This is a genomic window from Trinickia sp., assembly GCF_051954495.1.
Classification (GTDB): Bacteria; Pseudomonadota; Gammaproteobacteria; order Burkholderiales; family Burkholderiaceae; genus Trinickia.
In genome coordinates, this window is sequence record NZ_JBQCHR010000120.1 from 1 (window position 1) to 50,685 (window position 50,685).

Sequence of the window (50,685 nt, forward strand, 5' to 3'; positions counted from 1 at the left end):
CGACAAGCGCGGCTACTATCAGCTCACGCACCCATCGAATTTCGTCGCCGGCCGCGTGCAGGGCCACCGCGACGGCTACGGCTTCATCATCCGCGACGACGGGCAAGACGACCTGTTCCTGCCGAACGCGGAAATGCAAAAAGTCATGCACGGCGACCGCGTGCTGGCGCGCACCGTCGGCTATGACCGCCGCGGCCGCCCCGAAGGCCATGTCGTGGAAGTGACCGAGCGCGCCAACAAGCGCGTGATCGGCCGCCTGCTCAACGAAAACGGCGCGCTGATCGTCGCGCCCGAAGACAAGCGCATCGGCCACGACATCCTCATCACGCAGAACACGAAGAAGGCCAAGGTCGGGCAGATCGTCGTCGTCGAACTCACCGATTTCCCGAGCCGCCACTCGCAACCGCTCGGCCGCGTGGTCGAAGTGCTCGGCGATATCGACGATCCGGGCATGGAAATCGAAATCGCCGTGCGCAAGTACGGCGTGCCCCACGAGTTCAGCGATGCAACGCTCGCCGAAGCAGCGGCCTTGCCCGACGAAGTGCGCCCCATCGACGTGCGCCACCGCGTCGACTTGCGCGATGTGCCGCTCGTCACGATCGACGGCGAGGATGCCCGCGACTTCGACGACGCCGTCTATTGCGAACCCACGAAAGTCGGCCGAGGCGATGGCTTTCGTCTCATCGTCGCGATCGCCGACGTGTCGCACTATGTGCGGCCAGATACGTCGCTGGACACTGATGCGATCGAGCGCAGCACCTCCGTCTATTTCCCCCGCCGCGTCATCCCGATGCTGCCGGAAAAACTGTCGAACGGCTTGTGCTCGCTCAACCCGGAAGTCGACCGCTGCGTGCTCGTCTGCGACATGCTGATCACCACGCGCGGCGAGATCAAGGCGTATCAGTTCTACCCCGGCGTCATGCATTCGGCGGCGCGGCTCACCTACACGGAAGTCGCCGCCGTCCTGACGAACACGAAGGGGCCCGAGGCAGCGCGCCGCGCGGCGGTGGTGCCGCAGTTGCAGAACCTCTACGGCGTCTACAAGTCGCTTTTCGCCGCCCGTCAAAAGCGCGGTGCGATCGACTTCGATACGACCGAAACCTATATCGTCTGCAACGCCCAGGGCAAGATCGAGCAGATCCTGCCGCGTCAGCGCAACGATGCGCACAAGCTCATCGAGGAATGCATGCTGGCGGCGAACGTCTGCGCCGCGGACTTCATGAAGCGCAACAAGCACCCGGGCCTGTACCGCATTCACGCGGGCCCGACCGCAGAGAAGCTCGAGAACCTGCGCACGTTCCTGCGCGGCATGGGCCTGTCGCTCGGCGGCGGCGAGACGCCTCATGCGAGCGACTACGCCGCATTGATGGCGCAAATCCGCGATCGGCCCGATGCGCAGATGCTGCAGACCATGCTGCTGCGCTCCATGCAGCAAGCCGTCTACAGTCCCGACAACATCGGCCACTTCGGGCTCGCCTACGATGCGTACGCGCATTTCACGAGCCCGATCCGGCGCTACCCCGATCTGCTCACGCACCGCGCCATCTATGCGATTCTCTCGGGCAAGAAGTACCGTCCGGAATCGCCCAACGGCGTCGTGCTGAACACGGCGTTGTCGCCGCGCGCTCGCGCGCTGCAGCAGGCCGATGAAGAAACGCGGCCGCGCGGGCGCGAGAACACCGCCATTTGGGAAGAGCTCGGCTTGCATTGCTCGGCGAACGAGCGGCGCGCCGACGAAGCTTCGCGCGACGTCGAAACCTGGCTCAAGTGCTACTTCATGCGCGATAAGCTGGGCGAGGAGTACGGCGGGATGGTGAGCGGGGTGACCTCGTTCGGCATCTTCGTGCAGCTCGATGCGCTGTTCATCGAAGGGCTCGTGCATGTGACCGAGCTCGGCTCCGATTACTTCCAATACGACGAGATCAAGAACGAACTGCGTGGCGAGCGCACAGGCATTCGCTATCGCCTCTCGGATCGCGTGCGCGTGCAAGTCAGCCGCGTCGATCTGGATGCGCGCAAGATCGATTTCCGGCTGGTGCGGGAAGCGGCCGTCAAGCCGACGTCCGCGGCGCGTTCGAGCGCCCCGGTTCGGCCGGTGGGCGAGCCGGAAGCGCCCGGGCGCGGGCCGCGCGTGCGGGCATTGACGAGCGTCGACGGCGCGCCGCGCAGGAAGGCTGCGCCGGCGAAGACCGAGGCGGTCGCCGAGGCGCGCGCCTCGCGTCTTGCGCGCGTGCAAGCGGCGAAGAAACGCAGCGGGGCGCAGAAGGGCGCACCGCTCAAGAAAGCGCGGGCGCGTAAGAAGGGCTGATGAGCGCTTGGCGGCGTGCGCGCCGCCATCAACTTCCGATTCTCTCCGTCACGGCGAAGGCATGACCCTTAGCCGTGACGCAACACGATTTCAATCGATTCAGCTATGGCACGTCTCAAGGTTCTATACGGTTTTCACGCGGTGACGGCTCGGCTGCGGCACGATGCGTCGACTGTCGAGGAAGTCTTCTACGATGCGACGCGGCGCGACCGTCGCATGCAGGATTTTCTGCACACGGCCAAGGAAGCGGGCGTGCGCTTGATCGCCGCGGACGAGACGCGTTTGTGGGGGCTCGCGCATACCGAGCGTCACCAAGGGGTCGTTGCGCGCGCAACCGATTTGCCGCTTGCCCAAAATCTGGCCGAATTGCTCGATGGGATCGACGGCCCGGCGTTGTTGCTCGTTCTTGACGGCGTCACCGACCCCCACAATCTCGGCGCCTGCTTGCGCGTGGCGGACGGGGCGGGTGCGCATGCGGTCATCGCGCCGCGCGACCGGGCGGTCGGCCTCAATGCGACCGCGGCGAAGGTCGCGAGCGGGGCGGCCGATACGGTGCCCTACATCACCGTGACCAATCTCGCCCGCGCGCTGCGCGAACTGAAGGATGCGGGTGTTTGGATCGTCGGCACCGCCGGCGACGCGCAAGCCACGCTCTACGAAAGCAAGCTCGACGGTCCCGTTGCGATCGTGATGGGCGCGGAAGGCGAGGGCATGCGCCGGCTCACGCGCGATACCTGCGACGAAGTCATGCGCATTCCGATGGCCGGCACGGTGGAAAGCCTGAACGTGTCGGTAGCGAGCGGCGTGTGTCTATTCGAGGCCGTGAGGCAGCGTACCAGCGCGCGCTGACGCCGAGCATCGGCGTCGCGCGCGTCGGTTGCTTCAAAGGTTCAACGTTCGATCTGCTGATTCCAACGCGTATCCCATTGCGCGCGGTGCGCGTTGATCGCATTCCAGTCGACGACGGTCACCTTGTGGACGAGGTCGTCGACGTTGCCGAGGCTCTGCTGCATCGATGCCGGCATTTTCGCTTGGCGATTCGTCGGGATCTGCTTGCCCGCTTCGGCGGCTTTTTCTTGGGCCGGCGCGGACAGCAGGAACTGCGCGAGCTTCTGCGCGAGCTGCTCGTCGGGGTTGTTCTTCACGACGCACACGTCCACGAGCAGCAATACGGGGCCTTCTTTCGGGCTCACGTAGGCAACCGGCAAGCCCTTGTCCTGCAGGTCGGCGACCCCTGTCGGCGTGAGCGGGAAAATCCCCGCTTCACCCGTTTGCACCATCTCCGAAATCTTCGCCGAATTGGGAATGTACTCGACGACGTTCGGGCCTACCGTGCTCGCCCACTTGGTGAAGGCGGGTTCGACGTTCTGTTCGCTGCCGCCCCACAGCCGGTTCATCGCCAAGAAGCCGTGCAAGCCGAACGTGCTGCTCGATGCCGATTGGAAGACGACCTTGCCCTTGTACTTCGGATTGGCGAAGTCGAGCCAGGAGGTGGGCGGCGCCCAGCCTTTCTCGGCGAACAGCTTCTTGTTGTAGGCGATGCCCGTCATGCCGAGTTGCACGCCCGCACCCACGTCGTCCTTCATGCGCGCGAACGGATAAAGCTGCTTGAGTTCGGCCGAATCGTCGAGTTTTTCGCAAACGCCAAGGCTCACCGCGCGCGCCATCACGCCGTCGTCGAGAAACGCGACATGGATCTGCGGATGATCGCGATTGGCGAGCAGCTTGGCGAGGATATCCGACGACGTGCCCGGCACGACCACGACCTTCGTATCGTTGGCCTTCTCGAACATGGGCAGCACTTGCGACGTATACGCTTTCTCCATCGGCCCGCCGTTCATGCCGATGTAGATCGTTTTCGACTGCGACCAAGCAGGCGTCGCGGCGCTGAACGCGCCGGCTAACACCGCGGCGACCGAGAGGGTACGTAGAGCATTCATTTAGGTCTCCTAATGAGGGAAAGCACGAGAGCAACAAGCGGTACGTTATGCAGGCACAGCCGAGAAACGGTTGACATCGAATGCGTCGAGCGGCGTCTCGGTGGCGCCGTCGACGACGAGATCGGCTAGCACTTCGCCGACGCCCGGCGCGAGCAGGAACCCGCCGCCGGAAAAACCGAATGCATGCAGTAAGCGCGGCACGGTGCGGCTTGGGCCGATGATCGGGTTATGGTCGGGCGTGCAGCCTTCCACCCCGCTCCAGGTTCGGATCAGCAATGCGTCGCGCAGGGCGGGCAGCAGCGCGCAAGCATCGCGCATGACGGCCCGCGTGGTGTCGGACGACGGCTGCGCGAGTTCGCCGTCGCCATGGCCGCGCCCGCCGCCTATCACGCAGTTGCCGCGCTCCACTTGCCGCGCGTAGATGCCGCCGCCGAAGACGCCGAGATTGTGTTCCAGAAACCGCGGCAGCGGCTCCGTCACCCACATGTTCGGATAAATCGGGGTCATCGGGACGGCGTCGCCGAAGCGCGCCGCGAGCGTTCCCGCCCACGCGCCCGACGCGTTGATGAGCCAATCGGCCTCGAACGCATGATCGCCGGCGCGCAGCGTAAAGCGCTGGCCGTCGTATTCGGCTTGTTCAAGCGCCGTTTGTTCCAGCACGAGCACGCCGGCTTGGCGCGCCGCCCGTGCGAAGGCGGGCGAGACGAGGCGAGGATTGGCATGCCCGTCGCTCGGGCAGAGCGAGCCGCCGACGGCCGCGGCGCCGAGCCAAGGATAGCGGCGTCTAAAGGCCGGTCCCGACATCAGCTCCAACGCAAGCCCATGCTCGGCGGCCATTCGGGCATAAGCTTCCAACCCGGCCAGATCGGCATCGCTGCGCGCGAGGCGCAGGTGGCCCGAGACGACGAATTCGCCGTCGATGCCGATGCGATCGTAGAGGCTGTCCCAGATGCGCCGCGCGCGCATGGCGAGCGGCAATTGCTCGGCTGGGCGGCCTTGACAGCGTACGCCGCCGTAGTTGACCCCGCTCGCTTGCGCGCCGCAGTACCGGCGCTCGATCAGCACGACCCGCATGCCGCGCCGCGCGAGCGCAAGGGCGGCCGAAGCGCCGACGAGGCCCCCGCCCGCGATGGCGACGTCGAAGTGTCCGTTCGACTTATTCATCTCGCGCGTCCTCCGGTACCTCGGCGACAGCTTCGTCGCAGAGCGCCGCGGCCAGGGGGATCGGTTTGATCGGCGCCTGCGCGCGCAAGCGACCGAGCAGGGGTGGCGCGAGGTTCGTCTCATCGGCCAAGAGGGCCAGTGCGGCTTCGCCGCACATGCGCCCCTGGCAGCGGCCCATCCCGACCCGGGTCAAGGCCTTCAGTCGATTGATCTCCGTGGCCGCACCCGATCGGATGCACTGGCGCAACGTACCCGTGTCGACTTCCTCGCAACGGCACACGGTCATGGCGTCGGGCCAGGCGGCGGCCCGCTCGAACGGCGCGGGAAATGCGGCGTCGAGCCCGCTACGGAACGTCGCGATACGCTGCAAGGCTCGCCGTGTCGATGCGGCCGTTTCGACGCGCGTCGCAGCCCGTTCTGCCGACGGCGCGGAATCTGGATCGCTCATATCGTCAAGTACGGCGAGCGCGGCCAAGCGTCCCGATTGTTCCGCGGCGTCGGCGCCCGCGATGCCCGCGCCGTCGCCCGCGATGTAGATGCCGCGGATCGACGTGCGTCCCGCTTCATCGCGCTCAGGCAGCCAGCACCGATTGAGTGTGTCGTAGCCGAAGCTGCAGCCCGCGACATCGGCAAGCTGGGTTTCGGGGCGCAGGCCGAAGCCGTAACCGATCGCGTCGCATTCGAGCGTGTGGGGTGGGGCGCCCGCGTTCGCCGGTGCGCCGCTCGAACGCCAAGCGATGCCTTGAACATGGCCTTCGCCAAGCACGCCTTCGAGCGCTACGCCACGTTCGATGCGAATGCCATGCGCGTGAAGCCAGGCCACGTAGTAGAGGCCCTTCGCTAGGACGGACGGCTGCGCCGCGAGCGCGCCTAACGCCGCCGCCTGTTTCGCGGCTGCGCTCGTATCGAGCACGGCCAGCACCTTTGCACCGGCTTTCGCATATTGGTAGGCCACGAGATAGAGCAGGGGGCCCGTGCCGGCGAATACGACGCGCCGCCCGATCGCACAGCCCTGCGATTTCAGCGCCGTTTGGGCTGCGCCCAGCGTATAGACGCCCGGCAGCGTCCAGCCCGGCATCGGCAAGACGCGATCGGTCGCGCCGCTGGCGATGATCAGGTGCGAGAACGGCACGTCTCGTTCCTGCGTGCCCGACAACGTGGCGAGGCGGCCGACAACGCCTGAACGGCGGTCATCGCTCGCACACTGCGCTGGGTTCGCTCGGTTCGTTGCGTCCGTGCGGCCTTCATGCGTGTCGCAGGCCCAGACGAGCGTATTGGGCCGATACTCCAGGTGCGGCAGCAATCGCGCCATGGCCGCATGGACGGCCGTGGCTTTGCGTGCTTCGAAACCGTATAGGGCGCGAGGACCACGCCGAAACCCGGCCGCCGGCGGCGGCTGGCGATAGATCTGCCCGCCCCAGCGCGCGTTTTCGTCGAGCACGATCGGGCGCACGCCCGCTTCGACGAGCGTTTCGGCCGCGCGCACGCCTGCAGGGCCAGCGCCGACGATGACCACGTTGGCTGATCTCGTCATGGCTGGCGTCCGTCGTCGGAGGTTCCGGTGACGAGCCGCATTCCGGCTTCGATCAACGTCGAGCACGCGCGCAGGCGCTGCCCTTCCTCGGTACGAACCCAGCAATCCTGGCAGGCGCCGATCAAGCAAAAGCCCGCGCGCGGTTCGCCGTTGAACTCGGAAACGCGCAACGCGTGCCGCTGCGTCAAGATGGCGGTCAACACGGTATCACCTTCCAGCGCGAGCGCGGGGACGCCGTCCAGCGTGAACGACACCGCCGCGCGATCGGATTCGGCCAGGCGAACGAGTTGCCCTTCGCGATGCGCCATGTTTAGTTGTCCTAAATAAGAATCGATGATCGAATTGCCGATTGAAATTTGCATTGAGGTCAATGCTGGCCGATGAGAATGCGATTCAAGCCGTAGGCCCGATCGAGCAGCAGCATGGCGGCGGCCGTGACGAAGATGACGAGCGTCGAAACGGAGGCCATCATCGGATCGATCGATTCCGTCGCGTACATGTACATGCGCACGGGCAGCGTGACCGTTTGCGGCGACGTGACGAAGATCGACATCGTCAGTTCGTCGAAGCTATTGATGAACGCGAGCAGCCAGCCGCCCGTGATGCCGGGCACGATCATCGGCAGGGTCACGCGCCGGAAGGTCGTCCAAGCGCTCGCGCCGAGCGATTGCGCGGCGTGCTCGACGCTGCGGTCGAGCCCGGTCGCGGCCGCCAGCACGAGCCGCAGCACGAAAGGCGTCACGATGACGGTGTGCGCCAAGACGAGCCAAACGAAGGAGCCGGTCGCGCCGATCAGCGCGAAGAAGCGCAGCAGCGCGATGCCGAGCACGAGCCCCGGGATGACGAGCGGAGAAAGCAGCAGCGCATTTAGAAAATCGCGGCCCGGAAAGCGGGCGCGCGCGATCGCCAGGCCGGCAGGCAGCGCAAAGGCGAGCGAAAGCGTGGCCGACATGAACGCGAGCTTGATGCTCGTGAAAAACGCCGTGATGAAATCGGGGTAGTTCAGAATCGCCCGAAACCACCGCAGCGATAACCCGTGCGTCGGTAGCGTCAGCGTTTCATCGGGCGTGAACGCGACGAGCACGACGATGACGAGCGGCGCCAGCACGAAGGCGATGACGAGTGCGTGGAAAGCGAGGGCGAGCGGGCTGTTGCGGCGCATGGCGTGTCTCCTGATTCAACCCATGCCGCGGCCGTAGCGCCGCTCCAGCACGCGGTAATACGTGAGCATGATGACGAGATTGGCCGCGAGCAGCAGGAGCGCAATCGTCGCACCGAGCGGCCAGTTCAGCGAGCCGAGAAACTCGTCGTACACGGCCGTGGCGGCCACTTTCAAGCGCCGCCCGCCGAGCAGGCCCGGGATCGCGAACGCGCTCGCCGACAGCCCGAACACCATGAGGCTGCCCGAGAGCACGCCCGGCATGATTTGCGGCAGCACGATCCGGCGCAGCGTCGTGGCCGGAGAGGCCATCAGCGACAGGGCGGCTTGCTCGGTTTGCGGATCGAGCTTTTGCAGGGCGGTCCAGACGGGGATGACCATGAACGGCAGCATGACGTGCACGAGCGCGATCACGATCGCGAACGTCGTGTACTCGAGCTTGTAAGGGCCGAGGCCGACTAGGCCGAGGGCTTGGTTGACGATGCCCGCCGTGCCCAGCAGCATGCTCCAGCCGAACGCGCGCACCACGACCGAGACGAGCAGCGGTGCGAGGATGATGAGCAAGAAGGCCGAGCGCCATGGATCGCGCATTTTCGAAAGGACGTAAGCCTCCGGCGCGCCGATGACGACGCAAAACGCCGTGGTGATGGCCGCAATGCCGAACGTGCGCAAGAAGATCGTTTGATAGTAGGGCGAGCCGATGACGTTGACGTAGTTGCCGAACTGGAACGCCGCGATCGGCCCGCTCGACGGATCGAACCGATAGAACGTCAGGACGAGCGTCATGGCGAGCGGCGCCAGCACGAGCGTCGCGAACAAGATCAACGAAGGCGCGCAAAGCAGCCACATGGGCGCGTAAGCCCGCCACGAGGATTGAGGAGCCGCCTGCGGGGGAGCGGAATCCGGCGTGCGGGCGGCGCGCGCTTCGAGCGTAGCGTTAGACATGGCGCGCATCCCTAGCGACGAAGCGCACGGCTTCGCTCTTCCAATCGATGCCTACCGTCTCACCTTCGGACAGCGGCTCGTCGCCCTCGTTTTGACAGCAGACGAGGATCTCGCCCAGGCGGCAATCGACGCGGTAGAGCCACTGGCTGCCGAGGAAGAAGCGGCTCGTTACCGTGGCCGGAAGGCGGCCGGCGCCCAGGGCGTCGAGGCGTACTTTTTCCGGCCGAATGCAGACCGTGACGGCATCGCCGACGCGCGGCGCGGCGCTTCCCGGCAGGTGCGCGCCGTGCCCGACTTCGATGCGATCGGCGCCCACGTCGACGTGCATGCGTTCGCTGTCGGTGGCGGCCACGGTGCCCGAAAACAGATTCGCTTTGCCGATGAACTGCGAAACGAACCGATTCTCCGGCCGCTCATAAGCGCGGTAGGGCGTGTCCACTTGCGTGACGCGGCCCGCTTCCATGACGACGACACGGTCGCTGATCGAGAGCGCTTCGGATTGATCGTGCGTCACCATGATGGTCGTCGTGCCGATACGCCGTTGAATGGCCCGCAGCTCGAACTGCATTTCCTCGCGCAGCTTGGCGTCGAGATTGGACATCGGTTCGTCGAGCAGCAGTACCGGAGGCGCGATCACGATCGCGCGAGCGAGGGCGACCCGTTGCCTTTGCCCGCCGGAAAGCTCGCGCGGATAACGCTCGGCGAACGCGTCCAGTCGTACCAGCGCCAGCGCTTCGCGTACACGCGCGTCGCTTTCGGGTTTGCTCACGCGACGCATCTCGAGACCGAACCTCACGTTCTGCGCGACGGTCATGTGAGGAAACAGCGCGTAGCTTTGGAAGACGATGCCTAGGCCGCGCTGATTCGGCTTCATTACCGTGATGTCGCGGCCGTCGAGCACGATGCGGCCGCTCGTGGCTTGGACGAAGCCGGCGATCATCTGCAGCGTCGTGGTCTTGCCGCAGCCGGACGGGCCGAGCAGCGACACGAATTCGCCTTTTTCGACCGACAAATTGACGTCGGCGACGGCGTGCAGGTTGCCGAACGACTTCGAAACGTCGGCGAGCGTGAGGAACGACATGGTCCGGCTCCAATAAGCGGCGCCCTGGCGATGCGATGGGCATGGGGCGTCTAGGCAGAGCCGATTCTGTCCAGCCATATCCGATGCGTCAATTTAGAATTCCGCTCATCGATAGGAATATCGAAAATATTCCGTTGATCGGAATTTCGATGACGTTTCGAGGGAAATGCGTTTCACGCCGTGCATTGAGGGTTTCCCCGTGGTGTATGCTCGGACCGTGCAGAAAGGGCCGATGCGTTGCCTACGGAGGCGGCCGTATGGATCGAAACGAAGCCGTAAAGCATTCCATTTATCGAAACGGAGACCATGCAATGACCGGCAAGGCGCTGCGAGAGCAGGAATCGAAGTCTGCCGACGATAACGCGGATACGCCCGGCGCGGGCATGCTGCCGCGGGCGTTCGCGCTGATTCGCGCGTTGGCGACGCTGCAAGGGAGCGGCGCGCGCGTGACGCAGCTCGCGAAGGCCGTGGGGCTCACGCAAGGCACGGCGCATCGCATTTTGCGCTCGTTGATCGCGGAAGGGATCGTCGAGCAAGACGAGCGCTCGAAGCTGTATCGGCTCGGCGTCGACTTCTTTGCGCTGGCCGCACAAGCCGGTAATCCGGGCGGCATGCGCTCGCTGTGTCGCCCGGCCTTGCTTCGGCTTTGCGCGAGCCTGGGCGAAACCATCTTCCTGCTCGCCAAGAGCGGATTCGATGCGGTGTGTCTCGATCTATGCGAAGGCCCGTTTCCGATCCGTTCTTTCACGAACGATGTGGGCGGCCGCATCGCGCTCGGCGTGGGACAGGGCAGTCTCGCGATTCTCGCCTTTTTGCCGGAGGCCGAGCGCGAGGAAGTGATCCGCTTCAACGTGCCGCGTATCCGCGGCTACGGCGTGCTCGATGAGGTCTACTTGCGCACGGAAATCGAGCGCGTGCGCCAGGTGGGCTACGCGGCGCGCAACAGCGGCGTGCTCGAGGGCATGGCGGGTGTGGCGGTGCCCATTCTCGATCGAACCGGATACGCCGTCGCGGCGCTGAGCGTGGGGACGCTTGCGTCGAGGCTCGGCGACGATCGGCTGCCGATGGTGGTCGAACTGCTCAAGCGTCAGGCGGACCACATCGGCCCCGTCACGAATTCATTCGACGTCGCGCTCAAGCGCCGTCCGGCACAAGGATTGGCGTCGCCCCCCGGCGCGTGAGCGCCGTCCCCGCGCGCGACAACTCCGGTAAACTTACGCCTTTCGCCGTATTTTCCCTTTGCCACGCGCCTCATGACCCAAGACGAACTGAAACGATTGGTCGGCCAAGCCGCCGCCGACTATGTGAACTCCCGCGTTGCCGAAGGCGCCGTCATCGGCGTCGGCACCGGATCGACGGCGAATTGCTTCATCGATGCGATCGCCGCCGACAAGCACCGCTATCGCGGCGCCGTCTCGAGTTCCGTCGCCACGACGGCGCGCCTGAAACAGCACGGGATCAAGGTGTTCGACCTCAACGAGATCGAGTCGCTGCCCGTGTATGTCGACGGCGCCGACGAAATCGACCCCAAAGGCGCGATGATCAAGGGCGGCGGCGGCGCGCTCACGCGCGAAAAGATCGTCGCGTCGGTGTCCGAAGTGTTCGTTTGCATCGCTGACGCCTCGAAGCGTGTGCCGGTGCTGGGCGCTTTCCCGTTGCCCGTGGAAGTCGTGCCGATGGCCCGCACGGCCATCGGGCGTCGCCTGACCGCGCTGGGCGGCGTGCCGGTACTGCGCGTCACGCAAGACGGCGCGCCTTACGTCACCGACAACGGCAACGAAATTCTCGACGTCAAACAATTGCAAATCCACGATCCGCTTGCCCTCGAAGCCGAGATCAACGCTTGGCCCGGGATCGTCACGGTCGGTCTGTTCGCGAGCCGTGGCGCCGATTTTTGCTTGCTCGGTACGGAAAAGGGCGTCGAAACGATCGAATATCGGCCGGTTCGTTAAAGTCGGGGCCGTTTTTTGCCGTATTACGGGTGTTGCCCGTACTCGGCTTCCGGCCCCGCGGCCAGCGTTTTAGGGTCCCCAAGGGGCGACAATTCGGTCGGGATCGGCTTTGATCGGCGTTCAACCGCTGCGCGCATGAGGGCGTACTCAAGCGGCGGCGGGCGCGCCCCATGTTTCGAGGAATGAAGCAATCATGCAACGCGAACTTCGGCAAGCCCTCGATACCGCCTATTCGCGGCTGACGGACGAGCGAGCGGAACCGACCGCGTTCGCGAGCAACTACGCGCTCGGGTTGGGCATCGTCGTCGGCGGTAAAGCGTGCGGCGGAATGAGCGAGCAGGAGGCAGCAGACGAGCGCGCCCATTTGGGCATGCTCGCCACGCTATACGAAGTGCAGACGCGTATCCGGAACGGCTCCGACGCGCATTGAGCGTTCATTAGGAGTCCGAACTGATAAACCGTCTCGGCGCTCCACCGGAACCATCAGCCCTTCAGTTCACCGAGTTCGTCTGATGCAGACTCGGCAGCAGCCGGTCGAATTCCCGCTTCACGAGCCCATAGCACTCGCAGGCGCGCGCTTCCAGGCCTTTGCGGTCGAGCACCTTGATATGGCCGCGGCTGTGATGAATCAAGCCCTGATCGTGCAGCTTGCCCGCGGCTTCCGTAATCCCTTCGCGGCGCACGCCGAGCATATCGGCAATCAGCTGTTGCGTGACAGCCAACTCGTTGGTCGCGGCGCGGTCGATTTCGATCAGCAGCCAACGGCACAGCTGCTTGCTCAGCGAATGGTGGCGATTGCACGCGGCCGTTTGCGCGACTTGCGTCAGCAGCGCTTGCATATAGAGCAGCATGAGCCGGCGCAGTAAGTCCGAGCGCGCGATTTCCTGCTTGAGCTGTTGCGCGCTCATGCGGTAGGCGAAACCCGAGCATTGGACTTGGACGCGGCTCGGCATCGTTTCGCCGCCCGTGAGCACCTGGACGCCGGTCATGCCTTCGCGGCCGACGGCGGCAAGCTCGACGGAGCCCCCGTCTTCCATCATCGAAAGGATCGAGATGATGGCCGTCGTCGGAAAATACACATGATGAATCTTGTGGCCGCAATCGCAGAGCAGCTGCTCCGTGCGCAGGTGGACCAATTCAAGATGAGGCGTCAGCGCCTGCCATTCGTGCGAGGGCAATGCGCCGAGGAGGTGATTGCCGTGGAGGTCGGATTGTAGCGTCAACATGATCGGTCCTCGTTTGCTTGCCGCGTCGTGCGCCGTGCGCACGTGCTTTTGCGGCTTCTCGTTGGTGGGCCGGCGATTCGCCTGCATCGGAGGGCGACGATATTTCGTCTGCTCGATGCGGGCGCTCCGGCGTGGTTTTGGCCTTCTCCCTGGCCGTTGCGCCCTGTGTGCGGCAGCGCTCGGTTTGCGGGCCCCATTCAGCGAGGATCATGCCAAGCCCTGTTGTATCGACGCTTGACGGGCAGCCGAGGATGCTGCATTGCGTCCGAGACGGGGGACCCCGCCTTTTTGTTTCAAATCTGCACAATCGGCGGGGCCTTCCTACTTCTTTCGAAGTACTTTCAGATCGCCTCGGTAAGTGCTTGATCGGCTTGATGTTCGGCAGCGCGAGCCCCTCGGCGGCGCGCGCTAGTGCAGGCAGTGCGTCGTCCTTCGTGCGCGCATCGCACGAACGCGAATTGATTCAGATGTGTTGCATGACGCACGTGCGTTGCTGCAACGCCTTCTTTCGTCGGACCTGGCTCACGCCTAATGGGCGAGGGGCCGGGCGCCGACCCGTTTGAAACGACCCGCGCCGAGTCAAAGCGCCGCGCGCCGCCGGCGCGAACACGACGTTGTGCGAGCGTGCACGTCCTTGCAAAAGCGAGCGTGTCGTAAATGACTCATTGTTGAGACATGCTCGCGCGAGGGCTGTCGCTGCGTAATTACCCCAATGGCGGACGAACTCCTCGATCTGAGTGCGATGGCGAACGGTAGTGCCGTTGCGCACGACGTACCGTGCATCCATAGCGATTCGTCGTACGTTGCTTCGGACAACGAAACGATCCGCTCGTGGTCGAAGTGGGACGAGAAATCAGAACGGCAGGAAGGACGAGGCGCGAGAGGTGGATGGGCCGTAGCGGCGCACGAAACACTCGCGGAATTATGTAGGCGTCCGAAACAAATCGAGCGCGTTGACTCGGCGGCTGCCGGTGCGGCATGCACCGTTTTCGTCAGAGGGATAACCCTGTTCAGGCGTTTCCCAATGGCGCGCCGGCGAGTAACGAAGCACCGTATCGTTTACCGGCCCCGGTATGGCGGGAGGTGCGCAATGAAACAGGCAAAGAAGCGTCGGACGGCGCATCGGGGGGAGTTATGGAGCAGGGCAAAGACCGTTCGCTGGTGAGCAAGGTCATGGACGGGCTCGTTAGCGGCATCGTCGAAGAGAAATACGGCGCCATTCTGCCGCCTCAGGACGTGCTGTCCAAGGAGTTCGACGTGAGCCGCACGGTCATGCGCGAGGCGCTGTCGATGCTGCTCGCGCGCGATATGCTCGATGTCCGGCCAAAGGTGGGCACGCGCATTCGCCCGATGCGCGATTGGCGCATGATCGATGAGGATGTCGTCAGTTGGCGTTTTCGCGCCAAGCCCGATCCTCTGTTCATGCGTGACGTCATCGAGTTTCGCATGCTGATCGAGCCGCGCGCGGCGGCGCAGGCGGCCTCGCGCGCCAGCGTGTCCGAGGTGGCGGCTATTCGCGAGGCTTTTGAAGTGTTTAAAACGCTCGCGCCGGGCGATGCCGGCTACCAGGCGGCAGACGAACTGTTGCATACGCGCATCGTGCATGCGAGCGGCAATCAGTTTTTTCAGCAGATGGCGGCCATCATTCGCGGTGCGCTTTCCGCCACGCATCCGATGCTGAGCCAAAAGCCCGGCGCCTGGGAAATCTCGGTGCGCACGCACGAGCGGCTCGTGGAAGCGATCGAGCGTCGCGATCCGAAAGAGGCCGAAGCGGCGGCGCTCGCCGTCATCGACTTTGCCGCCGATGAGATCAGCCGCGAGTTCTCGGTGGAAATGCCCAATCGCAGATAGCAAACGAATCGTGCGTAGTATGCAAGACCGGCGGCATCATCGCGCCGGTCTTTTCTTTTTATGACGCCGCGTATCGATCATTTCATCGAATGACCGTTGTGGCGTACTTGTCTTGCTTTGCATTCATCCGGCGAAAGGAGAACGTATCGCCGCCCGTCGCGTCATATCATGGCGAGTTCCAGTCACTGCCGATGCACCGGTCGCATCGGCGCGGCTTCCCATGCAATGAGAAAAGGATGCGGCGATGAATCAAGTCAAAACGATCAACTGGGGCATCGTGGGCGCGGGGCATATCGCCCAGCGCTTCGCCCAAGGCATTGCGCATGTGCGCGAGGCGCGCATCGCGCGCGTGTGGTCGCGTCGCGCGCAAAGCGTGGACGGCTTCGTTGCGCGCTTCGGCGGCCAACCGTGCGCGCGTTTTGACGACGTGCTCGCGAGCGATATCGACGCCGTCTATATCGCCACGCTCAACGACAGTCATGCCGAGTACGCGTGCGCCGCGCTGTCGGCCGGCAAGCATGTGCTCTGCGAAAAACCCGCGACGCTGAACCTGCGTCAGCTCGAAGGGGTGCTCGACACGGCGCGCGCCTCGCAGCGGCTTTTCATGGAAGCGATGAAGCCGCCGTTCTTTCCGCTCTATCGCAAGCTGCGCGAGCATCTGCGCACGGCGCCGATCGGGCCCGTCGGGCTCGTGCGCGCCGGCTGCTCGGTTGCGAACGTGCCCGCCGATCATCCGTCGTTTTCGTTGGCCGAAGGCGGCGGCGCGCTGCTCGACATCGGCATCTACGAAATGTTTCTCGCGGTCGACTGGCTCGGCGCGCCGCTCGACGTCCAGACCTTCGGGCGGCTCGGGCCGACCGGCGTCGACACGTTCGCGAGCGTGCACAGCCGGCACGAAGGCGGGTACGCGCAGCTTTTTTGCGGGCTCGACACGGACGGAAAGGGCGACGCGCTGCTGGCCGGGCCGCTTGGTCACGTCGCGATCCACGAAAAGTGGTGGAATCCGGTGCGAGCGACGATCAGCTACGTCGACGGCCGCCTGGTCGAACTGCACGAGCCGTTCGAAGGCGGCGGGCTCAACTATGAAACGGAGCATTTCTGCGAATTGATTCGCGAGGGCGCCCTGGAGAGCCCCGTCATGACCCATGCGAAATCGCGGCAAATGATATCGATGACCGATGCGGCGCGCGCTTCGCTCGGCTTGCGGTTCCCGGGGGAATAGCGGCGAGAGTGCTACGATGCGGCGTTGCGATCGCCGTATAGGCCGTCTTAAAGGCGGACGCCGAGTGCGACGGCTATGTTCGCTTCGTTTTCACTGCGTTCGGTTTGCTCAAGCTAGCCCAATGAGGAGCGGCTCGTATGTCCAAGTATCTCGCCAATCTGTGGCGTTCGAACAAGAATCTCGTCGCCTTTCTGTTCCTGATGGTGCTCTTTCGCAGCGCCATTGCCGATTGGAACGTCGTACCGTCCGGTTCGATGCTGCCGACCATCCGCATCGGCGATCGCATCTTCGTCGACAAGATGGCTTACGACCTGCGCGTGCCGCTGACCCATATCGCCATCGCTCATTTCGGCGATCCCCAACGAGGCGACATCGTGACGATCGATTCGGCCGCGGCGCATGAACTGCTCGTCAAGCGCGTGATCGGCGTCCCCGGCGATCAGGTCGCGCTGCGCGAGAACGTCCTCTACGTGAACGGCGTGCGTGCCGACTATCAGCCGCTCGCGACGCCGCCGATGCACGATGCCGTGCCGGGCGACGCGCGGTACCTGACCGAACGATTCGACGGCGTATCGCACGTGGTGCGCCTGTCGGAAACCGCGCCGAGCCCCGTCAGCTCGTTCGGCCCGGTGACGGTGCCCGCGGGCGAGTACCTCATGCTCGGCGATAACCGCGACGACAGCGCCGATTCCCGCTATATCGGCTTCGTTCCGCGCAAGGAGGTGATGGGGCGTGCGCGCAATGTAGCCTATTCGCTCAACCCGGGCCGCTATTATTTGCCGCGCCTGAGCCGGTTCGGCGTCGCGCTGGATCAGCCGCTCGCGGCGAACTAGGCCTAGGCGCGACGAGAATAGCCGGGCGCTCGAATCGTCCGGCTTCGTCGGGCAACCGCCGGAAGCGGGCGCGTGCCGCTCAATGACGCGTGGGCAACGCGAGGCGGCGCTCGTAGCGGTGCTGCGCCCATTCGAGCACCTGGCAGAGCACCCAATACACGGCCGCCGCCGCGAGATAAAGCGGCAACGGCTGATACGTCGAGGCGATGATTTCCTGCGCGCTGCGCAGCAGTTCGGTCACGGTGATCACCGACACGAGCGACGTATCCTTGATGAGACTGATCAGGCTGTTCGACAAGCTGGGCACGGCGATACGCAGCGCTTGCGGCCCGATCACGTAACGCAGCGTTTGACGGCGCGACAGCCCCAGACTGTAAGCCGCGAGCCATTGGCCGCGATGAATGCCGTTGATCGCGCCGCGCATGCTTTCGGACAGATAGGCCGCCACGTTGGCTGAGAGCGCGAGCACGCCGGCCGGCGTAGGATCGAGCGAAATCCCGATGCTTGGCAGTCCGTAATAAATGACGAAGATCTGCACGAGCAGCGGCGTGCCGCGCATCAAGCTCACATACGCGCGCGCGATCCAATTGAGCGGCTTGCTGTGGCTGATGCCCATCAGCGCGAGCATGACGGCGGCGATGAGCCCGAAGATCATCGAGAGGACGGCGAACTTGACCGTCAGGACGGCGCCCTGCGCGAGCACGGGCATCGATTGAACGAGCAGGGTGGTGGTGGACATGTCGTGTTGTAGTGAGTCGGGCGCGCGAATGAGTCTGCCGCGGGGTCTAGGTGCGGGAGCGCCCATGATATACGCGACGAAAACCGCGCGTGAAGTTCGTGGTCAGGGAGAGACACAATCGAGCGGGAAACCCCGCGCTGAACGCGCGCGGCGGCCAGCGCACGGCGCAAAAGACAAAGGGCGGCATCTCGTCGATGCCGCCCTCGCGTTCGTCGGCCCTGCCGCCCCCGTTACTTCGCGACCGGCTTCGTCACGTCGATGCCGAACCACTTATCCGAGATCTTCGCAAACGTGCCGTCGGCTTCGAGTTGCGCCATGGCGTCGTCGATCGCTTTCGCGAACTTGGGGTTGCCCTTCTTGAAGGGAATCGCCGAGGGGTTGCCCGTGCCCACCATCGCGCCGGCCTTGAGCGGCAGCGTCGATTGCTTCAACAGGTAAGCGACCATCAGGCGATCGTTCAAGGCCGCGTCGAGCCGGCCCGTCGCGAGGTCGCGCAGGTACTCGGGCGCGCCCGGGTACGTTTTCACATCGATGCCCGGCACCGATTTGGCCATATCCATGTAGTTCGTGCCGAGGCCAACGCCGAGCTTATGTCCCTTCAAGTCTTCGAGCGATTTGAAGGGGCGGTCGTCGTCCTTGCGCTGAATCAGCTCGGCGCCCGAGTACGTGTAAGCGGGCGAGAAATCGAGCGCTTGCTTGCGCGCGTCGGTCACGCCCACTTGATTGACGATGACGTCGAACTTGCCCGCCTGCAAACCGGCGATGATTCCGCTCCACTCGGTCGTGACGAACTCGGGCTTCAGGCCGAGCTTGGCCGCTACCGCCTTGGCGATGTCCACGTCGAATCCGACGAGCTCACCCGACGGGGACTTGGAGTTGAACGGAGGGAATGTGCCTTCGAGACCGATGCGCAACGTGCCGCGGGCCTTCGCCTGATCGAGCAGATCGTCGGCATGCGCCGTCGCCGCCAAGCAGGTGAAGCCGATCAGGCCAGCCGTGAGAATTTTCTTCAGCGATGCGAACTTCATGTTTTGAATCTCCTTGATCGACCGGAACCCGCACTTCGTACACTGTCATGTGCATCGAATCCGGTCTCATGCAAGGCCCCCCGTGGGCCTCGATGCGTGCGGCAACGATAGCGAAAATGCAATCGAGCTACAAATATCGTTTGTTTATGTCTATATGCGGGCCGTGCGTGCGATTGCTTCGACGCATTCGCCGACGAGCGCCGGCCCGCGGTAGATGAACCCCGTATAGACCTGCACGAGCGAGGCGCCGGCCGCAAGCTTCGCGACCGCATCTTCGCCCGAGAAGATGCCGCCCACACCGATGATGGCGACGGCGTCGCCCACTTCGGCGCGCAGCTTCGCGATCACGGCGTTGGACGCGTCGAAGACGGGCCGGCCCGACAAACCGCCGGTTTCCTGCGCATGCGCCATGCCCGTGACGGCCGCGCGCGAAAGCGTCGTATTCGTCGCGATGACGCCTTCGATGCCGTGGCGAAGCAGGGTGTCGGCGATGGCCTTGATCTGCTCGTCGTCGAGATCGGGTGCGATCTTAAGCGCGAGCGGCACGAGCTTGCCGTGAAGATCGGCCAGGCGCTGCTGCTTGTCCTTCAAGGCGCCGATCAGCGAATCGAGCTCGTTCGCCCCTTGCAGCTGCCGCAGATTCTTCGTGTTCGGCGAGGAGATGTTGATCGTCACATAGCTGGCGAACGGATAGACGCGCTCGAGGCAGTACAGATAATCATCCGCCGCGCGCTCGATCGGCGTATCGGCGTTCTTGCCGATGTTCAAGCCGAGCGGCCCGCGATAGCGCGCGGCTTGCACGTTCTTGACGAACTGATCGACCCCGCCGTTGTTGAAGCCCATCCGATTGATGAGCGCCCCGGCTTCGGGCAGCCGGAAAATGCGCGGACGCGGGTTGCCCGGCTGCGCGCGCGGCGTGACCGTGCCCACTTCGATGAAACCGAAGCCGAGCGCCGACAGACCGTCGATGCAGGCGCCTTCCTTGTCGAGCCCGGCCGCGAGGCCCACCGGGTTGCGGAAAGCGATGCCCATCACGGTGCGCGGCAAATCGGGCACGTGCGGAGCGAGCAGGCGAGCGAGCCCGGTGCGGCCGGCGGCGCCGAGCATGTTGAGCGTGAGGTGGTGGGCGTCTTCCGCATCCATGCGAAAGAGGCGGGCGCGGACGAGCGGGTAAAGGGAGCTGAGCACTTGAGCGGTCGGTGGGCGAAAAATGAAAACCGGCTATTTTAGCGGGTTCGGCCGGCTCGCCCAGCGGCGGCCCGGCCGAGTCGTTCCGATGCGGCCTATCGCCTTGCCGCATTCGGTTCGCTTGCCCGCGCTTTCGTCAGCTTTGCACGCCATCCGGACGAGCGCCCGCTAAGAGGCGAAGCGCAGCCCAACGTCCGTCCACGAGCCCTTCGAGCGGGCGGAAGTTGGCCTTGTAGGCCATCTTCGCGCTTTCGCGTATCCAGTAGCCGAGATAGACGTAGGGCAGTCCCAAGCTGCGGGCTTGTTCGATTTGCCAAAGAATGTTGTAGGTGCCGTAGCTCGCGTGCGGCGCATCGGGCTCGAAGAAGGTGTAGACCGACGAGAGGCCGTCGCCGAGGATGTCGATCATGCTGACCATGCGCAGCGTACCGGCGTCGTGCTTGGCGTCGGGCGGCTCGCGAAATTCGACGAGGCGCGAGTTGATCCGGCTATGCAGAAGGAACTGTTCGTACTGATCGCGGCTGTCCCGGTCCATCCCCCCGCCGGCATGGCGCGCGGCTTGATAGCGCATATAGAGCGTGTAGTGCTCTTCTTCGTAATGCAGCGGCGCAACCGACGCCACCAGCGACCCATGCCGCTTCCAGACGCGCCGCTGCGTGCGGTTGGGCGTGAACGCGGCGACGGGCACGCGCACGGGCACGCAGGCGCGGCAGCCCTCGCAGTACGGCCGGTAGGTGAATACGCCCGAGCGCCGGAAGCCGGCTTTGACGAGCTCGGTATAGACGTCCGAGTTGATGAGATGACTTGGCGTCGCGACCTGCGAGCGCGCGATGCGGCCTTCCAGATAGCTGCAGGGATAGGGCGCGGTCGCGTAAAACTGCAGTGCGGAAAGCGGTGAAAGCGGCAGCTCATTGGGGTGAGTCATCGGTGGCTCTCAATGCATCGTCCGTGGGTCTTGCATCGGCTCGATCTCGACGAGCGGCGCAAGCGCGTCTTTACACCGCATGCGGCAGGACTTCGAGCAACGCCGTCTTATCGAAACGCCACGGAATCGGAGCCGCGGCCACAGCGGTGCGCACGTGCGCGACGAACGTCTTGCGCGCGATCTCGCGCCCGCCAAGGGACGCCAGATGCGGCGTGTTTTGCTGGCAGTCTATCATTTCTATTTCGTGACGGCGTAGATGTCCCACGAGCGCGGCGAGGGCGATTTTCGAGGCATCGCTCACGTGCGCGAACATCGATTCGCCGAAGAACATGCGGCCGAGCGAGACGCCGTAAAGGCCGCCCACGCGCTGGCCGTCGAGCCAGGTTTCGACGCTGTGCGCATCGCCTGCCCGATGCAGCGACGCATAGGCGTCGACGATTTCCGCCGTGATCCAAGTGCCGCGCTGGCCGCGGCGCGGCGCCTGAGCGCAGCTGCGCATGACGGCCGGAAAATCGGCGTCGACGCGAACTTCCCAACGCGGGTCGTGCAGGACGCGCTTCAAGGTCTTGCGAAACGAGGGCGAAACCTTGAACTCGCGCGGCAGCAGCACCATGCGAGGGTCGGGGCTCCACCACAGAACGGGTTGACCGTCCGAATACCAGGGGAAAATGCCTTGGCGGTAGGCATCGACGACGCGCCAGGGCAGCAAATCGGAACTCGCGGCGAGCAGCCCCGGTGCGCCGCTCGCGTGCCCGAGCGCGCGTTCGACAGGCGGAAAGGGATCGTCCGGGCCGAGCCAGGGGACCATGGCGGGCCGATCAGCCTTCGCGCAGCGAGCGGAAAATGTCGCCCGTATGCAGGCCGTAGGTGCCGGCCGACCGATCGGCGAAGAAAAAGCGCAGCGTTTGACCGACGGTGGGGAACGCGATGTCCTCCCATGGAATGTCGCGTTCGTCGAACAGGCGTACCTCCAGGCTTTCTTCGCCGGCGGCGATTTCAATATCGAGCAGCCGCGCCAGGTAGAACAAATGCACTTGATGCACGTGCGGCACGTTCAGAAGGGAGAACAAATGCTGCACTTCGACGCGGGCGCCCGCTTCCTCGAGCGTTTCGCGCGCGGCGGCTTCCGCCGTCGTCTCGCCCATTTCCATGAAGCCCGCCGGCAGCGTCCAGTACCCGTAGCGCGGCTCGATGGCGCGCCGGCAGAGCAGCACCTTGTCTTCCCAGACCGGAACGGTGCCGACGACGTTGCGCGGGTTCTGATAATGGACGGTGCCGCAACTTTCGCAGACGAATCGCTCCCGGTTGTCGCCGGGCGGGATGCGTAAGCAGACTGCTTGACCGCAGACGGAGCAAAATTTCATAGGAAGCGCGCGGAACGGAGTGATGCGAGTTTATCACCGGGCGCGCCGCATGCCGCGTACGGCCGCGTATTCGGACGACGTGACATGCGAAACAAAAAAGCCGGGCCGTTTGATCCGGCCCGGCTCGATGCGCATGCGGCGCAACGCTCGGCGTTAGCCGAACAATTTCATCGCTTGAGTGAGCGTATTGACGACGCCCCAAGTCAGCGGGATCAGCACGTAAGCCCAAAATACGACGAGGCTGCCGGTGCTCGTTTGCCGCGGCGTTTGCTTGGCGTGTTCCATGTGAGATCTCCTTATCGTTCGGCCGCGAGTTGCGCGTCGCTCATGTGATGCTTCGCGTCGACGCGCTTGACGAGCAAGTTGCATACGAATCCGACGACCAGCAGCGCGGCCATGATATGCACCGTCATCGTATAGGCGTCTGCCTTGGCGACGCCGTGCGCGACCTCGTAGGCGCGAATGTAGTTGACGAGCACCGGACCTGCCACGCCGGCCGCGGCCCATGCCGTGAGCAGCCGCCCGTGAATACCGCCGACGAACGCCGTGCCGAACAAGTCGGCCAGGTAGGCGGGAACGGTGGAGAAGCCGCCGCCGTACATCGACAGGATCACGCAATACGACAGCACGAACAGGGCGATGTTGCCGGAGGTCGCAAAGCTCGGGACGAAGTAATAGAGCACGGCGCCGAGCACGAAGAACACGAAGTAGGTGTTCTTGCGGCCGAGCTTGTCCGAGGACGATGCCCAAACGAACCGCCCGCCCATGTTGAACAGCGAGAGCAGGCCGACGAAGCCTGCCGCGGCCGTCGGCGTCACGGTGTTCTTGAAGCTCTCCTGAATCATGACCGACGCCTGGCCGAGAATGCCGATGCCGGCCGTGACGTTCAGAAAGAGCACGAGCCAGACGAGGTAGAACTGCGGCGTCGTGAGCGCACGGTCGATGTGCACGTGGTTGCGCGTGATCATCCGATGCGTCGTGTCCGGCGGCACCCAGCCGGCCGGCTTCCAATCGGCGGGCGGGACTCGAATGGCCAGCGCGCCGATCGTCATCGAGATGAAGTAGGCGATGCCGAGCACGACGAACGTTTCCGCCACGCCCACACTCGTTGCGCTCTTGAAATGGTTCATCAACGCGACCGACAGCGGCGCGGCGATCATCGCGCCGCCGCCAAAGCCCATGATCGCCATGCCCGTCGCCATGCCGCGGCGATCGGGGAACCAGCGGATCAGCGTGGAGACGGGGGAGACATAGCCGAGACCAAGCCCGATCCCGCCGATCACGCCGTAGCCGAGGTACAGCAGCGCGATCTGATGCAGCCAGACGCCGACGGCGGAAACGAGAAAGCCGCCGCCGAAGCAGCATGCGGCCGTCAACATGGTGCGGCGCGGCCCCACGTGTTCGAGCCATTTACCCGCGAACGCGGCCGAGAGGCCGAGAAAAACGATCGCCAGCGAAAAAATCCAGCCGAGCGTGGTAAGCGACCAGTCGTCGGGGGCCGATTGCGTGATGCCGATGACTTTCGTCAGCGGCCCATTGAACACCGAAAACGCGTAAGCCTGGCCGATACAAAGGTGAACCGCGAGTGCGGCGGGAGGAACCATCCAGCGCGAAAAACCGGGCGCGGCGACGGTCGCTTGCTTCGAGAAAAACGGCGGCGAGCCGGCGAGGCCGGTCGAATCGGTCGTGCTGCTCACTGAGGTCTCCAAGACGTGTCGTGTCGCTGGGTGGCCGGCAAGGCGTTCTGGTTCTGCTCGAAAGTGCGCATGCTCGGCCGTTTATCTGTACTACTTATTGTGTTGCGCGCTCAACGATATGAGCGGCGGCAGGGGGGGCGCAATAGGAAACCGGAATGCATAAAGGGTTTGGCCCGATCCGGCCTGGCTACGGCCCCGATTCGGCATGTCCCGTGCGCATTCTTCTGGCCGCCTCGTCAAAACGAAAAGCTCAACAAAAAAGCCCGATCGGGGATCGGGCTTCAATGTTTTTGCGCCGTTCATCGGCTAACAGCTGGGAACGGGCGCTTCAGTACTTCATCATTCGACAATCAGGCTTTGGTTGCGGGGGTAGGATTTGAACCTACGACCTTCGGGTTATGAGCCCGACGAGCTGCCAGACTGCTCCACCCCGCGTCCGTCGAAAGATGAGATTATAGGGGTAACCATGATGTCGTGCAACATAAATCGACGAAACGCACAAATGCGCGGCGCGTTTGCAAAGGCGAGGCTGTGCACGGGTACGCTAGAATCGGCTGACGAGCCCGCCGGCAATGGCTTCGGCGCGGCTCGAGTTCGGGATTGTCCGTCCGTGCGCCGTCCGATTCATTCGGGCTTGCTCGCTGGTTTCCCGGCGAGCGCTGGCCCTTCTCCGTTTCCTTTCCGCTCATGAACCTCGATCACGATCTGCAAGCCATCGCCAAACAGGAGCACACGCTGGTTTTTCCTCGGTTCGATGCGGCTCGCGCTTGGAAGCTCGGGACGTTTTTGCGTGAGCTGGCGCTCGCGCGCAGCCATTCGATCGCCATCGACATCCGCACCTTCGGACTGCCGCTGTTTTTCTGCGCGCTCGACGGCACCGCGCCCGACAACGCCGCGTGGGTACGCCGCAAAAGCAACGTCGTCGCGCATTTCCGGCGCAGTTCCTACGCAGTTGCGTTGCGCCTTCAGCAATCGGGCGCCAACCTCGTGGACAAGTATGGGTTGGCTCCGGCCGAATATGCGGCCGCCGGCGGCTCTTTTCCACTCGTGCTCGCGGGCGTGGGCGCGATCGGCTCGATCACCGTGTCGGGGCTGTCGCAGCGCGCCGATCATGAACTGATCGTCGAAGCGCTGTGCGCCGAACTCGAACATGATTTCGCCGATCTCGCACTCGATAAGGTCTGACCGATGCGCGGCACGGGATATATTTGGCTGGCCGTGGCGATCGTCGCCGAGGTGATCGGCACGTCGGCGCTGCGCGCGTCGGACGGCTTCACGCGGCTTGCGCCGTCGCTCGTCGTCGTGGCGGGGTACGGCCTTGCCTTCTATTGCTTGTCGATGACGCTCAAGACCATGCCCGTCGGCATCGTTTATGCCATATGGTCGGGCGTCGGGATCGTGCTGATCACGCTCGTCGCGATGGTGCTGTATCGGCAGGTGCCCGACCTCGCGGCCGTGGCGGGCTTGTCGTTGATCGTCGCGGGCGTCGTGGTGCTCAATCTATTTTCGGGTATGCAGGCGCATTGAACGCCGCATGGGCTCGTCATCCGGCTCGCGCGCATGCTACCTTGTGCGTTTCCCGACTTTCTTTCGCCGTCGCCCATGTCCACGCCCGAACCGACGCTCATCGCAAGCGACGAGGTGCGCGCCCGTATCGATAATCGCATCGGCTACATCGAGCTGAATCGGCCGCAGGCGCTCAACGCGCTATCGCTGCCGATGATACGGGCGATGCATGCCGCGCTCGATGCTTGGCGCGACGATCCGCAGGTGCTCGCCGTGTTCGTGCGCAGCCTGCATCCGCGCGCGTTCTGCGCGGGCGGGGACGTACGGTTCTTTTACGAGGCCGGGCGCGTGGGCGATGTCGCCGCGCGCGACGCATTTTTCACCCACGAATACGCGCTCGATCACGCGATTTTCACGTACGGCAAGCCGTACTTCGCGCTCATGGACGGCATCGTGATGGGCGGCGGCATGGGCATTTCGCAAGGCGCGCACCGCACCGGCGGGCTGCGCATCGTGACTGAAGCCACGAAGATGGCGATGCCTGAAACGCGCATCGGACTGTTCCCCGATGTGGGCGCCGGCTGGTTCCTCGCCCGCACGCCGGGCGCGCTCGGGCGCTATTTGGCCGTGACCGGCGCGACGATCGACGCGGCCGACGCCCTCTATGCCGGGCTGGCCGACGCTTATCTAGAAACTTCGCGGATCGGTTCGCTGATCGAAGCGCTCGCGACGGCTCCGCTTGCCGAGTCCGCGGACGTGCTGGCATGCGTGGAGCGCTTCGTCAGCCGAACGGCGCCGAGCGGCGCGCGGGAGGTTGCACCCGGCCTAGCCGTGGCTCGTTCGCTTGCTTCGATGCGGCCTTGGATCGACCGTCACTTCGCGCAGTCCGACGTGGCCGGCATCGTCGCGTCGCTCGATGCCGAGAAGGAACCGGATGCGCGCGATTGGGCGCGCGAAACGATTCGCGCGATGCGAGAGTGTTCGCCGCTTTCGATGGCGGTTTCGCTCGAAGTCGTCACGCGCGCGGAAGGGCCGATGTCCGATTGCCTGCGGCGCGATCTCGATCTGACGCGCTCGATGTTCGATCATGGCGACGTCATCGAAGGCGTGCGCGCGCGCATCGTCGACAAGGACGACAGCCCTGTTTGGCGCATTGCACGCATCGAGGACGTCACGCGTGCGGAAGTCGAGCACATGTTCGTGAGTTCGTGGACGCCCGACACGCATCCGCTGCGCGAGTTGAACGGATGAGGTGGCGCGAAGCGGCTGCCGTCGCCTGCCGTCCGCCGTTCGCATGGATCAGTCTTCGTCGTCGGGGCTCATGAACGCGCGCATGAATACGAGCGCGCCCCAGCCCCAGACGGCGTTCGCCGCGAAGCCCACGGCTAGGCGCGGCAGCATGTTGCCGGTCGGCCAAATGCCGCGCGCCGGGTCGACGACGAAGATACGCCCGGCGGTTAGAACGATCCCGCCGAACACGAGCGCCTGCACCCACGGCGCCGCCCGCTCGGGCGAGACACGCAGCAGCCACGCCATCAACACGGCCCACGCCGCGCACCAGATGGCATTCGCGATGAATTCGGGAATCTCGAGCGGCACGAAGGGCTCGGTCGAAAAGCCTGTCGCGCCGATCAAGCCCGCCGCATGAAGCAATGCGAGCGTGGCTTCGCGAAAGAACAACGCGGCGAGAAATCCTGAGACGAAAGGCAGAATGATTTTTTGCATGGAGCGACATTATAGGTGGCCTAGCCGCGCGCGGCGCACGCCCCGGTGAAGCGCTGGGAAAGTGCTACATTGAATGAGCGAAAGCACACGAGAAGGAGTGGGCCATGTCCAAATCCTTGAGTCCCGAAGCCATCGAAGCGCTGCGTCGTTTGAATGACGTCGGTGTCGGCCAGGCGCCGCCGCTCGTTTCGACGCCCATCGCCGCGGAGCTGCTGGGCGCCGGCCTCGCCGACGAAAACGGCAACGGCGTCATTGAGATCACCTGCGATGGCCGCAAGTATTTATCGGGCGATTGCGACTAGCGCACTCGAGCATCGAGCGCCGCTAGTCGCGGCCGTTGCAAGCGCGGCGCGTTATGTGGTGGACGGCTCGTGCGCGCGCTGCGCCGAGTCGGCTTCCCCGGCGTCGCGTGTTTCGGGCAGCGCTGCCCACACGAGCAGGACGGCCAGGGCGCCGGCCGCGGCCAGCCCGATGAAGCTGACCGTATTGCCGAAATGGTCGGCGACGAACCCCGCGGCGAGCGTACTCAGCGTCGCGCCGATGCCTGCCGTGAGCCCGAACAGGCCGATGCATAGGTTGTAGTGCCCTTTGCCGCCCGCGACGTCGGCTGCGATCAGCGGCAGCATCACGCCGAAGACGGCGGCGCTGATACCGTCGAACAACTGCACCGGTACGAGCAGATACGGGCTGGAAACGCCCGCGAACAGCAGCGCTCGCACAGGCAGGGCGGCGAATCCGAACAGCAGCAGCGGGCGCCGGCCCCAGCGCTCGGCCGACCGCCCCACCCACGGCGAAAGCGCGGCCACGACCATTTGCGGGACGATGATGCACGCCGCGATGACGAGTTGCACGTTGTCGCTCATGTGCGCCGTCACTTCGCCGGCGGCGAGGTTCAGCATTGCCGCATTCGACAGGTGAAAGAGCGCGATGCACGCGGCGAACACGAGCACGCGCCGGTCGCGCAGCAGCGAGCTGATGCTTTCCCTGTGCTCCGGCGCGCCCGGCGCGGCCGGGCTGGGCGCGGGATTCACGCCGAGGCTTGCGCGGCCCGTATGCTCGATCATCGACAACGCGATCACGGCCGGGACCGTCAAGGCGGCCGTGAGCCAGAACACCGCGCGCGCCGACGAATATTCGCCGAACGCGCCCATCGCCGCGGCGGCGAACGCGCTGCCGATCGACGCGAAACGCGCGTTGCGGCCGAGCCGGTCTCCGAGCGCCTTGTGACCGACGAGCGCAAACGAGATCGCCGCAATCGCGGGAGTGAGCATGCAGCTCGCGAACCCGTGAAACACCTCGGCGGCGAGTACCGGCAACAGCGTCGGGCTGGCTGCCAGCAACAGTGCGCAAACCGCGATCGCGATGATCGCGGCCGCCGCCGCTCCCTTTTTGTTGCGCAGCGCGTCGATCAGCGCGCCCGCGGGCACCTGGCTCAGCATGGCGGTGGCCGTGCCGACGCTCAAAGCGACGCCGATTTCGCCCTGGGTCCATTTGTTGGCCGTCAGGTACGACGCGATGAATGGCCCGAACCCCGTCTGCACATTGGCGAGGAAGAAGTTCAGCCAGTCGAGCGCGCGAAGACTTCGTGAAATTGCCATCTGCGCGTTCGTTATCGTGTGGCGCTGGCGGCCGAAGCCGCCGCGTTGGTCGGAGCCGGCGAAACGGCCCGGACCGGTTGACTCGGAAGATACGGCGGCGCGGCGTTGACCTGCGCATCGGACAGATCGGTCTGAAGCGAAAGCGCACCGTCCTTCGGCACGAAGCGCAGCGCCGACCAGTCCGCCGCGATGCTGCGACGCTCGTGAATCAGGCTGCCGACGTCCACGACCGCCGCTTGCGGCTCGCCGCGGTTATCGACCAGCACATCGACGACGCGGCCGACGCGTGTGCCATTGCGGCGCTCGGCCGTGGTGTCGATCATGCCGAGCAGGTGCGCATCCTCCGCGCCTGCTCGTCCAGGTTTGCCTGCGGCTTTGTCCTTTTGCTTGGCGGAAGCCGACGCGGGCGCTTCGCCCGGCGGAATGGCGAGGGTAATCGGGGCCTTTTTTTGCGCCGCGTCGAATTTGAAGTCGACCCAGGGGAAACGCATCTTGCGATCGCCAATGCCCATGAAGCCGGCCAAATTGACCAGCATCTCGCGCGGCTTGCCTGCCGCATCGACGAACATGTCGATGGCGCGGCCGATGACCTTGCCGTCCGGACGCTGCACGCGGGCATCGAGCAGCCCGTGTGTGTCGGCGGCCGCAAGGGCGCGCAGCGAGATCAACGGCGGTGGCGCGGGGGGCGGCGTTTGCGTGGGGGGCGGAGCGACGCGAGGCTTGGGCGCGGGCCGATAGACGGGCTTGGGCGCGGTATGCTTGGGCTCGCTCGCCTCGCGCGGGGGATTGGCGGCAACGGGCGCCGACGCCAGCGTGTCGGAGGCGGGCGCGGGCGGCGGCTCCTCCACCGGGGCGGGCTCGGGGGCCGGCTGCTCCGGTTCGGGCGCGGGCGGCGGGGCAAACCATGTGCTGCACCCGGCCAGCATCGACAGCAGCAGGACGAGAAGAATGCGCCCGATGAGGCACTGACGGGACGATCCGCCGCTCATTGATCAAAGCTCCTTATTCCCTGGTTTTCTTCGGCAGGCCCGGCGGTGCAATCGGCGCCGCCGGTTTTGGCGCGGCCTCCATTCTAGCCGGTCGCTCCCTGGCGAAGCGGGCGTTGACCTCGATCAACGCGGCGGGGCGCTCGGGAGGCGATAGTGTCCAGCGTGCGGCCAGGAGTGAGGACGTCGTGCGCATGGCCCCGCGTGGGCGCAATCGCGATCGAACGAGACCGGATGATTACCATGGAACAGCAGGAGCAGCAGGAGCATGCCGAGTCGCGCAGGACGGCAGTCGCCGATGTGCCGTCGCGGCGCCGGCTCGCCGCGCAACCCGCGAGCGCCGGCGCCTTCTATCGGCACCTGATCGGCATGGCGCGCGGTCTCGATGCCGTGCGCACGGCTGTGGTCTACCCGGTGGACGCACCGTCGCTCGCAGGCGCGCTCGAGGCCGCGCACGCGGGCTTGATCGAGCCCGTGCTGATCGGCCCGCCAGCGCAAATTTACGCGGCGGCGCGCAGTGCCGCCCTCGACGTTTCCCCTTACGGGATCGTTGCGGCCGACCATGCCGCGCAAGCGTCCTCGCAAGCGGTGGCGCTCGCGCGGGCCGGCCAGGTCGAGGCGATCATGAAAGGCGCCTTGCATACCGACGAGTTGATGCATGCCGTCGTCGACAGCGGGGGTGGGCTGCGCACCGATCGGCGCATCAGCCACGTGTTCGTGATCGACGCGCCGGCCTATCCGCGTCCGCTGTTGATCACCGATGCTGCCATCAATGTGCGCCCGACGCTCGCTGAAAAGCGAGATATCGTCCAAAACGCGATCGATCTCGCGCTCGTGTTGGGCATCGCCGAGCCATGCGTCGCGATTCTGTCCGCCGTCGAAACGGTGACCGACAAGTTGCCGGCGACGATCGACGCCGCGGCGTTGTGCAAGATGGCCGATCGAGGACAGATTCGAGGCGGCGTTCTCGACGGACCGCTCGCCTTCGACAATGCCGTGTCGGCGCAATCGGCGGAAACGAAAGGCATCGCATCGCCGGTGGCGGGCCGAGCGGACATCTTGGTGGTGCCGGACCTCGAAGCCGGCAATATGCTCGCGAAGGAACTCGAATATCTGGGGCAGGCGCGCATTGCGGGGATCGTGGTGGGCGCGCGCGTGCCGATCGTCCTGACGAGCCGCGCGGACGGCACGCTCGCACGGCTGACCTCGTGCGTTGTCGCGCTGCTGATGGCGCGGCGTGCGCAGCGCCCCGGCGGGGCGGACGCGTAACGCGTGTCGGCGCCCGGGCGATAATCGGCCGATGCGGTAAAATTGCGGATTCGCCGTTTGCACCTTTTGCGCCGTTTGCCTCATCCGCCATGCCGCTACCTTCCTCAGCCAGTCCGCGCCGCGTATCCGTTGCGCCTATGATGGACTGGACCGACCGTCACTGCCGTTATTTCCATCGGCTCATCTCGCGCCACACGTGGCTCTACACCGAGATGGTGACGACGGGGGCGTTGTTGCACGGCGACGTCGCCCGCCATCTGGCGTTCACGTCCGAAGAGGCGCCTGTCGCGCTGCAACTCGGCGGCAGCGAGCCGGACGACCTTGCGCGCGCGGCCAAGCTCGGCGAGCAATGGGGCTACGACGAGATCAACCTCAATTGCGGCTGCCCGTCCGAGCGTGTGCAGCGCGGCGCGTTCGGCGCGTGTCTGATGAACGAGCCGGCGCTCGTCGCCGATTGCGTGCGCGCGATGCGCGATGTCGTTTCGGTGCCGGTCACGGTCAAGCACCGGATCGGCGTGGACGCCGTCGAGGATTACTCTTTCGTGCGCGACTTCGTCGGGACGATCGCGCAGGCCGGCTGCGACGTGTTCATCGTCCATGCACGCAATGCGATATTGAAGGGCTTGTCGCCGAAGGAAAATCGCGAGATTCCGCCGCTGAAGTACGAGTATGCCTATCGGCTCAAGCGCGATTTCCCCTCGCTCGAAATCATCGTCAACGGCGGCATCAAGACGCTCGACGAAGTGGAGCAGCATCTGCGGCATGTCGATGGCGTGATGCTGGGCCGCGAGGCTTATCACAACCCGTTCGTGCTGGCCGAGGTCGACGCGCGCTTTTACGGCGGCGAAGCGGCAAAGACGCGCGAGGAGATCGAGGCGGCGCTGATCGAGTACTGCGCGGCGGAGTTGGCGCGCGGTACATTTCTCGGCGCGATGACGCGCCATGCGCTGGGGCTCTACCGCGGCGTGGCCGGCGCGCGCGGCTGGCGGCGCGTCCTGTCGGACAACAAGCGGCTCGCCAAGGGCGACCTGTCGATTTTCGAGGAAGCGCGCGCCCATTTGCGCGAGCCGTCGGAAATTATCGACTGAGGGGCTAGGCAAGCGGCAATTCTATTCGTATAATCTCGCTTCTTCGTTGGCGACGCCGGCGCAAGAACATGCAAGACCAGTGGTGGCTGTAGCTCAGTTGGTAGAGTCCAGGATTGTGATTCCTGTCGTCGTGGGTTCGAGTCCCATCAGCCACCCCAAATGAAATTTCGCAAAAAGCCCAGTTCTTCGGACTGGGCTTTTTGTTTTTCGGCTGTGTGCTTGGCGGAGCACCGGCGCTTCAATAAAGTAGGCGAGTTCTGTCTCCCGCTGACTGGCCTGCCGGTTCCAGTGCCTCAGACAGACTGTCATGGAGTCGGGCGATGCACGAACCTCCAACAACCAAACGCCATCGAGGCCCGGTACGCGACAAACTGGCCCCTCGCGCGCGCAGCCAAGGGGGCAGCGGCGGTTCCTCTCTCAGCGCCGCCTTGGAACCCATGTTGCGGCCGTTCAAAGTGGTATTTGGCGCAAGAGGGAGCTTCTCGCCGGCGAGCGTGCATCCTCCCGATATCGAACTGAGGCAAGACGGCGACTTCGAGGCGAGAGGCGTGCATCCGCGCGATGCACGCACCCTCCAAGGCGTTGCCGACCACACCGGCTGGGACATCTACTTGCGCGGCGCGCATCCGTCACGCCTCGTCCATCTTGCGCAAGGGCTTTCTGCTTACGGGCCGGCACGGCCCAAACCACCCGGCATCTATCAAAAAACAACGAAAGACGGCGCGTTCGCGGGGTTGGTCGTCTACGGCCCGGACGAAGACGACAAGTTCGAAGCAGATAAAAGGCGGGTTCAAGACGTGTTCGGATTGCGCCTGCACCTGGATGACAATCGTATCCTCCGCGACGAATGGGGAAACGCGTTCTACAGCGATCTCGACCTCCATGTCGTCTTCAAAAAAGAAGGCGAGGACGAGTTCTCGGTCGTTCCGATGGAGGTATGGCTCCCCGTCTTGTCCGGTGCGGTCGAACCGAGCGGGCTGTACGGACCGCACCAGCTTGCGCCGGGTACGCCCATCGAGCGCAATGCGTTCGGCGTTTTGCCATATTCGCCGTTCCAGCACGGTGGGCATGCCGAATGGACCGAACGCAATAACGAAAAGTCCGGCGCCAACAGGGGCCCCATACCCGGCGAGGTTCGTTTTTCGCTCGGTAAGACAGCGGTCTATTTCGATACAACCCCGCGCACGCGAGAGGACTTCAAAGAACGGAACCAGGACCACGTCTATACCGGCGCGTCGTGGGACGCCGGCCGTAATCGGAAGGCGACCGAAAGATACACGCGGCGACATTCATCCCCGGATCCGCTGCGCTTTCACGTGCCGACGACCGAGTCTTCCACCGCGGTGAAAGGGCCGACACACCGCAAATGATACGATTCGGCAATTGGGCGGCGCGCCGATCGCGCGTCGGCGACGAACAACCCGAGTATCGAGCGAGCCACGAAACCACCATGGGCACACACAAGACCCACCCTAAACTCGAACAGGCGCTGACGCGCGGCGATCTTGCGATCCGCCAAGCGAATTCCGTGCGCGCCACCGCGGTGCTGCAAGCGCTAGGCAAGATGGTCGTCGACGCATGCGCGACCATCGGCGTCGAAGTGTTCACGTCGATTCCCGACGGCGACCGCATCTATGACCCCGATAGCGGCGTGTGGCCTCAAACGCTCTTGATCTCGCTCGACGGCCCTGTCGAGGAAGCCGATCCGGACGAGATCCGCACCGTATGGCTGCTGGCGGATACGCCGTCCGTCGTGTTTCGCGTCGAATGGCATCGGGCCGACGGAAAGATCGGCCGGCACGAGGCGCGGCCGTTCGCCACCGTCGCGTTTTTGAGCGACGTCGACATTCCTTGGAGCGACGACGAAGACTGAGATGAGAGGCGACGCTCAACTGCGTCGCCCCTCCTCGCACGGGTTCGGGGCAGAGGTCTCGCCCGCGCGAGAATCGAAGTATCGGCGGGTTGGCCAATACGCCCGCCCGTCAGCGTCTCAACGCATCAATCGGCGCCTGAATAAAACGGCGCAAACGAAGAACGGCACGATCGCGTAGGCAGCCAGCACCGCCAGGTGCACCGTGACGCCGCCGAGTTCACGCCCCAGCATGGCGGAGCGGATCAATTCCACGGCATGCGCGAGCGGCAACACCATCGCGGCCTGGCGTACCGGTTCGGGCAACTGCGCAAGCGGAAAAAACACGCCCGACAGCAACAGCATCGGCGTGAGCACGAGCGTCTGGTAAAACATGAAGAAGTCGTAAGACGGCGCGAGCGCCGTCACGATCATCGCCAAACTCGCGAACGCGAGCCCCGCCAGCGCCACGACCGGCAGCGCCAGCAACATCGACGGAAACCTCGCGTAGCCTAACAAGCCGGCAACGAGCATGATTGCCGCGCCGGACAACACGGCCTTGCTGCCCGCCCACACGATTTCGCCCACGACCACGTCGCCGAGCGTGAGCGGCGTATGCATGATCGCTTCCCACGTGCGTTGCACATGCATGCGAGAAAAGCTCGAATACATCGATTCGAAGGTGGCTGACATCATCACGCTCGAGCCGACGGTGCCGGCCGCCAAATACGCGATGTAAGAGACGCCGTCGACATGGCCCACCATCAGGCCAAGACCGAACCCAAGGCCGAACAAGTAGATCATCGGATCGGCCAAGTTGCCGAGCATCGAGGCGGCCGCCAGCTTGCGCCAAACCAGATAGTTGCGCTGCCATACCGAAATCCAATTCGTGGCGTTTGCAGGCAGCGCCAGCCGCCAGCGGTCGGCACGCCGGGCGTGCATGTTGCGCCGCGAGCGTGCATTCGTATCGAAGGAAGGGGCATCCATCTCGGCAGTCTTTGGCTCTCTTGAATCTTTCGAGTCTCTTGAACGACGAGCGCTCAATCTTGCATTTCACGTCCCGTCAATCTCAAAAACACATCTTCGAGATTGGCTGGCCGGTGAACGTAGCGCAAGCCCGGACGTCCGGCCAACCGAGCATTGACGGGCGCGGGATCGCGGACATAGCAAAATAGCGTCTCGCCGCTGATTTCGGCGCGTTCGGCAAACGGCGCCAACTCGTCGCGCAGCGCTTCCGGGGCCGTGCCGTAGATCTCGATCACGTCGCAGCCGATTTCCTTCGCGATGAGTTCGTTCGGCGCGCCCTCGGCGATTTTTCGGCCTTCCTCGATGATGCACAGCCGATGGCAGAGCCGTTCCGCTTCTTCCATGAAATGCGTCGTCAGCAGGATCGTCTTTCCTCTAGCAAGCAACGAGCGCAGCCGATCCCAAATCAAATGGCGCGCTTGCGGGTCGAGGCCCGTCGTCGGTTCGTCTAGGATCAGAACGTCGGGATCGTTGATCAGCGATCGCGCCAGCGTGAGCCGACGCTTCATGCCGCCCGACAGTTCGCCTACGCGTGCGTCCGCTTTGTTTTCCAGGCGCGCGAACTCGAGCAGCTCCGGCACCATGGCGCGCGTCTTGCTCACGGATAGGCCAAAGTAGCGGCCGAACACGAGCAGGTTTTCTCGGACACTGAAATCGGGATCCAAATTGTCGAATTGAGGCACCACGCCCACCCGTTGCCGGGCGAAGCGCGCCTCGGACGGAACGGTATAGCCGCATAGTGCGATCGCGCCCGCGTCGGGCTCGGTCAGACCGAGCATCATTTTGAGCGTGGTGGTTTTGCCCGCGCCGTTCGGGCCGAGCAGGCCGAAACACTCGCCGGCGCGAACGTGGAACGATAAGCCGTCCACGACGGTTTTATCGCCGTAGCGTTTGACGACATCGTGAAATTCGATGGTGTTGTTGGACATGAGCACGAACGAGAGGGGCCGTACGCTGGGCCTCATTCTATTGCATAGCGCGTCGATGCCCCGTTCGGGTGCGCTGCGCTTGCACAGAGGCGGCGCAGCGGTCGGCGCCGATAGAGCGGTGGTGTATGCGCATATGAACAGACTACGGCTAAGCGTTTTCCTAGTCTTGCAAGACCTAATGCGTCGCACCATGATGGAAACGACGAACCGCGATCGGCGCGGGCTGGGAGGCCAACCATGGCAAGCTACAAAAAAATTCTGTTGTGCTACGACGGCACGCGCGAAGGACGCAAGGCGCTACGGTGCGGCGCAGACCTCGCACTCGATCTGAAGGCGGAAACGCACTTGCTGTCCGTCGTCGATATGCGCACGAGCATCGCGCAGAGCGCCGGGCTGTTGACGGACGTTGCGTGCGGTCGTTTCGAGGACGCCGCCCGCGAAATTCTGCAGGAGGGCGTTGACTGGCTCACCGAGCGCGGCGTACTGGCTCATGGGCACTTTGCCTTTGGTCACCCAATCGACGAAATCGCCAATCTCGCGGAAGAGCTGAAGGTCGATCTCGTCGTCGTCGGCCATCGCTCGCGCAGCGGCTTGTCGCGATGGTGGATGGGCTCGGGCAATACGCCGTTGCTCGATCGAGTGTCGTGCAGCATTCTGGTGGCGGTGTCGACAGCGCATGAGCCGGACGTCAGCGTATCCGCAACCGCCACGGCAGGTGGCGCGACGACCTGATCGAGGAGGTCGTTCCCTTACAAATAGCCGCTGGGGCTCGCTTCTCAGCGACGATGAGTTTCACGCCGCGCCGGCTGCCGCCGGCGGTTTCAAGCGGCAGGCCAGGTCCCGTCAGGACGGCAGTTCGACGGCGTCCAGTTGCCAGGAGAACCAACCGCGGCGATGAAAGATGACGCTGTAGGGCGGGCTGTCGCCGCCGCGCGCGTAGGTGACGGCGAACGTGTCGACGTCGCGATAGCCGGCACTGCCCTTGGCGCGCGGAGCGCCCGATTGCGCGCCGGCCGGCGCCGACGATACCGCGGACGGCGCTTGCTGTTGCTGTGCTTGGTCTTCTGATGGCTGGTCGCCCGCGGACGGCGGGACTTCGCCCGGATCACCCTTAGGCGGCATGCCCGCCAAGAGCGCCGCCACGCCGTCGGGCGTCGCATAAGCGTCGACAAGCGGATTGACGAGCGCCATGCCGACCAATGCGCCAAGGGCCGCAAGCGGGTGCTGAAGCTTCTGCGTGTCGACGCGACGGCTCAACATCTGCGTGACCTGCTGTTTCAGGCTGGCTCTCAACGCGGGATAGTCGACGTAGCGATCGATCGTTTGCGAATCGCGCGCTTGCACGGCATCGTGCAGCCGGTTGAGGATCAAGTAGGGCGACGCGTACGAGAGTACGACCACCAGGACGACGATGATGGCAACGGCGGTGGCAATGACTGCCGACAGCGGTTTTCGAGCCGGAGAGCGGTTTTCGAGTGTCATGAATAGTCGGCCTTCGTCGATAGGATGTGGGTCAGTGCTAATCGACAGCGGCCGGACCGAAACGATCCCTGCTGCCGATGACGAAGGTCTCGATCGACCGCATTACGCGATTGCCGCGCCCGCGCGCTCGTCGTCGATGCAGCGATCGATCATTTGGCAAACCGCGTCGATCGTGCCCACGAGAATGACGCGCGATGCGCCATGATAGACCCGCACGGGCGCGCGCCGCGCCGGTTCCGCATGCAGTGCGCTATTGAGCGACACCCGTGCGAACGCGGGGAGCGCCGCGGGCTGCATGCCGGCGCGTGACGCGCCGTCAGGCTCGGGCGCCGGTTGCGAAGCGGTCCAGTCGAGCGGCGGGCACGGGATGACGCCGCGCAAATGGCGCAGGCGGCCGAAAGAGCGAAAGGGCATGAGGCGGGCAAGGCGATCCATGACGTCTCCTAAACGTGATCGAAGTCAGGTGATCAGAGTCAGCTGTTCAGAGTCAGAGTTCGGTCGGGCGGATAAGGCCGACCGCGATGCCTTCGAGCGCGAACTCCGCGCTGCCGGCCCGCACGAAGATGTTTTCGTAATCGGGGTTCTCGGCAATGAGTTCGATGCCGTCGGAGCGCCGTTTCAGGCGCTTGACCGTCACGTCGTCGCCTAGTCGCGCCACGATGATTTGCCCGTCTTTGGCTTCGGTCCGCTTTTGCACCGCGAGCAGATCGCCGTCGAGGATGCCGGCGTCGCGCATCGACAGGCCGCGCACCTTCAGCAAATAGTCGGGCTTGCTCGAGAAGAGCGCGGGATCGCACGCGTAGTGCTGCGAAATGTGTTCTTGGGCAAGGATTGGGCTACCTGCCGCGACGCGACCGACGAGCGGCAACGACAACTGCATGATCGCCGGATGCGGCAACGAGAACTGATGAGGCATGTCCTCCGCCGCAACCAGGCGAATACCGCGCGATGCGCCGGCCGCCAATTCGATCACGCCCTTGCGCGCCAGCGCCCGCAGATGTTCTTCCGCCGAGTTGGCCGAGGAAAAGCCAAGCGCCGCCGCGATTTCCGCGCGCGTGGGCGGATAGCCGCTTTGCTCGATCGATTGCCGAATCAAATCGTAAACCTGCTGCTGACGTGCGGTAAGTTTGGTCATAGCGCCACTGTATGGATAGACAGTCTCTGTATTTTTATACAGTATCGGCGGAATTTCAAGTCTGATGTTGCGACCCCGCCCTGTCCGGCCTCCTTAGCAGAAATCGGTATTTAAAAATGAAGTTTTATTCGTTCTGGTAATAAGCTGCGGTGGCTAGACTGGCTCGACCATCAAAAAGGGCGCGAGCCGCCGCGGGGAATCGAATGGATTTTGAGAACACGAACAAGGTTGCGCCGGGCCGTGGCCCGGCTACGCTCGCCGCGCGCACCATCTTTGCCGGGCTCACGGCCGCCCTGACTGTTGCGTTGGCGAGCGCCGCCGCCCCGGCCCGTGCGGATACCGTCCTGCTGAACGTTTCCTACGATCCGACGCGCGAATTGTACGAGCAGGTCAATCGCGCCTTCGCGCCCGCATGGAAAGCGCAAACCGGCGAAACGCTCACCATTCGCCAGTCGCATGGCGGGTCGGGCGCACAGGCGCGGTCGGTGCTCGACGGCCTGCAGGCCGATGTCGTTACGCTCGCGCTGGCCTACGACATCGATGCGCTCGCCGGGCGCGGTCTCGTCGCGCCCGATTGGCAGAAGCAGCTGCCGAACAATGCCGCGCCCTACACGTCGACGATCGTGTTCCTCGTGCGGCACGGCAATCCGAAGCACATCAAGGACTGGGACGACCTCGTGAAGCCGGGGGTGTCGATCGTCACCCCGAACCCGAAGACATCGGGCGGCGCGCGATGGAATTACCTTGCGGCATGGGCCTATGCTCGCCATCGGCCGAATGGGAACGACGAGAGCGCACGCGCGTTCGTCACCCAGCTTTATCGCAATGCGGGAGTGCTCGATTCGGGCTCGCGCGGCGCGACGACCAGCTTCGTCCAGCGCGGTCTCGGCGATGTCCTCATCGCCTGGGAGAACGAGGCGTTCCTTGCGCGGCGGGAGTTCGGCGCGGACAAATTCGAGATCGTGGTGCCGTCGGCGAGCATCCTAGCCGAGCCGCCGGTGGCCGTCGTCGACAAGGTCGTCGACAAGCATGGCACGCGCAAGCTGGCCGAGGCTTATCTACGCTTTCTTTATTCGGAGCAGGGCCAGGAGATCGCGGCCCGCAACTTCTACCGCCCGCGTTCGCCGCAGGTGCCGGCGGCGCTCACGGCCCAGTTTCCGCAGCTGAAGCTTTATACGGTGGACGCGGAGTTCGGCGGCTGGCGGGCGGCGCAAAAGACGCATTTCGCCGACGGCGGCGTGTTCGATTCGATCTATCAGCCGAAGTGATGTGATGTACCGCCGCGCGACGACGCGGACGACAACGACGATCGGCGCACCGAGGCGTGCGCCGGCAACGGGCCTTTGCGGCCACCCTGTCAAAGTAAGAGAAGAGCGAGCAGCATGAGCACCCTCGGTTTCCGCAAGGCGAGCGCATTGCCGGGCTTCGGCGTGACGTTCGGCATCACAGTGGCCTACTTGAGCCTCGTGGTGCTGATTCCGCTTGCCGCGACGTTCCTCAAGACGGCGTCGCTCGACGCCGCCCGCTTTCTAGCGGTCGTCACCGCGCCTCGCGTGCTTGCCGCCTATCGGCTCACGTTCGGCGCGGCCTTGTCCGCGGCGCTGATCAATGTGGTGTTCGGCATGCTCGTCGCCTGGGTGCTCGTGCGCTATCCGTTCCGGGGCCGGCGGCTCGTCGATGCGATCGTCGACCTGCCTTTCGCATTGCCCACCTCGGTGGCCGGTATCTCGCTTGCGGCCGTGTATGCCCAGAACGGCTGGATCGGCCGATGGCTCGCGCCGCTCGGCCTGAAGGTCGCTTTCGGGCCGCTAGGGGTGCTCGTGGCGTTGACGTTCATCGGACTGCCTTTCGTCGTGCGCACGGTGCAGCCGATCCTCGAGGATTTCGAGCGCGAACAGGAAGAGGCGGCGGCCTGCCTCGGCGCGACGCGCGCGCAGACGTTCCTTCGGGTCGTCTTGCCCGCGCTCGCACCGGCATTAGCGACAGGTTTTGCACTCGCCTTCGCCCGCGCGCTCGGCGAATACGGCTCGGTCATCTTCATCGCGGGCAACGTACCGATGAGGTCCGAAGTCATCTCGCTGCTCATCGTCACCAAGCTCGAACAGTACGACTACGCGGGGGCGACCGCTTTGGCGGTCGTCATGCTTACGGCCTCGTTTCTCATGCTGCTCGTCATCAACGCATTGCAGTGGCGTTGGCAACGGCGGGGCGCATCCGCGCATGGGCGGCCGGCGACGGGCGACGACGTGCCCGAGAACGTCCATCGCATTTCCGGAGACTCACGATGAGCCACGTTGCCGTGATTAGCGACGCCTCCCACCGCGCCGGGTTCGAGCCGGCCCGTCGACGCGCCGAATCCCGAGTGTTGCGCTGGGCTTTGACCGCCGCCGCGCTGGCGTTTCTCGGGCTCTTTCTCGTCGTTCCGCTCGTCGCCGTATTCGACGAAGCATTGAGCAAGGGCGTGCGTTTCTACGCCGCATCGCTCGCCGACCCCGATGCACGCGCCGCCGTTTGGCTGACGCTATCGGTCGCGCTGATCGCCGTTCCGTCCAATGTGGTTTTCGGGCTTGCGGCCTCATGGGCCATCGCGAAATTCGAATTCAAGGGCAAAGCATTGCTCACGACGTTGATCGATCTGCCGTTCTCCGTTTCGCCCGTCGTCTCGGGGCTCGTCTACGTTCTGCTGTTCGGTGCTCAAGGCTGGTTCGGGCCCTGGCTGTCCTCGCATGATGTCCAGATCGTGTTCGCCGTGCCCGGCATCGTGCTCGCCACGATTTTCGTCACGTTTCCGTTCGTCGCGCGCGAACTGATTCCGCTCATGCAAGCGCAGGGTGCGCAGGAAGAGGAGGCCGCGCGCGTGTTGGGCGCATCCGTTTGGCAGATATGGCGGCGCGTCACCTTGCCGAACGTGAAGTGGGGCCTGCTGTACGGCGTTATCCTCTGCAACGCGCGGGCGATGGGCGAATTCGGCGCGGTTTCCGTCGTTTCGGGGCACATTCGCGGGCAGACCAACACCATGCCGCTCGCGGTCGAAATGCTCTACAACGATTACAACTTCGCGGCCGCCTTCGCACTCGCGTCGGTGCTCGCGCTGATCGCGCTCGCAACGCTGGGCCTGAAGCTGTTGGCCGAACGCCACCTCGCGGCCGACGCGCTCGCACGCCGCTGAATTTTCCATGAGGAATGAGACGATGAGCATCATCGTTCGAAACTTGACCAAGCGCTTCGGCGATTTCACCGCCCTCGACAACGTCTCGCTCGAATTCGCGTCCGGCGAACTGGTCGCGCTGATCGGCCCCTCGGGCTGCGGCAAGACCACGTTGCTGCGCGTCATCGCGGGCCTTGAAACGCCCGATGCCGGCGAAGTCGTCCTGGGCGGCCGCGACGTGGGCGCGCTCGATACGCGCGAGCGGCGCATCGGCTTCGTGTTCCAGCACTACGCGCTGTTTCGCCATATGAGCGTGTTCGAGAACATCGCATTCGGGTTGCGCGTCAAGCCACGCGAAGAGCGGCCGTCCGAGCGCGCGATTCGCGAACGCGTGAACGAGCTGCTCGCGCTCGTGCAGCTCCAACCGTTGGCCGATCGCTATCCTTCCTCGCTCTCGGGCGGACAGCGCCAGCGCATCGCGCTGGCACGGGCGCTGGCGGTCGAGCCGAGCGTGCTGCTGCTCGACGAACCGTTCGGCGCGCTAGATGCGAAGGTGCGCAAGGAACTGCGCGCCTGGCTGCGGCGGCTGCACGATGAGCTGGCCATCTCGACGATCTTCGTCACGCACGATCAGGACGAAGCGCTCGACGTCGCCGATCGGATCGTGGTCATGAATCGTGGGCGAGTAGAGCAGGCCGGCAGCCCGCAAGCGGTCTACGACGATCCTCATACGCCGTTCGTGCATGCGTTCCTCGGCGCGGCCAACCGGTTCGACGGGCATCTGGGGCCGCACGGTTTCCTGGCCGATGGCGCGCCTGCCCCGTTCGCCGCCGATGCAACCGGGGCGGCTTGCGCGCAGCCAGATGTCGAACCCGCGCACGCGTACGTTCGTCCGCACGACCTCGACATTCATCCGCGCCGCTCTGGGCGTACGGACGGCATCGATGCGCACGTGCGCCGAGTCATCGCGCGCGGCGCTTCGGTGCGTATCGAGCTCGTCGGCAGGGCCGGGCCTCTCGAAGCGGAACTCGAGCGCGATGCCTGGCGCTCGCTGGGTCTGCGCGAAGGCGACGGCGTCATTGTCGTTCCGAGGAAGTGGCGCGCATTTGCGCAATCTAAGTGACGCGTACCATGCGGCGCCGGCGAGTCCGGCGCCGCCTTGGGAGCGGATGCGGGAGCGCGGACCGCGCCGCTTCGACACATCGACTACCAAAGCCGCGCTTTGTCGAAGAGAGAGGCATGCATGAACTTCCAGCAACTGCGCTTCGTGCGCGAAGCGGTGCGCCGCAATTTGAATTTGACGGAGGTGGCCAACGCCCTGTTCACCTCCCAATCGGGCGTCTCCAAGCAGATCAAGGATCTCGAGGACGAACTCGGGATCGACATCTTCGTGCGCCGCGGCAAGCGGCTCACGGGCCTCACGGAACCCGGCAAGGCCGTGCATCAATTGATCGAGCGCATGTTGCTCGATGCGGAAAACATGCGCCGCGTCGCTCGCCAGTACGCCGACGAAGACACGGGGCACCTCGTGGTCGCGACGACGCACACGCAGGCGCGCTACGCGTTGCCCAAGGTCGTGCGCGAATTCACGCAGGTGTTCCCCAAGGTGCAGCTCGCGCTGCGGCAAGGCAGTCCGCGGCAAATCGCGCAGATGCTCATCGAGGGCGAGGCGGACATCGCCATTTCGACCGAAGCGCTGGACCGCTTTGCCGATATCGTTACGTTTCCCTGCTATTCGTGGCATCACGTCGTCGTCGTGCCGAAAGGGCACCCGCTCGTCGGGCGCGAGAACGTCTCGCTGGAAGACGTCGCCGACTATCCGATCATCACTTACGACCGGGACTTCACGGGCCGCTCGCATATCGACGAATCGTTCGCGAAGGCAGGGGCGATTCCCGATGTCGTGCTGACGGCGATCGATGCCGACGTCATCAAAACGTATGTCGAGCTGGGGATGGGCGTGGGCATCGTCGCGGCGATGGCCTACGATCCGAAGCGCGATGCCGAACTCGTCGCGCTGCCTTCGCAGCACCTGTTCGAAGGCAGCACGACGCGCGTGGGGCTGCGCAAGGGGGCGTTCATGCGCGCATACGCCTATCGGTTCATCGAGATGTTCGCGCCTCAGCTTTCCGAGGCCGATATGGCGGGGCAGTTGCGCGAGGCGTCGTAAAGGGGAAAAGCCGCGCGACCGAAGCGAGCCGAGGGATATCGGATCGCCGGGAGAATCAGGCCTATTTTCCCCATGGCCCACGCGGTTAAAATGGCGCCCATGACTACGACCCAATCTCCCGCTTCCCCCGCGGCGCTGCCGCGCATCGCCGTCCTCGCCACCGGCGGCACGATCGCCGGATCCGCCGCCGATGCCGCCAATACCTCCGGCTATCAGGCCGGCGTCGTCGGCGTCGATCGCCTGCTGGCGGCCGTCCCCGCGCTTTCGCAGGTCGCCCGGATCGAGGCCGAGCAAGTTGCGAGCATCGACAGCAAGGATCTCGACGTCGCGCTTTGGACGACGCTCGCCGCGCGGATCATGGCGCTAGCCGCGCGCGAGGACATCGACGGGATCGTCGTCACGCACGGCACCGATACGCTCGAGGAAACGGCGTATGCCCTGCATTTGACCGTCAAGACCGACAAGCCGGTGGTCATGACGGCGGCCATGCGGCCTTCGTCGGCGCTTTCCGCCGATGGGCCGCTGAACCTGCTCGGCGCGATCACGGTTGCCGGTTCGCCGGCCGCGCGCGGTCAGGGCGTGCTGGTGGCCTTCAACAATCGAATCCACAGTGCGCGCGACATCGTGAAAACGAGCACTTACGCCGTCGACGCGTTTCAGTCTCCCGAGATCGGGGCCCTCGGCTGGGTGCAGGACGGCCGCGTCGAATTTCAGCGCACCGTCGTTCGGCCGCATACGGTCGCGACGCCGTTCGTCGCGAGCGAGGCCTGGCCGCTCGTCGAGATCGTCGTGAGCTATGCGGGCGCGTCGAGGGCGGCGGTCGACGCGTTCGTCGCTGGGGGCGCGCGCGGGATCGTGGTCGCGGGCACCGGCAACGGCTCGATCCATGCATCCGTGCAAACGGCGCTCAGCGAAGCGCGTGCGCGCGGCGTGGCGGTGGTGAGAGCCTCGCGCGTCGGTTCGGGCCACGTCATGCGCAACGGCGCCGCGCCTGACGACGCATGCGGCTTCGTGAGCGCGGGCACGTTGAATCCCTACAAGGCGCGCGTGCTGCTGATGCTGGCGTTGGCGGCGGGCGAAAGCGAGCCGGCTGCGCTTCAGCGAGTTTTCGATACGTACTGAAGAGTGGAAAATCCGACAGACGGACACCCGACGACGACGTCTGACCGACCAAGGCTTCCCCGGCGTCGCCGGGTGCCGCTGCGGACCCCACTGCCGCTCTCAGCCCGAAAGCGGCTTTTGCCTCTCCGCCCGTGTGCGAGTCTCGATCCCGCCGGCGCCACGTATCTCGCGATGCGTGGTCCGTGCAAGGTCTCCTCTCTCACGCGAGGGCGAGGCGCCCCACGTGCCGGCCGGTCGAGGCGAATCGAACGGCCGAATCCTGTCTACCGTGCGCCTTAAGCCGCGCGCGCTTGTTCCGGCGCTTCCGCGATCTCGAAGCCACCCATGATTTCGAGCGCGCGCAAGAGCGCCGAGTGATCCCATCCGCCGCCGCCGTGCGCGGCGCACACGCTGAAAAGTTGCTGGGCGCTGGCGGTGTGCGGCAGCGCGATACCGAGCTTGCGCGCGCCGTCCAGGGCCAGGTTCAGATCCTTGCGGTGCAGATCGATGCGAAAACCGGGCTTGAACGTACGCTTGGTCATGCGTTCGCCATGCACTTCGAGAATGCGCGAGGAGGCGAAGCCACCCATTAGCGCGCGGCGCACGCGTTCGGGATCGGCGCCGGAGCGCGCGGCGAATAAAAGGGCTTCGGCAACGGCTTCGATGTTCAGCGCGACGATGATCTGGTTGGCGACCTTGCAGGTCTGGCCCGCGCCGTTGTCGCCCACGAGCGAGATGTTCTTGCCCATCAGTTCGAACAGCGGTTTGGCGCGCTCGAACGCGCTTTCGGGGCCGCCCACCATGATCGAGAGCGTTGCTTCGCGAGCGCCGACCTCCCCGCCCGAAACGGGCGCGTCGAGGTAGTCGCAGCCGAGCGCGTTGATGCGCTTGGCGAAATCCTGCGTGTCGAGCGGCGAAATCGAGCTCATGTCGATCACGAGCTTGCCCGTCGAGAGGCCCTTGGCCACGCCGTCATCGGCGAACAGCACGTTCGCGACGTCGGGCGTATCGGGCACCATCGAAATGACGATGTCAGCCTCGCGTGCGACGGCCGTCGAATCGGCCAAGACGCGCGTGCTGTCGCGCAGGTCGTCCGGTACCGGGTAAGCGCCGTTGACGCAAAGCGAGTGTCCGCCCTTGATGAGGTTGCGCGCCATGTGCGCGCCCATGATGCCGAGGCCGATGAATCCGATCTTTGCCATGTCGATGTATTCCGTTTAGCGGTAGGTCGTGTTGGATTGGGGCGGGGCGCGGCCCCGCGGTCGCCGACGTAGACGTCAGCGGGCGCCGTGTTGGCCGGCGATATCGCGCAGCCACGTGAGTCCTTCCAGCGTGGTCGTGCGCGGTTTGTATTCGCAGCCGATATAGCCGGCGTAGCCGAGGCGATCGAGCCAGTCGAACAGGAACGCGTAGTTGATTTCGCCGGTGCCCGGCTCGTGCCGGCCGGGGTTGTCGGCGAGCTGGATGTGCGCGATGCGCGGCAGGTGCTTCTGCAGCGTCGCGGCAATTTCGCCCTCCATCCGCTGCATGTGATAGATGTCGTACTGCAAATAGAGGTTGTCCGACGCCACGTCGCGCATCACGTCGAGCGCTTCGCTCGACCGATTCAGCGCGAAGCCGGGGATGTCATACGAATTGCAAGGCTCGACGAGCAGCTTGATGCCTTCTGTTTGAAGCGCCGCGGCCGCATAGCGCAAGTTCTCGACGATCGTCGAGCGGGCGCGCTCGGGCGACACATCCTGAGTCGGAATACCGACGAGGCAATTGAGCTGCGGTACGCGCAGCGCCTTCGCGTACTCGATGGCGCGCCCGACGCCGTCGCGGAATTCGGCCACGCGATCGGGCAGGCAGGCGATGCCGCGCTCGCCGGCTTCCCAGTTGCCGGCGGGCAGGTTATGCAGGACGAGACGCAGACGGTTCGTCTCGAGCCGCTCGGCCAATTGCGCGGCCGAGTACGGGTAGGGAAACATAAATTCGACGGCGGTGAAGCCCGCGCGCGCCGCCGCCTCGAAACGGTCGAGGAACGGCACTTCGTTGAACAGCATGGTGAGGTTGGCTGCGAATTTCGGCATGATGCTGTGGCTCTTCGGTCGGTCAGGGGAACCGCGCTCGCCGGTGAACCGGCGAGCGTCGGGTCGTTCGATGTGTCGGGTAAGCAGCACGTCTCGCGTACATCAATCGAGCAAGGAGACGGCCGTCGGCGCGTCGTCCCGCGATTGGGCGAGCGGCTCGAACTCGTTGACGGCGTCGATCTCCGCGCCCATGGCGATGTTCGTCACGCGTTCGAGAATCACCTCGACGACGACCGGCACGTTGAATTCCGCCATCATGGCTTGCGCCTTTCTCAGGGCGGGTGCGATCTCGCCCGGCTCGAACACGCGCAGCGCCTTGCAGCCGAGACCTTCCGCCACGGCGACGTGATCGACGCCATAGCCGTTGAGTTCCGGCGCGTTGATGTTCTCGAACGCGAGCTGCACGCAGTAGTCCATTTCGAATGCGCGTTGCGCCTGACGGATCAACCCGAGGTACGAGTTGTTGACCACCACGTGCACGTACGGCAGCTTGAACTGCGCGCCGACGGCCAGCTCTTCGATCATGAACTGGAAGTCGTAATCGCCGGACAGCGCGACGATCGGACGGCTCGGGTCAGCGGCGCGCACGCCGAGCGCGGCCGGAATGGTCCAGCCGAGCGGGCCGGCTTGGCCGCAGTTGATCCAGTTGCGCGCCTGGTAGACATGCAGGAATTGCGCGGCGGCGATCTGCGACAAGCCGATCGTGCTGACATAGCACGTATCGCGACCGAACACCTTGTTCATTTCCTCATAGACGCGCTGCGGCTTGATCGGCACCTCGTCGAAGTGCGTCTTGCGCTGCATCGTGCGCTTGCGCTCGCGGCAGGCCTCGCTCCAAGCGCCGCGGTCTTTCAGCTTGCCGGCAGCCTTCCATTCGCGCGCCACCTCCACGAATAATTCGAGCGCGGCCTTCGCGTCGGATACGATGCCGAGGTCCGGGCCAAAGACCCGGCCGATTTGCGTCGGCTCGATATCGACGTGGACGAACTTGCGTCCCTTCGTATAAACCTCGACGCTGCCCGTATGCCGGTTAGCCCAGCGATTGCCGATGCCGAGCACGAAATCCGATTCGAGCATCGTTGCGTTGCCATACCGATGCGACGTCTGCAGTCCCACCATGCCGGCCATCAGCGGATGGTCGTCGGCGATCGCGCCCCACGACATCAAGGTCGGCACGACGGGCACGCCCGTGGTTTCGGCGAATTCGACGAGCAGCGCTTCGGCGCTCGCATTGACGACGCCGCCGCCCGAGACGATCAGCGGACGCTCGGCGGCGTTGAGCAACTCGAGCGCGGCTTCGATTTGCTTGCGCGTTGCTTTGGGCTTGTAGACCGGCAGCGGTTCGTAGGTTTCGATATCGAACTCGATTTCGGCCAGTTGCACGTCGATCGGGAGGTCGATCAGCACAGGGCCGGGGCGGCCAGAGCGCATGAGGTGGAACGCCTGCTGAAAGGCGCGCGGCACGAGCGCCGGCTCGCGCACGGTGACGGCCCATTTCGTGACGGGCTTGGCGATCGATTCGATGTCGACGGCCTGGAAGTCTTCCTTATAGAGCCGCGCGCGGGGCGCTTGACCCGTGATGGCGAGAATAGGAATCGAATCGGCCAAAGCCGAATAAAGTCCGGTAATCATGTCGGTGCCGGCTGGGCCCGACGTGCCGATGCATACGCCGATGTTGCCGGGGGCAGCGCGCGTGTAGCCCTCGGCCATGTGCGAAGCGCCTTCGACGTGGCGCGCGAGAACGTGGGTGACGCCGCCGGCGCGGCGCAGCGCCGAATACAGGGGATTGATGGCGGCGCCGGGCACCCCGAACGCCGTATCGATGCCTTCTTTCTCAAGCACGAGCACGGCGGCGTCGACGGCTCTCATTTTCGGCATGGGTGTCTCCTTTTCCTGTTCGTCCAATGCGTGAATCGCGGGTTAGGAGCACTGTAGGACTACCGGAAAGGTTTGATAAGATCGCTTGAAGTTCAGTATTTCGATACAAAAAGTATTGAATGCCGCAGGGGGCGAGGATGGACCGTTTCAAGCAAATCGAAACATTCGTGCGGGTGGCCGAGGCCGGGAGCCTCGCCGCGGCGGCGCTTGAAGAGGGCGTCTCCCCCGTGATTCTCGGGCGGCGCATCGATGCGCTCGAAAAGCGGCTCGGCGTGAAGCTGATGTACCGCTCGACGCGGCGGCTCGTCGTGAGCGAGGCGGGCGCGGCCTTCCTCGAACGCTGCAGGGGCTTGCTGGCCGACTGGGACCAGGCTGAAAACGAATTGGCGGCGGGGCGGCAGGCCGTCAGCGGACACTTGATCGTCTCGGCGCCCGCCGCCTTCGGCCGCAAGCACGTCGCGCCGCTCGCGCCGGCGTTCCTGGTCGACAAGCCGGGCCTGCAGATGTCGTTCAACCTGACCGACCGTGTCGTCGATCTCGTGCGCGAAGGCTATGATTTATCGATCCGAATCGGCGGCGCCGTCGATCCGAACTTCGTCGCCGTCAAGCTCGCGACGAACCGCCGCGTCGTCTGCGGTACGCCCGGATATTTCGCGCGGCACGGGCGGCCGCGTTCCCTCGAGGATCTGCTGGCTCACAACTGCCTTGCTTTCAATCTGCAAGGCGGACAGAACCGCGGCTGGTACTTTCAGCGTGGCGGCAAGCGCGTGACGATGCGCGTGGCCGGCACGCTCGACTGCAACGACGGCGAACTGCTGCACCGATGGGCGTCGGAAGGGCTGGGGCTGGGCTGGCGTTCGACTTGGGAGATCGCCGAGCAGCTCGCGCGCGGCGAACTGGAAACGGTGCTCGATGAATTCGCTCTCCCCGAATACGACATTTTGGCGGTCTACCCCCAGCAGCGCTATGTCCCGGCGAAGGTGCGGTATTTCATCGATTACTTGAAAGAGGCGTATGCCCGCGCCGGGTATTGGGGGGGAGAGGGGGCCTAAGGCCCGCGCCGGCGCAATCCGCTGCCGGAACGGGCCGATTGCATCCCGACGCCGAATCGGTTACACTTTCGGGCTTCTCACTTGCCACACCGGTTGGGGTTGTTGACCATCGACGCCCGGGTGGCTTCAATCCACAAGGAGTGTGTATGCGTCATTACGAAATCGTCTTCGTCGTGCACCCCGATCAAAGCGAGCAAGTGCCCGCGATGATCGAGCGGTACAAATCCACGATTACCGCGCGCGGTGGCAACATCCACCGCATCGAAGACTGGGGCCGTCGCCAACTGGCCTACATGATCGAGAAACTCGCGAAGGCTCACTACGTCTGCATGAACATCGAATGCGATCAAGCCACGCTCGAAGAGCTGGAGCATGCATTCAAGTTCAACGACGCCGTGCTGCGTCACCTGATCGTCAAGATGAAGAAGGCCGAAACGGGCCCGTCGCCGATGATGAAGGAAGTGCAGCGCGAAGAAGCCAAGAAGGCAGCTGCCTCGTCGCAGCCGTCCGAAGCG

General features: G+C 64.7%; 52 protein-coding genes and 2 tRNA genes. 26 read left to right on the forward strand and 28 right to left on the reverse strand.

The genetic code is table 11. The features are described 5' to 3' along the window. The coding region (gene rnr, locus ACTHNR_RS15940; RefSeq protein ID WP_440548623.1) for a ribonuclease R at nt 1-2,308 on the forward strand (2,308 nt) is incomplete at its 5' end. Between the two features lie 105 nt (nt 2,309-2,413). Further along, complete coding sequence (rlmB, locus tag ACTHNR_RS15945; protein ID WP_440548624.1) at nt 2,414-3,157, forward strand: 23S rRNA (guanosine(2251)-2'-O)-methyltransferase RlmB; 744 nt, start codon at nt 2,414-2,416, stop codon at nt 3,155-3,157. A gap of 41 nt (nt 3,158-3,198) precedes the next feature. Here the strand turns inward: rlmB and ACTHNR_RS15950 are convergent, their stop codons facing one another. Genes ACTHNR_RS15950 through ACTHNR_RS15980 form a run of 7 tightly spaced genes read right to left on the reverse strand, consistent with a single transcriptional unit; the run spans nt 3,199 to nt 10,131 of the window. Further along, nucleotides 3,199-4,248, reverse strand: a complete 1,050-nt coding sequence (locus ACTHNR_RS15950) for an ABC transporter substrate-binding protein (RefSeq protein WP_440548625.1) — start codon at nt 4,246-4,248, stop codon at nt 3,199-3,201. A gap of 45 nt (nt 4,249-4,293) precedes the next feature. Then, nucleotides 4,294-5,412: an NAD(P)/FAD-dependent oxidoreductase gene (locus ACTHNR_RS15955; protein ID WP_440548626.1), complete on the reverse strand. Its 1,119-nt coding sequence runs from the start codon at nt 5,410-5,412 to the stop codon at nt 4,294-4,296. After that, a complete protein-coding gene (locus ACTHNR_RS15960) occupies nt 5,405-6,946 on the reverse strand; it encodes an FAD-dependent oxidoreductase (RefSeq protein ID WP_440548627.1) in 1,542 nt (513 codons plus the stop codon). The genes ACTHNR_RS15955 and ACTHNR_RS15960 overlap by 8 nt, the downstream gene beginning before the upstream one ends. Further along, the gene (locus ACTHNR_RS15965) at nt 6,943-7,254 is read right to left on the reverse strand and encodes a (2Fe-2S)-binding protein (RefSeq protein ID WP_440548628.1); all 312 of its coding nucleotides are present in this window, start codon (nt 7,252-7,254) and stop codon (nt 6,943-6,945) included. The genes ACTHNR_RS15960 and ACTHNR_RS15965 overlap by 4 nt, the downstream gene beginning before the upstream one ends. Before the next feature lie 59 nt (nt 7,255-7,313). Further along, nucleotides 7,314-8,108: an ABC transporter permease gene (locus tag ACTHNR_RS15970; RefSeq protein ID WP_440548629.1), complete on the reverse strand. Its 795-nt coding sequence runs from the start codon at nt 8,106-8,108 to the stop codon at nt 7,314-7,316. 15 nt (nt 8,109-8,123) lie between these two features. Further along, on the reverse strand, nt 8,124-9,059 hold the full coding sequence (locus tag ACTHNR_RS15975; protein ID WP_440548630.1) for an ABC transporter permease: 936 nt from the start codon (nt 9,057-9,059) through the stop codon (nt 8,124-8,126). Beyond that, a complete protein-coding gene (locus tag ACTHNR_RS15980; RefSeq protein ID WP_440548631.1) occupies nt 9,043-10,131 on the reverse strand; it encodes an ABC transporter ATP-binding protein in 1,089 nt (362 codons plus the stop codon). Before ACTHNR_RS15980 ends, ACTHNR_RS15975 begins: the two co-directional genes overlap by 17 nt. Nucleotides 10,132-10,442: 311 nt before the next feature. On the opposite strand from ACTHNR_RS15980, the gene ACTHNR_RS15985 reads away from it, so the two are divergent. The 3 genes from ACTHNR_RS15985 to ACTHNR_RS15995 all read left to right on the forward strand — a co-directional run bounded on the left by ACTHNR_RS15985 (nt 10,443) and on the right by ACTHNR_RS15995 (nt 12,513). Then, nucleotides 10,443-11,312, forward strand: coding sequence for an IclR family transcriptional regulator (locus tag ACTHNR_RS15985; protein WP_440548632.1), 870 nt, complete (start codon nt 10,443-10,445; stop codon nt 11,310-11,312). Between the two features lie 72 nt (nt 11,313-11,384). After that, nucleotides 11,385-12,083 carry a ribose-5-phosphate isomerase RpiA gene (rpiA, locus tag ACTHNR_RS15990; protein ID WP_440548633.1) on the forward strand — a complete coding sequence of 233 codons (699 nt, stop codon included), beginning with the start codon at nt 11,385-11,387 and terminating at the stop codon, nt 12,081-12,083. 193 nt (nt 12,084-12,276) lie between these two features. Then, nucleotides 12,277-12,513 (forward strand): hypothetical protein, encoded by a 237-nt coding sequence (locus ACTHNR_RS15995; protein ID WP_440548634.1) that lies wholly within the window; start codon nt 12,277-12,279, stop codon nt 12,511-12,513. A 61-nt stretch (nt 12,514-12,574) separates the two neighbouring features. On the opposite strand, the gene ACTHNR_RS16000 is transcribed toward ACTHNR_RS15995, so the two are convergent. Further along, complete coding sequence (locus tag ACTHNR_RS16000) at nt 12,575-13,309, reverse strand: Crp/Fnr family transcriptional regulator (protein ID WP_440548635.1); 735 nt, start codon at nt 13,307-13,309, stop codon at nt 12,575-12,577. Between the two features lie 1,134 nt (nt 13,310-14,443). Here ACTHNR_RS16000 and ACTHNR_RS16005 point away from each other — a divergent pair. From ACTHNR_RS16005 to lepB, 3 genes are all read left to right on the forward strand, one after another. Continuing rightward, complete coding sequence (locus tag ACTHNR_RS16005) at nt 14,444-15,160, forward strand: FadR/GntR family transcriptional regulator (RefSeq protein ID WP_440548636.1); 717 nt, start codon at nt 14,444-14,446, stop codon at nt 15,158-15,160. A gap of 244 nt (nt 15,161-15,404) precedes the next feature. After that, the gene (locus ACTHNR_RS16010) at nt 15,405-16,382 is read left to right on the forward strand and encodes a Gfo/Idh/MocA family protein (RefSeq protein ID WP_440548637.1); all 978 of its coding nucleotides are present in this window, start codon (nt 15,405-15,407) and stop codon (nt 16,380-16,382) included. Nucleotides 16,383-16,519: 137 nt separating this feature from the next. Beyond that, complete coding sequence (lepB, locus tag ACTHNR_RS16015) at nt 16,520-17,215, forward strand: signal peptidase I (protein ID WP_440548638.1); 696 nt, start codon at nt 16,520-16,522, stop codon at nt 17,213-17,215. Nucleotides 17,216-17,294: 79 nt separating this feature from the next. Here lepB and ACTHNR_RS16020 read toward each other — a convergent pair whose 3' ends face one another. The 9 genes from ACTHNR_RS16020 to ACTHNR_RS16060 all read right to left on the reverse strand — a co-directional run bounded on the left by ACTHNR_RS16020 (nt 17,295) and on the right by ACTHNR_RS16060 (nt 24,591). Beyond that, nucleotides 17,295-17,954 (reverse strand): amino acid ABC transporter permease, encoded by a 660-nt coding sequence (locus tag ACTHNR_RS16020; RefSeq protein ID WP_440548639.1) that lies wholly within the window; start codon nt 17,952-17,954, stop codon nt 17,295-17,297. A gap of 230 nt (nt 17,955-18,184) precedes the next feature. Next, nucleotides 18,185-18,982, reverse strand: coding sequence for a cystine ABC transporter substrate-binding protein (locus ACTHNR_RS16025; protein WP_440548640.1), 798 nt, complete (start codon nt 18,980-18,982; stop codon nt 18,185-18,187). A gap of 150 nt (nt 18,983-19,132) precedes the next feature. Continuing rightward, a complete protein-coding gene (locus tag ACTHNR_RS16030) occupies nt 19,133-20,170 on the reverse strand; it encodes a quinone-dependent dihydroorotate dehydrogenase (protein WP_440548641.1) in 1,038 nt (345 codons plus the stop codon). Between the two features lie 136 nt (nt 20,171-20,306). Continuing rightward, nucleotides 20,307-21,095 carry an arginyltransferase gene (locus ACTHNR_RS16035; RefSeq protein ID WP_440548642.1) on the reverse strand — a complete coding sequence of 263 codons (789 nt, stop codon included), beginning with the start codon at nt 21,093-21,095 and terminating at the stop codon, nt 20,307-20,309. Nucleotides 21,096-21,165: 70 nt separating this feature from the next. Further along, nucleotides 21,166-21,903: a leucyl/phenylalanyl-tRNA--protein transferase gene (gene aat, locus ACTHNR_RS16040; protein ID WP_440548643.1), complete on the reverse strand. Its 738-nt coding sequence runs from the start codon at nt 21,901-21,903 to the stop codon at nt 21,166-21,168. 10 nt (nt 21,904-21,913) lie between these two features. Next, nucleotides 21,914-22,459 (reverse strand): NUDIX hydrolase, encoded by a 546-nt coding sequence (locus ACTHNR_RS16045; RefSeq protein ID WP_440548644.1) that lies wholly within the window; start codon nt 22,457-22,459, stop codon nt 21,914-21,916. A 153-nt stretch (nt 22,460-22,612) separates the two neighbouring features. Next, nucleotides 22,613-22,744 carry an MFS transporter small subunit gene (locus tag ACTHNR_RS16050; RefSeq protein ID WP_440548645.1) on the reverse strand — a complete coding sequence of 44 codons (132 nt, stop codon included), beginning with the start codon at nt 22,742-22,744 and terminating at the stop codon, nt 22,613-22,615. Nucleotides 22,745-22,755: 11 nt separating this feature from the next. Continuing rightward, nucleotides 22,756-24,156 carry an L-lactate MFS transporter gene (locus ACTHNR_RS16055; RefSeq protein WP_440548646.1) on the reverse strand — a complete coding sequence of 467 codons (1,401 nt, stop codon included), beginning with the start codon at nt 24,154-24,156 and terminating at the stop codon, nt 22,756-22,758. A gap of 358 nt (nt 24,157-24,514) precedes the next feature. Next, a tRNA-Met gene (locus ACTHNR_RS16060) sits at nt 24,515-24,591 on the reverse strand. Between the two features lie 252 nt (nt 24,592-24,843). On the opposite strand from ACTHNR_RS16060, the gene ACTHNR_RS16065 reads away from it, so the two are divergent. The 3 genes from ACTHNR_RS16065 to ACTHNR_RS16075 all read left to right on the forward strand — a co-directional run bounded on the left by ACTHNR_RS16065 (nt 24,844) and on the right by ACTHNR_RS16075 (nt 26,913). Further along, the gene (locus tag ACTHNR_RS16065; RefSeq protein ID WP_440548673.1) at nt 24,844-25,341 is read left to right on the forward strand and encodes a heme-degrading domain-containing protein; all 498 of its coding nucleotides are present in this window, start codon (nt 24,844-24,846) and stop codon (nt 25,339-25,341) included. 3 nt (nt 25,342-25,344) lie between these two features. Beyond that, the gene (locus ACTHNR_RS16070; protein ID WP_440548647.1) at nt 25,345-25,683 is read left to right on the forward strand and encodes a DMT family transporter; all 339 of its coding nucleotides are present in this window, start codon (nt 25,345-25,347) and stop codon (nt 25,681-25,683) included. 75 nt (nt 25,684-25,758) lie between these two features. Beyond that, the gene (locus ACTHNR_RS16075; protein ID WP_440548648.1) at nt 25,759-26,913 is read left to right on the forward strand and encodes an enoyl-CoA hydratase/isomerase family protein; all 1,155 of its coding nucleotides are present in this window, start codon (nt 25,759-25,761) and stop codon (nt 26,911-26,913) included. Nucleotides 26,914-26,961: 48 nt separating this feature from the next. On the opposite strand, the gene ACTHNR_RS16080 is transcribed toward ACTHNR_RS16075, so the two are convergent. After that, on the reverse strand, nt 26,962-27,387 hold the full coding sequence (locus ACTHNR_RS16080) for a hypothetical protein (RefSeq protein WP_440548649.1): 426 nt from the start codon (nt 27,385-27,387) through the stop codon (nt 26,962-26,964). Nucleotides 27,388-27,491: 104 nt separating this feature from the next. On the opposite strand from ACTHNR_RS16080, the gene ACTHNR_RS16085 reads away from it, so the two are divergent. Further along, on the forward strand, nt 27,492-27,689 hold the full coding sequence (locus tag ACTHNR_RS16085; protein ID WP_440548650.1) for a hypothetical protein: 198 nt from the start codon (nt 27,492-27,494) through the stop codon (nt 27,687-27,689). Nucleotides 27,690-27,740: 51 nt separating this feature from the next. Here the strand turns inward: ACTHNR_RS16085 and ACTHNR_RS16090 are convergent, their stop codons facing one another. Both ACTHNR_RS16090 and ACTHNR_RS16095 read right to left on the reverse strand, forming a co-directional pair. Then, entirely contained in the window at nt 27,741-28,985 is a 1,245-nt protein-coding gene (locus ACTHNR_RS16090; protein WP_440548651.1) for an MFS transporter, read from the reverse strand. Nucleotides 28,986-28,996: 11 nt separating this feature from the next. After that, the gene (locus ACTHNR_RS16095) at nt 28,997-29,974 is read right to left on the reverse strand and encodes a PRC-barrel domain containing protein (protein WP_440548652.1); all 978 of its coding nucleotides are present in this window, start codon (nt 29,972-29,974) and stop codon (nt 28,997-28,999) included. 231 nt (nt 29,975-30,205) lie between these two features. On the opposite strand from ACTHNR_RS16095, the gene ACTHNR_RS16100 reads away from it, so the two are divergent. From ACTHNR_RS16100 to ACTHNR_RS16120, 5 genes are all read left to right on the forward strand, one after another. After that, nucleotides 30,206-31,240: a bifunctional enoyl-CoA hydratase/phosphate acetyltransferase gene (locus ACTHNR_RS16100; protein WP_440548653.1), complete on the forward strand. Its 1,035-nt coding sequence runs from the start codon at nt 30,206-30,208 to the stop codon at nt 31,238-31,240. Nucleotides 31,241-31,329: 89 nt separating this feature from the next. Beyond that, on the forward strand, nt 31,330-32,328 hold the full coding sequence (dusA, locus tag ACTHNR_RS16105) for a tRNA dihydrouridine(20/20a) synthase DusA (protein WP_440548654.1): 999 nt from the start codon (nt 31,330-31,332) through the stop codon (nt 32,326-32,328). Nucleotides 32,329-32,410: 82 nt separating this feature from the next. Then, nucleotides 32,411-32,486: transfer RNA gene (locus ACTHNR_RS16110), tRNA-His, on the forward strand. Between the two features lie 162 nt (nt 32,487-32,648). Further along, the gene (locus ACTHNR_RS16115) at nt 32,649-33,698 is read left to right on the forward strand and encodes a hypothetical protein (protein ID WP_440548655.1); all 1,050 of its coding nucleotides are present in this window, start codon (nt 32,649-32,651) and stop codon (nt 33,696-33,698) included. Between the two features lie 80 nt (nt 33,699-33,778). Then, nucleotides 33,779-34,201 (forward strand): hypothetical protein, encoded by a 423-nt coding sequence (locus ACTHNR_RS16120; protein ID WP_440548656.1) that lies wholly within the window; start codon nt 33,779-33,781, stop codon nt 34,199-34,201. A gap of 117 nt (nt 34,202-34,318) precedes the next feature. Here the strand turns inward: ACTHNR_RS16120 and ACTHNR_RS16125 are convergent, their stop codons facing one another. Together ACTHNR_RS16125 and nodI are read right to left on the reverse strand one after the other, a co-directional pair. Beyond that, on the reverse strand, nt 34,319-35,119 hold the full coding sequence (locus tag ACTHNR_RS16125; protein ID WP_440548674.1) for an ABC transporter permease: 801 nt from the start codon (nt 35,117-35,119) through the stop codon (nt 34,319-34,321). A gap of 98 nt (nt 35,120-35,217) precedes the next feature. Beyond that, nucleotides 35,218-36,132 carry a nodulation factor ABC transporter ATP-binding protein NodI gene (nodI, locus tag ACTHNR_RS16130; RefSeq protein WP_440548657.1) on the reverse strand — a complete coding sequence of 305 codons (915 nt, stop codon included), beginning with the start codon at nt 36,130-36,132 and terminating at the stop codon, nt 35,218-35,220. Between the two features lie 237 nt (nt 36,133-36,369). On the opposite strand from nodI, the gene ACTHNR_RS16135 reads away from it, so the two are divergent. Further along, on the forward strand, nt 36,370-36,864 hold the full coding sequence (locus tag ACTHNR_RS16135; RefSeq protein WP_440548658.1) for a universal stress protein: 495 nt from the start codon (nt 36,370-36,372) through the stop codon (nt 36,862-36,864). A gap of 111 nt (nt 36,865-36,975) precedes the next feature. Here the strand turns inward: ACTHNR_RS16135 and ACTHNR_RS16140 are convergent, their stop codons facing one another. The 3 genes from ACTHNR_RS16140 to lexA all read right to left on the reverse strand — a co-directional run bounded on the left by ACTHNR_RS16140 (nt 36,976) and on the right by lexA (nt 38,749). Continuing rightward, nucleotides 36,976-37,614: a DUF2939 domain-containing protein gene (locus ACTHNR_RS16140; protein WP_440548659.1), complete on the reverse strand. Its 639-nt coding sequence runs from the start codon at nt 37,612-37,614 to the stop codon at nt 36,976-36,978. 102 nt (nt 37,615-37,716) lie between these two features. Then, complete coding sequence (locus tag ACTHNR_RS16145) at nt 37,717-38,049, reverse strand: hypothetical protein (RefSeq protein WP_440548660.1); 333 nt, start codon at nt 38,047-38,049, stop codon at nt 37,717-37,719. A 52-nt stretch (nt 38,050-38,101) separates the two neighbouring features. Next, complete coding sequence (gene lexA, locus ACTHNR_RS16150) at nt 38,102-38,749, reverse strand: transcriptional repressor LexA (RefSeq protein WP_440548661.1); 648 nt, start codon at nt 38,747-38,749, stop codon at nt 38,102-38,104. 203 nt (nt 38,750-38,952) lie between these two features. Here lexA and ACTHNR_RS16155 point away from each other — a divergent pair, with 203 nt between their 5' ends. The 6 genes from ACTHNR_RS16155 (at nt 38,953) to ACTHNR_RS16180 (ending at nt 45,189) form a co-directional block, all read left to right on the forward strand. Next, nucleotides 38,953-40,017, forward strand: coding sequence for a sulfate ABC transporter substrate-binding protein (locus ACTHNR_RS16155; protein WP_440548662.1), 1,065 nt, complete (start codon nt 38,953-38,955; stop codon nt 40,015-40,017). Nucleotides 40,018-40,131: 114 nt separating this feature from the next. Then, nucleotides 40,132-41,037, forward strand: coding sequence for a sulfate ABC transporter permease subunit CysT (cysT, locus tag ACTHNR_RS16160; protein ID WP_440548663.1), 906 nt, complete (start codon nt 40,132-40,134; stop codon nt 41,035-41,037). After that, the gene (cysW, locus tag ACTHNR_RS16165; RefSeq protein WP_440548664.1) at nt 41,034-41,918 is read left to right on the forward strand and encodes a sulfate ABC transporter permease subunit CysW; all 885 of its coding nucleotides are present in this window, start codon (nt 41,034-41,036) and stop codon (nt 41,916-41,918) included. Before cysT ends, cysW begins: the two co-directional genes overlap by 4 nt. Nucleotides 41,919-41,940: 22 nt before the next feature. Further along, nucleotides 41,941-43,020: a sulfate/molybdate ABC transporter ATP-binding protein gene (locus ACTHNR_RS16170; protein ID WP_440548665.1), complete on the forward strand. Its 1,080-nt coding sequence runs from the start codon at nt 41,941-41,943 to the stop codon at nt 43,018-43,020. A 120-nt stretch (nt 43,021-43,140) separates the two neighbouring features. Continuing rightward, nucleotides 43,141-44,067 (forward strand): CysB family HTH-type transcriptional regulator, encoded by a 927-nt coding sequence (locus ACTHNR_RS16175; RefSeq protein ID WP_440548666.1) that lies wholly within the window; start codon nt 43,141-43,143, stop codon nt 44,065-44,067. A 90-nt stretch (nt 44,068-44,157) separates the two neighbouring features. Further along, nucleotides 44,158-45,189, forward strand: coding sequence for an asparaginase (locus tag ACTHNR_RS16180; RefSeq protein ID WP_440548667.1), 1,032 nt, complete (start codon nt 44,158-44,160; stop codon nt 45,187-45,189). A gap of 275 nt (nt 45,190-45,464) precedes the next feature. Here the strand turns inward: ACTHNR_RS16180 and ACTHNR_RS16185 are convergent, their stop codons facing one another. The 3 genes from ACTHNR_RS16185 to gcl all read right to left on the reverse strand — a co-directional run bounded on the left by ACTHNR_RS16185 (nt 45,465) and on the right by gcl (nt 49,118). Beyond that, entirely contained in the window at nt 45,465-46,370 is a 906-nt protein-coding gene (locus ACTHNR_RS16185) for a 2-hydroxy-3-oxopropionate reductase (RefSeq protein ID WP_440548668.1), read from the reverse strand. Between the two features lie 75 nt (nt 46,371-46,445). Then, a complete protein-coding gene (gene hyi, locus ACTHNR_RS16190) occupies nt 46,446-47,240 on the reverse strand; it encodes a hydroxypyruvate isomerase (protein WP_440548669.1) in 795 nt (264 codons plus the stop codon). Nucleotides 47,241-47,342: 102 nt separating this feature from the next. Then, a complete protein-coding gene (gene gcl / locus ACTHNR_RS16195; protein WP_440548670.1) occupies nt 47,343-49,118 on the reverse strand; it encodes a glyoxylate carboligase in 1,776 nt (591 codons plus the stop codon). A 137-nt stretch (nt 49,119-49,255) separates the two neighbouring features. On the opposite strand from gcl, the gene ACTHNR_RS16200 reads away from it, so the two are divergent. Together ACTHNR_RS16200 and rpsF are read left to right on the forward strand one after the other, a co-directional pair. Further along, a complete protein-coding gene (locus ACTHNR_RS16200) occupies nt 49,256-50,170 on the forward strand; it encodes a LysR substrate-binding domain-containing protein (protein WP_440548671.1) in 915 nt (304 codons plus the stop codon). 146 nt (nt 50,171-50,316) lie between these two features. Continuing rightward, nucleotides 50,317-50,685, forward strand: a 369-nt coding sequence (gene rpsF, locus ACTHNR_RS16205) for a 30S ribosomal protein S6 (RefSeq protein ID WP_440548672.1), incomplete at its 3' end; no start/stop codon positions are given.

Bases quoted from the DNA above. Each gene is read 5' to 3' on its own strand.
- rlmB (WP_440548624.1), top strand. From the start codon at position 2,414: ATGGCACGTCTCAAGGTTCTATACGGTTTTCACGCGGTGACGGCTCGG.
- ACTHNR_RS15950 (WP_440548625.1), bottom strand. From the start codon at position 4,248: ATGAATGCTCTACGTACCCTCTCGGTCGCCGCGGTGTTAGCCGGCGCG.
- ACTHNR_RS15955 (WP_440548626.1), bottom strand. From the start codon at position 5,412: ATGAATAAGTCGAACGGACACTTCGACGTCGCCATCGCGGGCGGGGGC.
- ACTHNR_RS15960 (WP_440548627.1), bottom strand. From the start codon at position 6,946: ATGACGAGATCAGCCAACGTGGTCATCGTCGGCGCTGGCCCTGCAGGC.
- ACTHNR_RS15965 (WP_440548628.1), bottom strand. From the start codon at position 7,254: ATGGCGCATCGCGAAGGGCAACTCGTTCGCCTGGCCGAATCCGATCGC.
- ACTHNR_RS15970 (WP_440548629.1), bottom strand. From the start codon at position 8,108: ATGCGCCGCAACAGCCCGCTCGCCCTCGCTTTCCACGCACTCGTCATC.
- ACTHNR_RS15975 (WP_440548630.1), bottom strand. From the start codon at position 9,059: ATGCGCGCCATGTCTAACGCTACGCTCGAAGCGCGCGCCGCCCGCACG.
- ACTHNR_RS15980 (WP_440548631.1), bottom strand. From the start codon at position 10,131: ATGTCGTTCCTCACGCTCGCCGACGTTTCGAAGTCGTTCGGCAACCTG.
- ACTHNR_RS15985 (WP_440548632.1), top strand. From the start codon at position 10,443: ATGACCGGCAAGGCGCTGCGAGAGCAGGAATCGAAGTCTGCCGACGAT.
- rpiA (WP_440548633.1), top strand. From the start codon at position 11,385: ATGACCCAAGACGAACTGAAACGATTGGTCGGCCAAGCCGCCGCCGAC.
- ACTHNR_RS15995 (WP_440548634.1), top strand. From the start codon at position 12,277: ATGCAACGCGAACTTCGGCAAGCCCTCGATACCGCCTATTCGCGGCTG.
- ACTHNR_RS16000 (WP_440548635.1), bottom strand. From the start codon at position 13,309: ATGTTGACGCTACAATCCGACCTCCACGGCAATCACCTCCTCGGCGCA.
- ACTHNR_RS16005 (WP_440548636.1), top strand. From the start codon at position 14,444: ATGGAGCAGGGCAAAGACCGTTCGCTGGTGAGCAAGGTCATGGACGGG.
- ACTHNR_RS16010 (WP_440548637.1), top strand. From the start codon at position 15,405: ATGAATCAAGTCAAAACGATCAACTGGGGCATCGTGGGCGCGGGGCAT.
- lepB (WP_440548638.1), top strand. From the start codon at position 16,520: ATGTCCAAGTATCTCGCCAATCTGTGGCGTTCGAACAAGAATCTCGTC.
- ACTHNR_RS16020 (WP_440548639.1), bottom strand. From the start codon at position 17,954: ATGTCCACCACCACCCTGCTCGTTCAATCGATGCCCGTGCTCGCGCAG.
- ACTHNR_RS16025 (WP_440548640.1), bottom strand. From the start codon at position 18,982: ATGAAGTTCGCATCGCTGAAGAAAATTCTCACGGCTGGCCTGATCGGC.
- ACTHNR_RS16035 (WP_440548642.1), bottom strand. From the start codon at position 21,095: ATGACTCACCCCAATGAGCTGCCGCTTTCACCGCTTTCCGCACTGCAG.
- aat (WP_440548643.1), bottom strand. From the start codon at position 21,903: ATGGTCCCCTGGCTCGGCCCGGACGATCCCTTTCCGCCTGTCGAACGC.
- ACTHNR_RS16045 (WP_440548644.1), bottom strand. From the start codon at position 22,459: ATGAAATTTTGCTCCGTCTGCGGTCAAGCAGTCTGCTTACGCATCCCG.
- ACTHNR_RS16050 (WP_440548645.1), bottom strand. From the start codon at position 22,744: ATGGAACACGCCAAGCAAACGCCGCGGCAAACGAGCACCGGCAGCCTC.
- ACTHNR_RS16065 (WP_440548673.1), top strand. From the start codon at position 24,844: ATGAACCTCGATCACGATCTGCAAGCCATCGCCAAACAGGAGCACACG.
- ACTHNR_RS16070 (WP_440548647.1), top strand. From the start codon at position 25,345: ATGCGCGGCACGGGATATATTTGGCTGGCCGTGGCGATCGTCGCCGAG.
- ACTHNR_RS16075 (WP_440548648.1), top strand. From the start codon at position 25,759: ATGTCCACGCCCGAACCGACGCTCATCGCAAGCGACGAGGTGCGCGCC.
- ACTHNR_RS16080 (WP_440548649.1), bottom strand. From the start codon at position 27,387: ATGCAAAAAATCATTCTGCCTTTCGTCTCAGGATTTCTCGCCGCGTTG.
- ACTHNR_RS16085 (WP_440548650.1), top strand. From the start codon at position 27,492: ATGTCCAAATCCTTGAGTCCCGAAGCCATCGAAGCGCTGCGTCGTTTG.
- ACTHNR_RS16090 (WP_440548651.1), bottom strand. From the start codon at position 28,985: ATGGCAATTTCACGAAGTCTTCGCGCGCTCGACTGGCTGAACTTCTTC.
- ACTHNR_RS16095 (WP_440548652.1), bottom strand. From the start codon at position 29,974: ATGAGCGGCGGATCGTCCCGTCAGTGCCTCATCGGGCGCATTCTTCTC.
- ACTHNR_RS16100 (WP_440548653.1), top strand. From the start codon at position 30,206: ATGATTACCATGGAACAGCAGGAGCAGCAGGAGCATGCCGAGTCGCGC.
- dusA (WP_440548654.1), top strand. From the start codon at position 31,330: ATGCCGCTACCTTCCTCAGCCAGTCCGCGCCGCGTATCCGTTGCGCCT.
- ACTHNR_RS16115 (WP_440548655.1), top strand. From the start codon at position 32,649: ATGCACGAACCTCCAACAACCAAACGCCATCGAGGCCCGGTACGCGAC.
- ACTHNR_RS16120 (WP_440548656.1), top strand. From the start codon at position 33,779: ATGGGCACACACAAGACCCACCCTAAACTCGAACAGGCGCTGACGCGC.
- ACTHNR_RS16125 (WP_440548674.1), bottom strand. From the start codon at position 35,119: ATGCACGCCCGGCGTGCCGACCGCTGGCGGCTGGCGCTGCCTGCAAAC.
- nodI (WP_440548657.1), bottom strand. From the start codon at position 36,132: ATGTCCAACAACACCATCGAATTTCACGATGTCGTCAAACGCTACGGC.
- ACTHNR_RS16135 (WP_440548658.1), top strand. From the start codon at position 36,370: ATGGCAAGCTACAAAAAAATTCTGTTGTGCTACGACGGCACGCGCGAA.
- ACTHNR_RS16140 (WP_440548659.1), bottom strand. From the start codon at position 37,614: ATGACACTCGAAAACCGCTCTCCGGCTCGAAAACCGCTGTCGGCAGTC.
- ACTHNR_RS16145 (WP_440548660.1), bottom strand. From the start codon at position 38,049: ATGGATCGCCTTGCCCGCCTCATGCCCTTTCGCTCTTTCGGCCGCCTG.
- lexA (WP_440548661.1), bottom strand. From the start codon at position 38,749: ATGACCAAACTTACCGCACGTCAGCAGCAGGTTTACGATTTGATTCGG.
- ACTHNR_RS16155 (WP_440548662.1), top strand. From the start codon at position 38,953: ATGGATTTTGAGAACACGAACAAGGTTGCGCCGGGCCGTGGCCCGGCT.
- cysT (WP_440548663.1), top strand. From the start codon at position 40,132: ATGAGCACCCTCGGTTTCCGCAAGGCGAGCGCATTGCCGGGCTTCGGC.
- cysW (WP_440548664.1), top strand. From the start codon at position 41,034: ATGAGCCACGTTGCCGTGATTAGCGACGCCTCCCACCGCGCCGGGTTC.
- ACTHNR_RS16170 (WP_440548665.1), top strand. From the start codon at position 41,941: ATGAGCATCATCGTTCGAAACTTGACCAAGCGCTTCGGCGATTTCACC.
- ACTHNR_RS16175 (WP_440548666.1), top strand. From the start codon at position 43,141: ATGAACTTCCAGCAACTGCGCTTCGTGCGCGAAGCGGTGCGCCGCAAT.
- ACTHNR_RS16180 (WP_440548667.1), top strand. From the start codon at position 44,158: ATGGCGCCCATGACTACGACCCAATCTCCCGCTTCCCCCGCGGCGCTG.
- ACTHNR_RS16185 (WP_440548668.1), bottom strand. From the start codon at position 46,370: ATGGCAAAGATCGGATTCATCGGCCTCGGCATCATGGGCGCGCACATG.
- hyi (WP_440548669.1), bottom strand. From the start codon at position 47,240: ATGCCGAAATTCGCAGCCAACCTCACCATGCTGTTCAACGAAGTGCCG.
- gcl (WP_440548670.1), bottom strand. From the start codon at position 49,118: ATGCCGAAAATGAGAGCCGTCGACGCCGCCGTGCTCGTGCTTGAGAAA.
- ACTHNR_RS16200 (WP_440548671.1), top strand. From the start codon at position 49,256: ATGGACCGTTTCAAGCAAATCGAAACATTCGTGCGGGTGGCCGAGGCC.